Annotated in this window: 46 protein-coding genes and 1 tRNA gene (2 of these 47 running past the window's edge); 22 read left to right on the forward strand and 25 right to left on the reverse strand. The window is 72.1% G+C overall.

What is annotated here, in order from left to right:
• Positions 1–1226: the 3' portion of a PH domain-containing protein gene (locus tag ACFYZQ_RS08705; protein ID WP_389143405.1), read on the forward strand. The gene continues 103 nt to the left of window position 1, outside the view; 1226 of the gene's 1329 nt are visible here — the last part of the coding sequence; its start codon lies beyond the left edge, outside the window; its stop codon occupies positions 1224–1226.
• Between the two features lie 291 nt (positions 1227–1517).
• On the opposite strand, the gene ACFYZQ_RS08710 is transcribed toward ACFYZQ_RS08705, so the two are convergent.
• Entirely contained in the window at positions 1518–2645 is a 1128-nt protein-coding gene (locus ACFYZQ_RS08710) for a hypothetical protein (RefSeq protein ID WP_389143407.1), read from the reverse strand.
• A gap of 77 nt (positions 2646–2722) precedes the next feature.
• Positions 2723–3850: an alpha/beta hydrolase gene (locus ACFYZQ_RS08715; protein WP_389143409.1), complete on the reverse strand. Its 1128-nt coding sequence runs from the start codon at positions 3848–3850 to the stop codon at positions 2723–2725.
• A 229-nt stretch (positions 3851–4079) separates the two neighbouring features.
• Here ACFYZQ_RS08715 and ACFYZQ_RS08720 point away from each other — a divergent pair, with 229 nt between their 5' ends.
• From ACFYZQ_RS08720 to ACFYZQ_RS08745, 6 genes are all read left to right on the forward strand, one after another.
• Entirely contained in the window at positions 4080–5900 is a 1821-nt protein-coding gene (locus tag ACFYZQ_RS08720; protein WP_389143411.1) for a phosphatidylglycerol lysyltransferase domain-containing protein, read from the forward strand.
• Between the two features lie 103 nt (positions 5901–6003).
• Entirely contained in the window at positions 6004–6864 is an 861-nt protein-coding gene (gene folP, locus ACFYZQ_RS08725; RefSeq protein ID WP_389143414.1) for a dihydropteroate synthase, read from the forward strand.
• Positions 6861–7364 (forward strand): nuclear transport factor 2 family protein, encoded by a 504-nt coding sequence (locus ACFYZQ_RS08730; RefSeq protein ID WP_389143416.1) that lies wholly within the window; start codon positions 6861–6863, stop codon positions 7362–7364. Before folP ends, ACFYZQ_RS08730 begins: the two co-directional genes overlap by 4 nt.
• Positions 7365–7600: 236 nt before the next feature.
• Positions 7601–7960 (forward strand): dihydroneopterin aldolase, encoded by a 360-nt coding sequence (gene folB, locus ACFYZQ_RS08735; protein ID WP_389143419.1) that lies wholly within the window; start codon positions 7601–7603, stop codon positions 7958–7960.
• Positions 7957–8568 (forward strand): 2-amino-4-hydroxy-6-hydroxymethyldihydropteridine diphosphokinase, encoded by a 612-nt coding sequence (gene folK / locus ACFYZQ_RS08740; RefSeq protein WP_389143422.1) that lies wholly within the window; start codon positions 7957–7959, stop codon positions 8566–8568. Before folB ends, folK begins: the two co-directional genes overlap by 4 nt.
• A gap of 85 nt (positions 8569–8653) precedes the next feature.
• The gene (locus tag ACFYZQ_RS08745) at positions 8654–9142 is read left to right on the forward strand and encodes a DUF3180 domain-containing protein (RefSeq protein WP_389143425.1); all 489 of its coding nucleotides are present in this window, start codon (positions 8654–8656) and stop codon (positions 9140–9142) included.
• A 9-nt stretch (positions 9143–9151) separates the two neighbouring features.
• Here the strand turns inward: ACFYZQ_RS08745 and folE are convergent, their stop codons facing one another.
• From folE to dacB, 6 genes are all read right to left on the reverse strand, one after another.
• Positions 9152–9757, reverse strand: a complete 606-nt coding sequence (folE, locus tag ACFYZQ_RS08750) for a GTP cyclohydrolase I FolE (RefSeq protein ID WP_389143428.1) — start codon at positions 9755–9757, stop codon at positions 9152–9154.
• A gap of 115 nt (positions 9758–9872) precedes the next feature.
• Positions 9873–11912: an ATP-dependent zinc metalloprotease FtsH gene (gene ftsH, locus ACFYZQ_RS08755; protein ID WP_389143431.1), complete on the reverse strand. Its 2040-nt coding sequence runs from the start codon at positions 11910–11912 to the stop codon at positions 9873–9875.
• A gap of 196 nt (positions 11913–12108) precedes the next feature.
• Positions 12109–12669 carry a hypoxanthine phosphoribosyltransferase gene (gene hpt, locus ACFYZQ_RS08760; RefSeq protein WP_388793202.1) on the reverse strand — a complete coding sequence of 187 codons (561 nt, stop codon included), beginning with the start codon at positions 12667–12669 and terminating at the stop codon, positions 12109–12111.
• Positions 12670–12742: 73 nt separating this feature from the next.
• A complete protein-coding gene (tilS, locus tag ACFYZQ_RS08765) occupies positions 12743–13783 on the reverse strand; it encodes a tRNA lysidine(34) synthetase TilS (protein ID WP_389143434.1) in 1041 nt (346 codons plus the stop codon).
• Positions 13784–13976: 193 nt separating this feature from the next.
• Entirely contained in the window at positions 13977–15104 is a 1128-nt protein-coding gene (locus tag ACFYZQ_RS08770; RefSeq protein WP_389143437.1) for a zinc-dependent metalloprotease, read from the reverse strand.
• Positions 15105–15354: 250 nt separating this feature from the next.
• A complete protein-coding gene (gene dacB / locus ACFYZQ_RS08775; protein WP_389143440.1) occupies positions 15355–16962 on the reverse strand; it encodes a D-alanyl-D-alanine carboxypeptidase/D-alanyl-D-alanine-endopeptidase in 1608 nt (535 codons plus the stop codon).
• Between the two features lie 79 nt (positions 16963–17041).
• Here dacB and ACFYZQ_RS08780 point away from each other — a divergent pair, with 79 nt between their 5' ends.
• Positions 17042–17533 carry an inorganic diphosphatase gene (locus ACFYZQ_RS08780; protein WP_030342671.1) on the forward strand — a complete coding sequence of 164 codons (492 nt, stop codon included), beginning with the start codon at positions 17042–17044 and terminating at the stop codon, positions 17531–17533.
• Between the two features lie 116 nt (positions 17534–17649).
• A complete protein-coding gene (locus ACFYZQ_RS08785) occupies positions 17650–19308 on the forward strand; it encodes a threonine/serine exporter ThrE family protein (protein ID WP_389143443.1) in 1659 nt (552 codons plus the stop codon).
• 3 nt (positions 19309–19311) lie between these two features.
• Here ACFYZQ_RS08785 and ACFYZQ_RS08790 read toward each other — a convergent pair whose 3' ends face one another.
• Both ACFYZQ_RS08790 and ACFYZQ_RS08795 read right to left on the reverse strand, forming a co-directional pair.
• The gene (locus tag ACFYZQ_RS08790; protein ID WP_389143445.1) at positions 19312–20262 is read right to left on the reverse strand and encodes a DedA family protein; all 951 of its coding nucleotides are present in this window, start codon (positions 20260–20262) and stop codon (positions 19312–19314) included.
• A 184-nt stretch (positions 20263–20446) separates the two neighbouring features.
• A complete protein-coding gene (locus ACFYZQ_RS08795) occupies positions 20447–21208 on the reverse strand; it encodes a MerR family transcriptional regulator (RefSeq protein ID WP_389143447.1) in 762 nt (253 codons plus the stop codon).
• Positions 21209–21320: 112 nt separating this feature from the next.
• Here ACFYZQ_RS08795 and ACFYZQ_RS08800 point away from each other — a divergent pair, with 112 nt between their 5' ends.
• Both ACFYZQ_RS08800 and ACFYZQ_RS08805 read left to right on the forward strand, forming a co-directional pair.
• Positions 21321–22607, forward strand: coding sequence for an ion channel protein (locus tag ACFYZQ_RS08800; protein WP_389143450.1), 1287 nt, complete (start codon positions 21321–21323; stop codon positions 22605–22607).
• A gap of 31 nt (positions 22608–22638) precedes the next feature.
• A complete protein-coding gene (locus ACFYZQ_RS08805; protein WP_389143452.1) occupies positions 22639–24051 on the forward strand; it encodes a glutamate decarboxylase in 1413 nt (470 codons plus the stop codon).
• On the opposite strand, the gene ACFYZQ_RS08810 is transcribed toward ACFYZQ_RS08805, so the two are convergent.
• The 3 genes from ACFYZQ_RS08810 to ACFYZQ_RS08820 form a co-directional block, all read right to left on the reverse strand.
• Positions 24045–24614, reverse strand: coding sequence for a DinB family protein (locus ACFYZQ_RS08810; protein ID WP_389143455.1), 570 nt, complete (start codon positions 24612–24614; stop codon positions 24045–24047). The genes ACFYZQ_RS08805 and ACFYZQ_RS08810 overlap by 7 nt on opposite strands.
• 105 nt (positions 24615–24719) lie before the next feature.
• On the reverse strand, positions 24720–26180 hold the full coding sequence (locus ACFYZQ_RS08815) for an aldehyde dehydrogenase family protein (RefSeq protein WP_389143457.1): 1461 nt from the start codon (positions 26178–26180) through the stop codon (positions 24720–24722).
• A gap of 157 nt (positions 26181–26337) precedes the next feature.
• A complete protein-coding gene (locus ACFYZQ_RS08820; RefSeq protein WP_389144701.1) occupies positions 26338–27162 on the reverse strand; it encodes a helix-turn-helix domain-containing protein in 825 nt (274 codons plus the stop codon).
• Between the two features lie 354 nt (positions 27163–27516).
• On the opposite strand from ACFYZQ_RS08820, the gene ACFYZQ_RS08825 reads away from it, so the two are divergent.
• Entirely contained in the window at positions 27517–27993 is a 477-nt protein-coding gene (locus tag ACFYZQ_RS08825) for an ATP-binding protein (RefSeq protein WP_389143460.1), read from the forward strand.
• A gap of 146 nt (positions 27994–28139) precedes the next feature.
• Here the strand turns inward: ACFYZQ_RS08825 and ACFYZQ_RS08830 are convergent, their stop codons facing one another.
• A complete protein-coding gene (locus tag ACFYZQ_RS08830; RefSeq protein ID WP_389143463.1) occupies positions 28140–28409 on the reverse strand; it encodes a DUF397 domain-containing protein in 270 nt (89 codons plus the stop codon).
• Positions 28410–28884: 475 nt separating this feature from the next.
• Between ACFYZQ_RS08830 and ACFYZQ_RS08835 the strand changes: the two genes are divergently transcribed.
• Together ACFYZQ_RS08835 and ACFYZQ_RS08840 are read left to right on the forward strand one after the other, a co-directional pair.
• Positions 28885–29418: a hypothetical protein gene (locus tag ACFYZQ_RS08835; protein ID WP_389143466.1), complete on the forward strand. Its 534-nt coding sequence runs from the start codon at positions 28885–28887 to the stop codon at positions 29416–29418.
• A gap of 79 nt (positions 29419–29497) precedes the next feature.
• Positions 29498–30013, forward strand: a complete 516-nt coding sequence (locus ACFYZQ_RS08840) for a DUF4232 domain-containing protein (protein ID WP_389143469.1) — start codon at positions 29498–29500, stop codon at positions 30011–30013.
• A 66-nt stretch (positions 30014–30079) separates the two neighbouring features.
• Here the strand turns inward: ACFYZQ_RS08840 and ACFYZQ_RS08845 are convergent, their stop codons facing one another.
• Positions 30080–31186, reverse strand: a complete 1107-nt coding sequence (locus ACFYZQ_RS08845; protein ID WP_389143471.1) for a DUF2786 domain-containing protein — start codon at positions 31184–31186, stop codon at positions 30080–30082.
• Positions 31187–31365: 179 nt separating this feature from the next.
• On the opposite strand from ACFYZQ_RS08845, the gene ACFYZQ_RS08850 reads away from it, so the two are divergent.
• From ACFYZQ_RS08850 to ACFYZQ_RS08860, 3 genes are all read left to right on the forward strand, one after another.
• A complete protein-coding gene (locus ACFYZQ_RS08850) occupies positions 31366–31992 on the forward strand; it encodes a LysE family translocator (RefSeq protein WP_389143474.1) in 627 nt (208 codons plus the stop codon).
• Between the two features lie 62 nt (positions 31993–32054).
• Positions 32055–32798 (forward strand): Clp protease N-terminal domain-containing protein, encoded by a 744-nt coding sequence (locus ACFYZQ_RS08855; protein ID WP_389143476.1) that lies wholly within the window; start codon positions 32055–32057, stop codon positions 32796–32798.
• 49 nt (positions 32799–32847) lie between these two features.
• Positions 32848–34539 (forward strand): bifunctional 3'-5' exonuclease/DNA polymerase, encoded by a 1692-nt coding sequence (locus ACFYZQ_RS08860; RefSeq protein ID WP_389143479.1) that lies wholly within the window; start codon positions 32848–32850, stop codon positions 34537–34539.
• Here ACFYZQ_RS08860 and ACFYZQ_RS08865 read toward each other — a convergent pair whose 3' ends face one another.
• The 3 genes from ACFYZQ_RS08865 to ACFYZQ_RS08875 all read right to left on the reverse strand — a co-directional run bounded on the left by ACFYZQ_RS08865 (position 34540) and on the right by ACFYZQ_RS08875 (position 41489).
• Positions 34540–37962: a BTAD domain-containing putative transcriptional regulator gene (locus ACFYZQ_RS08865; RefSeq protein ID WP_389144704.1), complete on the reverse strand. Its 3423-nt coding sequence runs from the start codon at positions 37960–37962 to the stop codon at positions 34540–34542.
• Between the two features lie 438 nt (positions 37963–38400).
• Positions 38401–40785, reverse strand: a complete 2385-nt coding sequence (locus tag ACFYZQ_RS08870) for an FtsX-like permease family protein (RefSeq protein ID WP_389143482.1) — start codon at positions 40783–40785, stop codon at positions 38401–38403.
• Positions 40782–41489: an ABC transporter ATP-binding protein gene (locus tag ACFYZQ_RS08875; RefSeq protein WP_389143485.1), complete on the reverse strand. Its 708-nt coding sequence runs from the start codon at positions 41487–41489 to the stop codon at positions 40782–40784. Before ACFYZQ_RS08875 ends, ACFYZQ_RS08870 begins: the two co-directional genes overlap by 4 nt.
• A gap of 212 nt (positions 41490–41701) precedes the next feature.
• On the opposite strand from ACFYZQ_RS08875, the gene ACFYZQ_RS08880 reads away from it, so the two are divergent.
• The 3 genes from ACFYZQ_RS08880 to ACFYZQ_RS08890 all read left to right on the forward strand — a co-directional run bounded on the left by ACFYZQ_RS08880 (position 41702) and on the right by ACFYZQ_RS08890 (position 44471).
• Complete coding sequence (locus ACFYZQ_RS08880) at positions 41702–43153, forward strand: sensor histidine kinase (protein WP_389143487.1); 1452 nt, start codon at positions 41702–41704, stop codon at positions 43151–43153.
• Positions 43150–43848, forward strand: coding sequence for a response regulator (locus tag ACFYZQ_RS08885; protein ID WP_389143490.1), 699 nt, complete (start codon positions 43150–43152; stop codon positions 43846–43848). The genes ACFYZQ_RS08880 and ACFYZQ_RS08885 overlap by 4 nt, the downstream gene beginning before the upstream one ends.
• 92 nt (positions 43849–43940) lie before the next feature.
• Positions 43941–44471, forward strand: coding sequence for a VOC family protein (locus ACFYZQ_RS08890; RefSeq protein WP_389143493.1), 531 nt, complete (start codon positions 43941–43943; stop codon positions 44469–44471).
• Positions 44472–44637: 166 nt separating this feature from the next.
• On the opposite strand, the gene ACFYZQ_RS08895 is transcribed toward ACFYZQ_RS08890, so the two are convergent.
• Together ACFYZQ_RS08895 and ACFYZQ_RS08900 are read right to left on the reverse strand one after the other, a co-directional pair.
• Positions 44638–45285: a response regulator gene (locus ACFYZQ_RS08895; RefSeq protein ID WP_389143496.1), complete on the reverse strand. Its 648-nt coding sequence runs from the start codon at positions 45283–45285 to the stop codon at positions 44638–44640.
• Positions 45270–46487: a sensor histidine kinase gene (locus ACFYZQ_RS08900; protein ID WP_389143499.1), complete on the reverse strand. Its 1218-nt coding sequence runs from the start codon at positions 46485–46487 to the stop codon at positions 45270–45272. The genes ACFYZQ_RS08895 and ACFYZQ_RS08900 overlap by 16 nt, the downstream gene beginning before the upstream one ends.
• A gap of 166 nt (positions 46488–46653) precedes the next feature.
• Between ACFYZQ_RS08900 and ACFYZQ_RS08905 the strand changes: the two genes are divergently transcribed.
• Both ACFYZQ_RS08905 and ACFYZQ_RS08910 read left to right on the forward strand, forming a co-directional pair.
• Positions 46654–47424: an ABC transporter ATP-binding protein gene (locus ACFYZQ_RS08905; protein ID WP_389143502.1), complete on the forward strand. Its 771-nt coding sequence runs from the start codon at positions 46654–46656 to the stop codon at positions 47422–47424.
• Between the two features lie 5 nt (positions 47425–47429).
• Positions 47430–49823: an ABC transporter permease gene (locus ACFYZQ_RS08910; protein WP_389143505.1), complete on the forward strand. Its 2394-nt coding sequence runs from the start codon at positions 47430–47432 to the stop codon at positions 49821–49823.
• 228 nt (positions 49824–50051) lie between these two features.
• On the opposite strand, the gene ACFYZQ_RS08915 is transcribed toward ACFYZQ_RS08910, so the two are convergent.
• The 5 genes from ACFYZQ_RS08915 to topA form a co-directional block, all read right to left on the reverse strand.
• Positions 50052–50128 (reverse strand) — tRNA-Thr (locus ACFYZQ_RS08915).
• A gap of 118 nt (positions 50129–50246) precedes the next feature.
• Positions 50247–51860 (reverse strand): alpha/beta hydrolase, encoded by a 1614-nt coding sequence (locus ACFYZQ_RS08920; RefSeq protein ID WP_389143508.1) that lies wholly within the window; start codon positions 51858–51860, stop codon positions 50247–50249.
• A gap of 89 nt (positions 51861–51949) precedes the next feature.
• Positions 51950–53155: a DNA polymerase III subunit delta' gene (locus ACFYZQ_RS08925; RefSeq protein ID WP_389143511.1), complete on the reverse strand. Its 1206-nt coding sequence runs from the start codon at positions 53153–53155 to the stop codon at positions 51950–51952.
• Between the two features lie 90 nt (positions 53156–53245).
• Positions 53246–56434, reverse strand: coding sequence for a dTMP kinase (tmk, locus tag ACFYZQ_RS08930; protein ID WP_389143514.1), 3189 nt, complete (start codon positions 56432–56434; stop codon positions 53246–53248).
• A 139-nt stretch (positions 56435–56573) separates the two neighbouring features.
• Positions 56574–57671 carry the end of a type I DNA topoisomerase gene (gene topA, locus ACFYZQ_RS08935; RefSeq protein ID WP_389143517.1) on the reverse strand. Its footprint extends 1746 nt past the window's final position, so 1098 of the gene's 2844 nt are visible here — the last part of the coding sequence; the start codon falls outside the window, past its right edge; it ends in the stop codon at positions 56574–56576.

The raw sequence follows: 57671 nt of genomic DNA on the forward strand, positions 1-57671 counted from the left end.
CCGTGCTCGTCGGGTGGGCCGCGCACGACCCGAACCAGGCGCAGGAGCAGCTGACCAGGCTGACCACGACCATGCTGCTGGCCGGGCTCGCCGTGCTGGTCCCGGCGGCCTCCCTCTACGGCTTCCTGTCCTGGTGGTTCACGCATTTCGCGGTGACCGACACCGAGCTGCGCATACGCACGGGGCTGGTGTTCCGGCGCACCGCGCACATCCGGATCGAGCGGATCCAGGCCGTCGACGTCACCCAGCCGCTGCTCGCGCGCGTGGCGGGAGTCGCCAAGCTGCGGATCGACGTCGTCGGGGCCGACAAGAAGGACGAGCTGGCCTTCCTGGGCGAGGACGAGGCACGCGCGCTGCGGGCCGAGCTGCTCGCGCGCGCCGCCGGCTTCGCGCCGGAGACGGCGCACGAGGTGGGTGAGGCGCCGGCGCGGGAGCTGATGCGGGTGCCTCCGCGGGGGCTCGCGCTCGCGCTGGTGCTGACCGGCGCGAGCTGGGTGTCCCTGGCGGCCGCCCTCGTCGTACCGCCGGTGCTGTGGCTGGCCACGCACAGCGTGTGGACGGTCCTCGCCACCGGGGTGCCGCTGCTCGGCGGGGCGGGCGCGCGGAGCGCGGGGCGGTTCGTCGCGGAGTACGACTGGACGGTGGCCGAGTCCCCGGACGGGCTGCGGATCGACCACGGACTGCTGGACCGCACGCACGAGACGGTGCCGCCGGGGCGGGTGCAGACCGTACGCGTCGTCGAGCCGCTGCTGTGGCGGGGCAGGGGCTGGGTGAGGGTGGAGCTGGACGTGGCCGGGTCGTCCAACTCGCTGCTGGTGCCGGTCGCGCCGCGCGCGGTCGCGGAGTCCGTCGTCGCGCGCGTGCTGCCCGGGGTGACCGTGCCGTCGGTCCTGGCCCGGCCGCCGCGCCGGGCCGGGTGGTGTCTGCCGGTGTGGTGGCGGGGTCACGGCATCGCCGTCACGGACACCGTCTTCGCCGTCCGGCACGGGCTGCTGCGCCGCCGGCTCTCCCTCGTCCCGCACGCCAAGGTCCAGAGCGTGCGGCTCACCCAGGGGCCCTGGGCGCGGCTGTGGCGCGTCGCCGACGTCCATGTGGACACGGGAGCGGGCAAGACCGTGACGGCCCGGCTGCGGGACGCCCGGGAGGCGGCGGCCCTTCTCCACGCCCAGGCGGAACGCTCCCGCACGGGGCGCCGGGACGCGGGCCCGGAGCGCTGGATGAGCTGACCGGAACGCCGGCCCGGGCCACTGGGTTCCACCCTGCGGGTCGGCTGGGCGGCGCGGCATCCCTCTCCGCCGGTCCGACGTTCGGGCCCGACGCCACCCGGGCCGCTGGGGGCTTCGCCCCCCAGACCCCCGGCCTGTGCCCACCCACCACCCGTGCGGGCCGACCGGACGGCACAGTCCCCGTCTCAGTCTGTCCGGCGTTTGAGGACGAGGCCGTTCAGGCCGATCGGGGGTCCAGAAGGCGCAGCCTCCCTGCGCGAAGAACGCTCTCCCGCCGCCGTTCGGCGACGCTCAGGACGCCGCGCTGCGCAGGCCGTGTACGTCGATGTGTTCGGTTTCGTCATGGGCCGTCAGGTCGATGACCTGGCCGACGGCGCGGGACTCCTCGTCGGCGGGCTTGAAGTCGGCCTCCGTCTCGGCCTTGTGGAGGGCGAGGGCCTCCTGGCCGACCACGTCGGCGAGGTCCTCGTTCTGCACGGCGTCCAGCGCGTCGGACGGCGAGTCCTTCTGCGTGCCGAAGAAGTCGAAGCCGCCCTCGACCGCCGGTCGCCGCACGGGCGGGGCCGGTACGACGGCCACCGCGGTCGGCACCGTGAAGTGGCCCGTGGAGTGGGACGCGGGCTCGGCGGGCTCCCGGACGGCCCCCTCCGTCACTTCCTCGTCGGCGCCTTCTCCTTTGGCGGCTTCGGCCGACCCGGCCGCTTTACCCCCTTTGGCCGCTGCATCCCCTTTGGCGGCTTCATCCCCTTTGGCAACGACATCGGCATCGGTATCCGCCTCGGCCTCCGCCGTCTCGTCCCCGGTGCCGAACCGGGCCAGTGCCGTCATGGCCCGCAGGAAAAGCTGTGAGCCCTCCGGGGAGAACACCCCGGTCACCGCCGGCCCGTCCTCGGCCTCGGCCCCGGCGACGTCGGTCTCCGCCGCGCGCGCCGCCGGCAGTGCCGGCGTCTGAGGCGCGGGAGCCCCGGCCTCGATCTCGAGCAGTCGCCGCCCTTCCAGCGCGGTGGCCCGCTCGGTCTCCGCCGTGGCGTACCGCCGCAGCAGCGCGGCGTGCTCGTTGCGCAGACCCGCCAACTCCGTCCGCTTGGCCCGCAGCCGCTGCTCCAGCTTGCCGCGCAGTTCGCGGGACTCCTCGAGTTCGCCCTCCAGTTCGGCGACCCGCTCCTCGAACCGCCATTCGTCACTCGCACGCGCGCGTGCGAGGTCGGCTACCTGCTTACCCGCATGTATGTCCCAGCGGCGCATGACGACCGCGCCGATGACGGCCGTCGCCGCGGCGGCCGCGGCGAGGGTGCGGAGCACCGTCTGCTCCGAGAACACCCAGGGGCCGATCGCGCAGACGACGGAGACGCCTGCGATCGCCGACGGAGGCAACAGCCTGTGCAGAGGAGGTGAATGGCGGTGACGTCCACGTGGCATGGCCAGAAACTTACCGCGAGTAGGCGAATCTTGGCGCCCCGCCCCGTAAAAACACGGCCTTGACGAAGTCTTCACCGTCATCGGTCACTGAGCCTCCCGCTCATCCACTGCAGTGTCGCCGGGATCTCCCGTCGCCAGGTGTTGAAGTTGTGGCCGCCGCTCTCCAGGATGATCGACGAGATCCTGGTCAGGTTCGTCGCCCGCACCCGGTCGATGAATTTCAGGGTGTCCTTGTAGTTCGATTCGCCGATCTTGCTGCTGGTGACGAGCAGTGAGGTGTCGGGAGCGGCCTCGTGCTTGAGGAACCACCACAGGTCGGAACGATTCCGCAGACTGCTGTCGCCGTGGAAGAGGTCACCGGTCGTGGGGTCGATCGGCGCCTTGTAGTAGGGCGACAGGCCCGCGCCCGCCGCGTACACGTCCGGGTGGTGCATGGCGAGCTTCAGTGCGCAGTAACCGCCCGTGGAATCACCGATGATCCCCCAGCTGCCCGGCTTTCTGCCCACCCTGTAATGGGCCAGAACCGCGTCGGGAAGATCTTTGGCGAAGAACGTCTCGGTCTGCGGTCCGCCGGGAATGTCCACGCATTCCGTGTCGCGCGGCGGGGCGACCGTCGGCCGCAACATGATCAGGATCATCGGCTGCATCCGCCCGTCCTTGGCCAGTTGCCGCGCCGTGCTCGGGTAATGCAGTTTGTCCACCAGGGCCTGCGCGGTGCCCGGATATCCGGTGAGGACGACGGCCGCGGGGAACGTGCGCGTGCGGTACTGCGGCTGGAAGTACTCCGGCGGCAGATACACGTACGCCGGTGTGGGGATGTGGGTCGTACGGCCCACGATGTCGACCTTCTGGACCTGCCCGGCCATCTGCGGCGGCCTCCCGGCGGCTCCGTTCAGCCCCGCCGTGGTGAGCACCTGCAGGGGCCCCGCCACGCCGCCGCTCGCCGTGTGGTCGACGACGACGCCCTGCGCGGTCTCCCGGCCGAAGAGGTCCGCCCAGCTGGCGTAGAACCCGAAGGCCTGGTTGGCGGCGACGCCCACGCAGGCGAAGAGCGTCACCTGGGTGGCGAGGAGCAGCCCGACGCGCCCGCTGACGGACCGCCAGCCCCGCCCGGCCAGCCTCGGCCACAGCCAGACCGTGCCGACGAACAGTAAGACGGCGAACGCGATCGCCACCACCAGCACTTTGTTGCTCGTGAGACCCATGGGCTCTTCCTGACTGCGCTTTCCGCCCACGGCACGCCGACGCAAACGTCGCGAGCGCTTGCCCTGGGCTTTCCTCGGGCTTTGAACCGGCTTTCCGACGAGGAAGGAACCTCCTTCCCCAAGACACCGTCCTAGAGGGCGCAATGTCGCCGGATGCCCGAAACGGTCACCGGACTCAAGGTCTCTCGCAGAACTATGGGATGCGATGTCTATCAGGATAGATGGGGAAATGTCGGGCGGGGTTCCGAGCCGATCAAGCCGGGCGCGGCGCATGGTCAGTGGTCCGCGCCCCGAGGCCGTCCCCGCACTGGTCGGCAGGGCCTGCGCGGTCGTCGGGCTCCTGGACATTGCCGCGGGCGTGTTCCCGCGCTTCCGTCACAGCCGTATGCACGCCATCGCGGAGGTGCTGCCGGGCTCCTTCGGCCCGTTCGCCGCGGCGCTCTCGCTCAGCGCGGGCGTGCTGCTGCTGCTCCTCGCGCACGGGCTCAAACGGCGCAAGCGCCGGGCCTGGCGGGCCGCGGTGGCGCTGCTGCCGGCCGGCGCGGCCGCGGAGTTCGTGTACCGGCACTCCGTCATCGGGGTGCTGATCTCCCTCGCGCTGCTCGTGCCGCTGCTGCGCCACCGCGACGAGTTCGCCGCGCTGCCCGATCCGCGCAGCCGGTGGCGCGCGCTCGCCAACTTCGTCCTCATGGGCGCCGGTTCCCTCGTGCTCGGACTGGTCATCGTCAGCGTCCACCCGGACCGCATGGTCGGCGACCCGAGCCTCGCCGACCGGCTGACCCACGTCCTGTACGGCCTGTTCGGCTTCGAGGGCCCGGTGGACTACCAGGGCAACACCTCCTGGACGGTCGCCTTCTCCCTCGGCGCCCTCGGCTGGATCACCGCCGCCACCACCATCTACCTGGCCTTCCGCCCCGAACACCCGGCCGCCCGGCTGACCGAGGACGACGAGGACCGGCTGCGGGCGCTGCTGGCCAAGCACGGCGGCCGTGACTCCCTCGGCCACTTCGCGCTGCGCCGCGACAAGGCGGTCGTCTTCTCGCCCAGCGGCAAGGCCGCGGTGACCTACCGGGTCGTGTCCGGCGTGATGCTCGCCAGCGGTGACCCGATCGGCGACGTCGAGGCCTGGCCGGGCGCCATCGAGCGCTTCATGGACGAGGCCAAGGCCCACTCCTGGACCCCCGCCGTCATGGGCTGCTCGGAGACCGGCGGTGAGGTGTGGACGCGCGAGACCGGCCTGGACGCCCTCGAACTGGGCGACGAGGCGGTGGTGGACGTCGCGGATTTCTCGCTCGCCGGACGCGCGATGCGCAACGTGCGACAGATGGTCAAGCGCATCGAGCGGGCCGGCTACGAAACCCGGGTACGGCGTATCCGTGACCTCGGCGAGGCCGAACTGGACCGTATCCGGCGCGCGGCGGAGGACTGGCGCGGCACCGACACCGAGCGCGGCTTCTCCATGGCGCTCGGCCGCATCGGCGACGCGGCGGACGGGGACTGCCTGATCGCCACCGCGCACAAGGCCGACGACGAGCCGGGCCCCTACGGCGACCTGAAGGCCATTCTGCACTTCGTGCCCTGGGGTACCGATGGAGCCTCGCTCGATTTGATGCGCCGTGACCGCTCGGCCGACCCCGGTATGAACGAGCTGCTCATCGTCGCCGCGCTCCAGGCGGCCCCGAAGTTCGGCATCACCCGGGTCTCGCTGAACTTCGCGATGTTCCGCTCGGCGCTGGCGCGCGGGGAGAAGATCGGCGCGGGTCCGGTGCTGCGCGCCTGGCGGGGGCTGCTGGTGTTCCTCTCCCGCTGGTTCCAGATCGAGTCGCTGTACAAGTTCAACGCCAAGTTCCAGCCGCGCTGGGAGCCGCGCTTCGTGGTCTACCGGGCTTCCGGCGACCTGCCCCGCATCGGCTTCGCCGCCATGCAGGCGGAGGGCTTCGTCAACCTCGCCCTTCCCCTGCCCCGCTTCCTGCGCCGCACCGTCGCCCCCGCCCGCCCGTGCTCCCACGCACTCGCGGAACACGAAGTCCGGGACGTACGACCGGCGTGACGGGACCGGCCCGGACGAAAAGCCCGGGCCGAATCCCCCTCCCGCCCGGACTTGTCGTTCGGGCCGCGCGTGGCGGTTGTGGGGCTGGGCCTAGGCTGAACGTATGAGCAACGAGAGCGGGCGCGGCACGGTGGCGGGGCTTCCGGCATGGGACCGGTGCGCGGTCATGGGGGTCGTGAACGTGACCCCCGACTCCTTCTCCGACGGCGGCCGTTTCTTCGACACCACCGCCGCCGTCAAGCACGGGCTCGAGCTGGTCGCCGAGGGCGCCGACCTGGTGGACGTCGGCGGCGAGTCCACCCGCCCCGGTGCCTCCCGCGTCGACGAGGACGAGGAGCTGCGGCGCGTCGTCCCCGTGGTCCGCGGCCTCGCCTCCGAGGGAGTCGTCGTGTCCGTCGACACCATGCGCGCCCCGGTCGCCGCCCAGGCCCTCGCGGCGGGTGCCGCCCTCGTCAACGACGTCAGCGGCGGCCTCGCCGACCCGGCGATGATCCCGGTGGTGGCTGAGGCAGGCGCCCCGTTCGTCGTCATGCACTGGCGGGGCTTCCTGCAGGGTGGCAACGTCAAGGGCGTGTACGAGGACGTCGTCACCGAGGTCGTCGACGAGCTCCACGCGCGCGTGGAGGCCGTCCTGGCGGGCGGCATCGCGCCCGGCCGGATAGTCATAGACCCCGGGCTCGGCTTCTCCAAGGAGGCCGGACACGACCTCACCCTGCTGGCGAACCTGGACCGTCTGCGCGGCCTGGGCCGCCCCCTGCTGGTCGCCGCGTCCCGCAAGCGCTTCCTCGGCCGTGTCCTCGCCGGTCCCGAGGGCGCCCCGCCCCCCGCCCGGGAACGCGACGCCGCCACCGCCGCCGTCTCCGCCCTCGCGGCCCACGCCGGCGCCTGGGCGGTCCGCGTCCACGAGGTACGCGCCACGGCCGACGCGGTCCGGGTGGCGCGGGCGGTGGAGGGGGCTCGGTGAGCGCCCCGCACACCGACGTCGAACAGGTCGAGCTCGCCAACACGGCCTTCTACGAGGCCATGGAGCGTGGCGACTTCGAAGAGCTGTCCGCCCTCTGGCTCACCCCGTCCGACCTGGGCGTCGACGAGACGTACCACGACCCGGCGGACGTCGGCGTGATCTCCTGCGTGCACCCGGGCTGGCCGGTGCTCACCGGCCGCGGCGAGGTCCTCAGGTCGTACGCGCTGATCATGGCGAACACCGACTACATCCAGTTCTTCCTCACCGACGTGCACGTCTCCGTCACCGGTGACACCGCCCTCGTGACCTGCACGGAGAACATCCTCAGCGGGGGTCCGGCCCCGGAGGGCGGCGAGGAACTCGGGCCCCTCGTCGGCCAGCTGGTCGTGGCCACCAACGTCTTCCGCCGCACGCCCCTCGGCTGGAAGCTCTGGTCCCACCACGCCTCCCCCGTTCTGGCCGAAAACGACGAGAACGCGGACGACGACACACCCACCTGAGTGGGTAGGCGGCACGCAGGGACCAAGAAGTGGTTGGAATCACGAACTGACGGGTAGATGCGGCTACCGGCCCGTAAGCCACCGGATTCCGCTGGGGAAACGCACCATGAACGCTCCTGGCCCCACACCCCTGCGGCCCGGTTCCGTCCAGGGCCGCGGGTAGATTCGTCCGAGGCCGGTGCGCCGTACGCACACGGCACGGACCGCCGTTAACGACGACTGCAGGAGTGATTCGCGTGGATCGTGTCGCGCTGCGCGGCCTGAAGGCCCGCGGGCACCACGGCGTGTTCCCCAAGGAGCGCGAGGAGGGCCAGACCTTCCTCGTGGACATCGTCCTGGGACTGGACACCCGGGCGGCCGCCGCCGACGACGACCTGACGAAGACCGTGCACTACGGCATCGTGGCCGAGGAGGTCGTGGCCGTGGTCGAGGGCGAGCCGGTGAACCTCATCGAAACACTCGCCGCGCGCATCGCGGACACCTGCCTGAAGCACGAAGGGGTACAGGAGGTCGAGGTCAGCGTCCACAAGCCGGACGCCCCGATCACGGTCCCCTTCGACGACGTCACCGTCACCATCACCCGGAGCCGAGTATGACCGCATCCTTCACGCAGGGTCCGATCGACCCGACCGTACAGCCGGTGCCCGCCTCCGTCGTGGCACAGGTAGACGCCGCGGACACCACCCTGCAGAACCCGAAACGGGCCGTGCTCTCCCTGGGCTCCAACCTCGGCAACCGCCTGGAGATCCTGCAGGGCGCCATCGACGCCCTCGAGGACACCCCCGGCGTTCGCGTCAAGGCGGTCTCCCCCGTGTACGAGACGGAGCCGTGGGGCGTGGAGCCCGGCAGCCAGCCGTCGTACTACAACGCGGTCGTGGTCCTGAGGACCACCCTGCCGCCGTCCTCCCTGCTGGAGCGCGCGCACGCCGTCGAGGAGGCCTTCAACCGCGTACGGGACGAGCGCTGGGGTCCGCGCACCCTCGACGTCGACATCGTCGCCTACGCCGACGTCACCTCCGACGACCCGAACCTCACCCTGCCCCACCCCCGCGCCCACGAACGCGCCTTCGTGCTGGCGCCCTGGCACGACGTGGACCCCGAGGCCCAGCTACCCGGCCGGGGCACGGTCGCGGATCTTCTCGGCACCGTCACCCGCGAGGGCGTCGAGGCCCGGGGGGACCTGGAACTCCGGCTGCCCGAGTAGTCGTTAAGGTCAAGAAGACCGGCACACGGGCACACTGAGGTGGGCCGCCACGACCACAGCGGTCCGGGGGAGCTGAAGGGACATCGTGAAAGAGCTGCGCATCAGGGTGCTGGTCGGTGTGTTCGTCGTGGCCGGCGTCCTGTCCTGGGCCGGTGCCCGCCTGTGGAACTCGGTCGGGACCCTGCCCAGTGTTCCCGTGGCCGCGCCCATCGTCCTGGCCGTGATCGCCGTGGTCCTGTTGTCCACTGCGTTCTCGCTGCGTGCCCGCCTCAAGGCCCAGCGCGAACGCCGTCCCGAGGCCAAGGGCGTCGACCCCCTGATGGCCGCCCGTGCGGTTGTTTTCGGCCAGTCCAGCGCGCTGGTCGCCGCCCTCGTGGCTGGCATGTACGGCGGCACGGGCGTGTTCCTCCTGGAACTCCTCGACATCCCCGCCCGCCGCGACCAGGCCATCTACGCGGCCTTCTCGGTCCTGGCGGGCATCGCCGTCATAGCGGCCGCCCTGTTCCTGGAGCGGGTGTGCAAACTCCCCGAGGACGACGACGAGAACCATCCGGGTGCCGAACCGGTGGCGTGAGCGAACGGACTATCGCGCCATGATCAGGCTCATGGCCTCGTTGCGCGTCGCCGAGTCACGAAGCTGACCGCGCACCGCCGAGGTTATGGTCTTCGCCCCGGGCTTGCGGACGCCCCGCATCGACATGCACATGTGCTCGCACTCGACGACCACGATCACGCCCCGGGGCTCCAGGATCTCCATCAGGGAGTCGGCGATCTGCGTGGTGAGTCGTTCCTGCACCTGCGGGCGGCGGGCGTAGACGTCCACGAGCCGGGCAAGCTTCGACAGGCCCGTGATCTTGCCGTCGGCGGACGGGATGTACCCGACGTGGGCGACGCCGACGAACGGCACGAGATGGTGTTCACAGCTGCTGAGGACCTCGATGTCCTTCACGAGCACCATCTCGTCGTGTCCGAGGTCGAACGTCGTGGTCAGCACGTCCTCGGGCTTCTGCCACAGCCCCGCGAAGATCTCCTTGTACGCCCGCGCCACCCGCGCCGGAGTCTCCCTCAGGCCCTCGCGGTCCGGGTCCTCGCCGACCGCGATCAGGAGTTCGCGGACCGCGTTCTCGGCGCGCTTCTCGTCGAACTCGCCGATTCTGCCCTCGCCGTCCAGCGTCACGGGGTCGGTCATGGTGAAGCCTCGTTCCTTCGTCACTCAGCGGCGGGCATGTGAAACGCCGCGCCCCCCAGGCTAGAACCTGGGGGGCGCGGCTTACATCCCGGGCCGGTGAGCTGCGAGGAATGCCTCAGTGCTCCGGGCGTTCCTCCGGGGCCGACTCGGTCGCCGGGGCGGAGTCCGTCGTCGTGGACTTCGCCGTGCTGATCGACGGGGTCGCGCCGTTCGCGCCGTTCGTCAGTGCGAGCTCCTTCGGGGAGAGCACCGGCGGGCGGGTGGACGGCGTGCGGCGGGAGGAGCCGGTCCAGGCGGGCCGCGGCGGGCGCTTGACGATCGGGGCGAAGATCTCGGCGATCTCCTCCTTGCCCAGGGTCTCCTTCTCCAGCAGCTGGAGCACCAGGTTGTCGAGGACGTCGCGGTTCTCGACCAGGATCTCCCAGGCCTCGTTGTGCGCGTTCTCGATGAGCTTCTTGACTTCCTCGTCCACCAGCGCGGCGACCTCTTCCGAGTAGTCGCGCTGGTGAGCCATCTCACGGCCGAGGAACGGCTCGGTGTTGTCGCCGCCGAACTTGATGGCACCCAGGCGCTCGGTCATGCCGTACTGGGTGACCATCGCGCGGGCGGTGGCGGTGGCCTTCTCGATGTCGTTCGCCGCGCCCGTGGTCGGGTCGTGGAAGACGAGCTCCTCGGCCGCGCGGCCGCCCAGCATGTAGGCCAGCTGGTCCAGCATCTCGTTGCGCGTGGTCGAGTACTTGTCCTCGTCCGGGAGCACCATCGTGTAGCCGAGGGCACGGCCTCTCGACAGGATCGTGATCTTGTGGACCGGGTCGGAGTTCGGAGAGGCCGCCGCGACCAGGGCGTGACCGCCCTCGTGGTACGCGGTGATCTTCTTCTCCTTGTCCGACATGATCCGGGTCCGCTTCTGCGGGCCCGCGACCACGCGGTCGATCGCCTCGTCCAGCATCTTGTTGTCGATGAGCTTCTGGTCGCTGCGGGCCGTGAGCAGAGCCGCCTCGTTCAGCACGTTCGACAGGTCGGCGCCGGTGAAGCCCGGCGTGCGACGGGCGACGGCGGCCAGGTCGACGTCCGGGGCGACCGGCTTGCCCTTCTGGTGGACCTTGAGGATCTCCAGACGGCCCTGCATGTCCGGGCGGTCGACCGCGATCTGGCGGTCGAAGCGGCCGGGCCGCAGCAGAGCCGGGTCGAGGATGTCGGGTCGGTTCGTCGCGGCGATGAGGATCACACCGCCCTTGACGTCGAAGCCGTCCATCTCGACGAGCAGCTGGTTCAGCGTCTGCTCGCGCTCGTCGTGACCGCCGCCGAGGCCGGCGCCGCGGTGGCGGCCGACCGCGTCGATCTCGTCGACGAAGACGATCGCCGGGGCGTTCGCCTTGGCCTGCTCGAACAGGTCACGGACCCGGGAGGCACCGACACCGACGAACATCTCGACGAAGTCGGAACCGGAGATCGAGTAGAAGGGCACACCCGCCTCGCCCGCGACGGCGCGCGCGAGCAGGGTCTTGCCGGTGCCGGGCGGGCCGTACAGCAGCACGCCCTTGGGGATCTTGGCGCCGACGGCCTGGAACTTGGCCGGTTCCTGCAGGAACTCCTTGATCTCGTGGAGCTCCTCGACGGCCTCGTCGGCGCCCGCGACGTCGGTGAACGTCGTCTTCGGGGTGTCCTTGGTGATGAGCTTCGCCTTGGACTTGCCGAAGTTCATGACCCGGGAGCCGCCGCCCTGCATCTGATTCATCAGGAACAGGAAGACGACCACGATGAGGACGAAGGGGAGCAGGGAGAGCAGGACACCGAGGAACGGGTTCTGCTTGGACGGCGACACCGTGTAGCCGTCCGGGATCTGCTTGTCCTGGTACTTGGTCTGCAGCGTGCTGGCGATGGCCACGCCCTGGTCGCCGATGTAGCTCGCCTGGATCTTCGAGCTGCCTTCGACCTTCACACCGTCCTTGAGCGTGACCTTGACGGTCTGCTCGTCGCCGGTGGTGAGTTTCGCCGACTCGACCTTGTTGTCATTGATCGCTGCCACGACCTGGCCGGTGTCCACCGTCTTGTAGCCGCCGGACGAGCCGACGACCTGCATCAACACGACCACGGCAAGGACGGCCAGCACGATCCACATGACCGGCCCACGGAAGTATCGCTTCACGTCCATCCATACGGAGCGGTGCCGCCCCGTCCCTCCTGCCATAGTGAGTTTGATAAGACAGTTCTTCTGACGGTACCCCAGCATTGTTGTCCGAAGCCGCATGAAGCTGTTCGGACGGCCGGCAATCCCGTCTCTGCAAGCTCCAACGGCGAGCAACCCGCTGGGGTTCCCGATCGTCTTACGTGCTTGAGCCCTCTGGAGCTCAGCCGCCGTAGACGTGGGGCGCGAGCGTACCGACGAACGGGAGATTGCGGTACTTCTCGGCGTAGTCCAGGCCGTAGCCCACCACGAACTCGTTGGGGATGTCGAAGCCGACCCACTCCACGTCGATGGCGACCTTCGCGGCGTCGGGCTTGCGCAGCAGCGTGCACACCTTCAGGGAGGCGGGCTCGCGCGAGCCGAGGTTGGAGATCAGCCAGGACAGGGTCAGGCCGGAGTCGATGATGTCCTCGACGATCAGGACGTGCCTGCCCTTGATGTCGGTGTCGAGGTCCTTGAGGATCCGCACGACTCCGGAGGACTGGGTGCCCGCGCCGTACGACGACACGGCCATCCAGTCCATCGTGAGGGGGGTGGACAGCGCCCGGGCGAGGTCCGCCATGACCATCACCGCGCCCTTGAGCACACCGACGATCAGCAGGTCCTTGCCCTCGTACTCAGCGTCGATCTTCGCGGCCAGCTCGGCCAGCTTCGCGTCGATCTCTTCCTTGGTGATGAGTACCTCTTTGAGGTCGGCACCCATGTCTTTCGCGTCCACCCGCATCACTTTCGGTCGTCCCGCAATTACGGCCTGCGGCTGCCCGAGCCCACCGGCCGTCCCTCCGGGAGGCGCGGACTCAGCCTTGCCGAATCACCAGTCTGCCACCCTGCCGCTGGGCGACGACCCTGCCCGGGAGATTGATGGCTCCCTGGCCGCGCCAGCCGGTGATCAGCCGGTCGACCTCCTCGATGTGCCGGGCGAACAGCGAACCCGCCGGGGCGCCGGCCTCGATCGCGGCGCGGCGCAGGATGCGGCGGCGCACGGCGGGCGGGAGGGCGTACAGCTTGGCGCACTCCAGCAGACCTGCGGCGTCACGGACGGCGGCCTCGGCCTGGCGGGCCCAGGTGTCGAGGGCGTCGGCGTCGTCGCGGGAGAGCTGGGCGGTGCGGGCGAGGGCCTCGACGACGCCCTTGCCGAGCGCCTTCTCCAGGGCGGGCAGGCCCTCCTGGCGGAGCCGGGAGCGGGTGTAGGCGGGATCCGCGTTGTGAGGATCGTCCCAGACGGGGAGCGACTGGACCATGCAGGCCTTGCGGGCGGTCTGCCGGTCGAGGTGGAGGAAGGGGCGGCGGTAACGGCCGCCGGCCCCCGAGACCGCGGCCATCCCGGACAGGGAGCGGATACCGGAGCCGCGGGCGAGGCCGAGCAGGACGGTTTCGGCCTGGTCGTCGCGGGTGTGCCCGAGGAGGATCGCGGTGGCGCCGTGGCGGACGGCCGCGGCGTCGAGGGCGGCGTAGCGGGCGTCGCGGGCTGCGGCTTCGGGGCCGCCCTCGCGGCCGACGGTCACGGCGGCGGACTCCACCGGGTCGAGGCCGAGTTCGCGCAGCCTGAGGACGACTTCCCGGGCGCGCAGGTCGGAGCCGGCCTGCAGGCCGTGGTCGACGGTGACGCCGCCGGCGCGGATGCCGAGCTTGGGGGCCTCGAAGGCGAGGGCGGAGGCGAGTGCCATGGAGTCGGCGCCGCCGGAGCAGGCGACGAGCACGAGCGGGGCGGCCGGGGAGGGGGCGCGCTCGGCCGGTCCCTCCGGAGTCCGGGGGGAGGTCTGGTGGTCGTTGAGGATGTCGTGGAGGACGCGGCGGACCGCCAGGCGTATCGCCGCGACCGCAGGATGGGGACCCATGTCCGGTTCCCTTCATGAAGTTGTCGGGGGGTGAGCCCGAGGTTCGGTCACTCAGAGTGTGTAGATGGTGACAGAAGCGGGCCGTTCCCCGAGCATTGCACGCCTACGCATGGCTCACGGTCCCTCGGACGGGTGATAACAGGGGCGTTCGCCTGCCGTCGGCCGGATTTGCTTCACGACTTCCCCGCCGGTTTCACGACTCTGCTTTGCGATGCACCCGCGCGACCCAGTCCGCCGGTTTGGCGATCTCCGCCTTGGTGGGGAGGGTGTTCGGAGAGGTCCACACCCGGTTGAAGCCGTCCATGCCGACCTGGTCGACGGCGGCCCGCACGAAGCGTTCGCCGTCCCGGTACTGCCGGAGCTTGGCGTCCAGGCCCAGCAGCTTGCGCAGGGCCATGTCGAGGCGGGAGGCGCCCTTGGCGCGGCGCTGCTGGAACTTCTCGCGGATCTCCGCGACGCTCGGTACGACCTGCGGGCCGACCCCGTCCATCACGAAGTCGGCGTGGCCCTCCAGGAGCGACATCACGGCGGTGAGCCGGCCGAGGATCTCACGCTGGGCCGGGGTCTGCACCAACTCCACGAAGGACCGGCCGCCGTCGTCCTCCTCGCCCTCGGGGCGGCCCCCGGCGAGCGACTGCGCGGCCTCCCGGACGCGTTCCAGGACGGTCATCGGGTCGACGTCGGTCTCCGCCAGGAAAGACTGGATCTCGCCCTCGAGGTGGTCGCGCAGCCAGGGCACGGCGGTGAACTGCGTGCGGTGCGTCTCCTCGTGCAGGCACACCCACAGGCGGAAGTCATGGGGGTCCACGTCGAGTTCACGCTCCACGTGGACGATGTTCGGCGCGACGAGCAGCAGCCGGCCGCCGCCGTTCTGGCCCGCCGGGAGTTCACGGGTGGCGGGGGCGAAGGTCTCGTACTGGCCGAGGACCCGGGAGGCCAGGAAGGACAGCAGCATGCCCAGTTCCACGCCGGTCACCTTGCCGCCGACGGTGCCGAGGACCGCGCCGCCCGGGGTGTTGCCGCGCCGCTCCTGCATCTTCTCCAGCAGCGGCTTGAGGATCTCCCGGAAACCGGCGACGTTGGCCCGGACCCAGCCCGGGCGGTCGACGACCAGGACGGGCGTGTCATGGCCCTCGTCGGTCTCCATACGAGTGAAGCCCCGGACGTGTTCCTCCGAGGCTTTGGCGTGGCGGCGCAACTCCGCGACGACGGCCCGTGCCTCGTCGCGGCTGACGTCGGGGCCCGGCCGTACGAGCCGGGTCGCGGTCGCCACCGCGAGGTTCCAGTCGACCATCCCTGAAGAGGCACCGATGCTCGTCATGTGTCAACCGTACGTTAGCGCTGCCGCTGGGGGCAGGGCGTCGGGGGTCGGCAGGGGCGCGGGGAGCTGTCGGGAGCGCCCGGGGTGCTTGCGTCGGCAAGGGCCGGGGCCTGACTGCAAGGCACCCGGCGCTGTCGGCCGTGCCCACCCTCCCCCACGCTCGGCTTCTCCCCCATCGCCCTGCGGAACGACTGCCCACGGTGGTCACGGGGTGGGGGCGCCCACGGTCGCGCAGCGGGTGGCCGTCGGACTAGTCGCAGCCGCAGTTCGCCAGTGTCGACGCCGTTCGGTCCAGGGTTTTCTGGGCCTGGGCCGGGTCTGTCGTGTCGGAGGTCAGGAAGGCGAAGGCCAGGAGGCGGCCGTCGTGGTCGACCACCGTGCCCGCCAGGGTGTTGACGCCGGTCAGCGTGCCCGTCTTGGCGCGGACCAGGCCGGCGGCGCCGTCGGTGTAGCGGCTGGTCAGGGTGCCGGTGAAGCCCGCTACGGGGAGGCCGGTGAGGACGGGACGGAGTTCGGGGTGCGAGGGGGACCCGGCCTCGACGAGCAGGGCCGTGAGCAGGTCCGCGGTCAGCCTGTCGTCGCGGTTCAGTCCGCTGCCGTCGTGGAAGACCGCGCCGGTCACCGGAAGGCCGAGCTTCCGCAGCCGGGCGGCGATCGCCGCCGCACCGCCGTCGAAGCTCGGGCGTCCGCCGGTCGCGAGGGCGGTCTGGCGGGCCAGGGCCTCGGCGATGTCGTTGTCGCTGTTGGTCAGCATGCGTTCGACCAGCGCGGACAGCGGCGGCGAGGAGGCGGTCGCCAGGGTGTTCGCGCGGCCGGTCGCCTTCGACGGGCCGGGGGAGGTCGTCCTGATCCCGTCGTCCGCCAGGAACGCCGCGAACTTGCGGGCCGCGTCGGCCGCCGGGTCGGTCACCCGGGCCACCGGGCCGTGGGCGGAGCCGTCGGTGCGGCCCTCGTCGGCCATCAGGGCGCTGACGGGGGCGAGGTTGTCGTTCACGCCGATGGGGTGCAGTTCGGGGCCCGCGTAGAGGGTGGTGTCGTAGGACAGGGTGACCTTGTGGACTCCACGCTTCTTCAGCGCGGCGGCGGTGTCCCGGGCCAGGGTGCCCAGACTGGCCCAGCCTCCGTCGGCCTTGTCGTGGGCGGTGAGGGTCGGGTCGCCGCCGCCCACCAGGACGAGTTCCCCGGTGTCCGGTTCGAAGGCGGCGCGGGTGGTGAGGCGGTGGTCGGCGCCGAGGGCGGACAGGGCGGCGACGGCGGTGGCGATCTTGGTGGTGGAGGCGGGGGTCATGGCCTTGCCCGCGCCGGCGCCGTACAGACGCCGGCCGGTGGCCACGTCGACGACGGCCGCGGTGTGGTCCCGGCCGAGCGCCGAGGAGTCCAGCAGGGGCTTCAGGACGTCCGCGAGGGCCTTCTCCCCCGGCGCCGACTTCACGGTGGTCGTGGTGCCGCCGAGGGCCGTCAGGACGGACGCGGCGCTCGGCGCGGGGCGCGGGCCGGCGGCGGTCCTGCCGGAGCCGGCGCCGTGATCTGTGCCACCTGACCGCTCCAGGGCGGCGGCCCGGTGCCGCTCGGCCGTACGCTGACCGTCGGCGTCCCAGGGGCCGGCCGCGGTCACCGCGCCGCAAGCCAGTGCCAGTCCGGCGACGGCGGCGCACACGATGTACTGCCAGGTCGTGACGGGCCGCGGACGAGGGGGTCGTACGAGCGCCGCGAGCCGTGGTCCGACGGCCCGCGTCACCCGCGCGACCCGCGGTTTCGTGGCTGTCGCGGCCCGTGCCAGCAGCGGTCGTACGGCGTTCGCGAACCGCTCCACATGCGGTCTCGCGGCTCGCCAAGGCCTCAGCTCTGGCACTACCACCAGCCCCTTTCGCGATCACACACCTGCGTGAGGGACACTTAACCACCAGAACTATGTGCTGATCATGGAGGAGCCACCGGTGGAGTTCGACGTCACGATCGAGATTCCGAAGGGTTCGCGGAACAAGTACGAGGTGGACCACGAGACCGGTCGGATCCGCCTGGACCGTCGTCTCTTCACCTCGACCGCCTACCCGACCGACTACGGCTTCGTCGAGAACACCCTCGGCGAGGACGGCGACCCGCTGGACGCGCTGGTCATCCTCGACGAGCCGACCTTCCCGGGCTGCCTGATCCGGTGCCGTGCCATCGGCATGTTCCGGATGACGGACGAGGCTGGCGGCGACGACAAGCTGCTGTGCGTGCCGGCCACCGACCCGCGTGTGGAGCACCTGCGTGACATCCACCACGTGTCCGAGTTCGACCGCCTGGAGATCCAGCACTTCTTCGAGGTCTACAAGGACCTGGAGCCCGGCAAGTCGGTCGAGGGCGCCAACTGGGTGGGCCGTACGGACGCCGAGGTGGAGATCGAGCGGTCGTACAAGCGCTTCAAGGAGCAGGGCGGCCACTGACCGACCCGACGGTTTGATGATCGCGGGCCGCGGCAACCCGAGGGGATGCCGCGGCCCGCTCGCGTGGTCATGCGCATACTGGCTTACGCAGACGGTCGTCCAGGGAGATTTCAGGAGTGACGGAGGCGGAGGAGCGCAAGCCTCGGTCGGACGAGGCGAGAAGCTCGTACGACCCGGAGATGACGTCGGAGTTCGCCATCCCGGCCGGGCTCGCGCTGTCCAGGGCGGGTGACGAGTCCGAGACCACCTCCGAGTTCGCCGTGCCGCGGGGGCTGGGCACGCCGCAGCCGCCGGGGCCCGAGCCGGAGGGGTCGGCTTTCAGCCTGCCTAGCACCTACAGTGCCCAGACACCGCCCGCGTTCACCCCGCCGAACGGGATACCGACGGTCAGTCTGATCAAGGACGCGCCCTGGCAGGACCGGATGCGCACGATGCTGCGCATGCCGGTGGCGGAACGGCCCGCGCCGGAGCTCGTGCAGAAGGTGGACGAGGGCGGGCCGGCCGTCCCGCGCGTGCTCGACCTGACCCTGCGTATCGGTGAACTGCTGCTCGCGGGCGGTGAGAACGCCGAGGACGTGGAGGCCGCGATGTTCGCGGTGTGCCGCAGTTACGGGCTGGACCGGTGCGAGCCGAACGTCACCTTCACCCTGCTGTCCATCTCGCACCAGCCGTCCCTGGTGGACGACCCGGTCACCGCGTCCCGGACGGTGCGGCGCCGGGGCACCGACTACACGCGGCTCTCGGCGGTCTTCCGGCTCGTGGACGACCTGACCGACCCCGAGACCAGCATCTCGCTGGAGGAGGCCTACCGCCGTCTCGCCGAGATCCGCCGGAACCGGCACCCGTACCCCGGCTGGGCGCTCACCCTGGCCGCGGGGGGGCTGGCGGGCGCGGCCTCCCTGCTGGTCGGCGGCGACGTGATCGTGTTCGTGCTGGCCGCGTTGGGCGCGATGCTCGGCGACCGGCTGGCGTGGCTGTGCGCGGGACGCGGACTGCCGGAGTTCTACCAGTTCACGGTGGCCGCGATGCCGCCCGCGGCGATCGGTGTGACCCTCACGGCGACCCACGTCGACGTGGTGGCCTCCGCGGTCATCACCGGTGGGCTGTTCGCGCTGCTGCCGGGGCGGGCGCTGGTGGCGGGCGTGCAGGACGGGCTGACCGGGTTCTACATCACCGCCTCCGCTCGGCTGCTGGAGGTCATGTACTTCTTCGTCGGCATCGTCACCGGCGTGCTGGTGGTGCTGTACTTCGGCGTCAAGTTCGGCGCCAAGCTCAATCCGGACGCGTCGCTGAACCTCGCCCAACGCCCGGTGCTGGAGATCGCCGCGTCGATGCTGCTGTCACTGACCTTCGCCGTACTGCTCCAGCAGGAACGATCCACCGTGCTGGCCGTGACCCTCAACGGCGGTGTCGCCTGGTCGGTGTACGGGGCGATGCGCTACGCCGGCGACATCTCACCGGTGGCCTCCACGGCCGTGGCGGCCGGGCTGGTCGGCCTGTTCGGGCAGCTGCTGTCCCGCTACCGCTTCGCCTCGGCCCTGCCTTACACGACAGCGGCGATCGGTCCGCTGCTGCCGGGTTCGGCCACCTACTTCGGGCTGTTGGCGATGGCGCAGAACGACGTGGACAAGGGCCTGGTGTCGCTGGCCAAGGCGGCGTCGCTCGCCATGGCCATCGCGATCGGGGTGAACCTGGGATCGGAGATCTCCCGCCTGTTCCTGCGGTTCGGCTCCGCGGAGGGGCGGCGGGCGGCCAAGCGGACGCGGGGCTTCTGAGGCCTACTGGCGGTAGTTGCCCTGGTTGTAGTCCTGCGGGTACTGCTGGCGGCCGTTGTCCTGCGGGTACTGCTGCTGGTCGTACTGCTGCGGGTACTGCTGCTGGCCGTACTGCTGCGGGTACTGCTGCTGGTCGTAGGACTGGTTGCCGTAGCCCTGGCTGTCGTAGCCCTGGTCGTCGTAGCCCTGGTCGTCGTAGCCCTGGTTCCAGCCCTGCTGCTGTTCCTGCCGGTAGGGCTCGTACTGCTGGTCCGGCTCGATGCGGCGCAGCCGGGTCGTCGCGTCGTCCATGACGGGGGGCTGCTGCTGGGCCGGTTCGGCGGGCGGGGCGTTATTGGCCTTGGAGCGGGCCCGGAGGAACTCGATGGCGATCGGGATCACCGAGACGAGCACGATCAGGATGAGGATCAGCTCGATGTGCTTGTTGACGAAGTCGACGTTGCCCAGCCAGGAGCCGAGCAGGGTCACGCCCGCGCCCCACAGGACGCCGCCGATGACGTTGAAGGCCAGGAACGAGCGGTACCGCATGCCGCTGACCCCGGCGATGATCGGCGTGAACGTCCGCACGATGGGCACGAAACGGGCCAGGACCAGCGACTTCGGGCCGTACTTCTCGAAGAACTCGTGCGCCTTGGTGACGTTCTCCTGCTTGAACAGGCGTGAGTCGGGCCGGTTGAAGAGGGACGGGCCGACCTTCTTGCCGAACATGTAGCCCGCCTGGTCGCCGAGGATCGCGGCGAGGCAGATCAGGGCGATCGCCCCCCACAGCGGGAAGTCCAGGTCACCGGAGGTGATCAGCAGCCCGCAGGTGAACAGCAGCGAGTCACCCGGCAGGAAGAAGCCGATGAGCAGGCCCGACTCGGCGAAGACGATGAGGAGCAGGCCCCAGATGCTGTACGTGTCGAGCAGATAGTTGGGGTCCAGCCAGCTCGGGCCGAGGGCGAGTGTCATCACGGGTCCGGGCTCCTGTGGGGATGAGGCGATCGCCGCTTACCTGTGCGGCCGCACAAAACTATCAACGCGCCGCGTCCGCCCCAGGTTCCACCGGTGCCTCCGGGATGCGCTGTGCGCCGCCCGGCACGAACCTGTGAGCCGGAAGGCGGTGGTCCCGGCCCGGGGGTGCGCCCGGGCCGGGGTGTCACGCTGTGCGGCGGGCGGCGTTCGCCGTGATCGCCGCCCTGAGGTGTTCGGGCAGACCCGGATGCATCGCCTCGTAGAACGCGCGGAAGCGCTCGTCGGAGACGTACATCTCCGCCAGGCCCTGGTGGGTTTTCACGTGGCAGTCGAAGAACCATTTGCTGATGTGCTGCCGGTGCGCCTCGGCGAGGTCCATCGACCGCTCGGATGTCGGCGGCTCCCCCGCGCCGACGAGCGCCGCGTACGCCTTCCCCCACTCGGCGACCTCGGACTGGATCTGCTTCCAGTCGTCCTTGGTGTAGCGGGCCACGCGGCGCTGTGACTCCTCGTAGCTGTGCGTTCCGCCCCAGCGCCGCTCGGCCTCCTCGGCGTAGTCCTCGGGGTCCTTGTCCCCGAACACCTCGAACTTCTCCTCCGGCGTGAGATTGATGCCCATCGTGCGTGCCTCCATGGCGTGCTCCACGGCCTCGGCCATCTCGCGCAGCTTCTCGATCCGGGCGGTCAGCAGTTCGTGCTGCCGGCGCAGGTGCGCGCGCGGGTCCGCGTCGGGATCGTCGAGCAGGGCCGCGACCTCGTCGAGCGGGAAGCCGAGCTCCCGGTAGAACAGGATCTGCTGCAGCCGGTCGAGGTCGGCGTCGCTGTAGCGCCGGTGGCCCGCGTGGCTGCGCTCGCTCGGGGTGAGCAGGCCGATGTCGTCGTAGTGGTGCAGGGTGCGCACCGTGACTCCGGCGAAGCCGGCGACCTGTCCCACGGAGTAGCTCACTTCGTCCGCTCCCTTCTCGGTACGCCCCTACGCTGAGCCCTCACGCGACGTGAGGTGCAAGCCCCGGCCCGTTCGAGATGTTCCGTCCGCTTCACCCACTTATGGTGGGCGCGTGGCCCAGGACACCGCGCAGCAGGCGCCCGCCGCACCGGCGGCACCGGCGCGCGCCCTGCTGCCCCTGATCCTGCCCGCGGTACTGGTCGGCGTGGGCGCCAGTCTCCTCTATCTGCTGGTGAGCGGTCTGGCCGAGCGGTTGCAGGGGGTGCTGTGGGGGACGCTTCCCGACGCGCTGGGCATCGGCCGGTACTCCGTGCTGTGGATGCTGGTCATGCTCACCGCGACCGGGCTCGCCGTGGGGCTGGTCGTGTGGAAGGTCCCCGGTCACGCGGGCCCCGATCCGGCCACCGTGGGGCTCAGTGCCCCGGTGCTGCCCCTCGTGGTGCTGCCCGGCCTGCTGCTGGCGACCGCGCTGATGCTGGCGGGCGGTCCGAGCCTCGGGCCGGAGAACCCGATCATCGCGACGAACGTGGCGCTCGCCTTCTGGCTGGGCAGCAGGCTGATTCCCCGGATGCCGGGGGCGATGTGGCCGGTGCTGGCGGAGGCGGCGACGATCGGCGCCCTGTTCGGCACGCCGGTGGCGGCGGCGCTGGTGCTCTCCGAGGCGCTGGCCGGCCGGCCGTTGAAGGGCGCGCTGTGGGACAACCTCTTCGGGCCGCTGGCCGCGGGGGCCGTGGGCGCCATGACGACCACCCTGCTGGCCCATCCCACCTTCGACCTCGGCCTGCCCCCGGTCGGCCACCACCCCGGCTGGGGCGATCTGGTGGCCGCGCTGGTCGTCGCCTGTCTGGCCGCGGTGTTCGGCATGTGCGCGGTGTACGGCTTCCCGCACGTCCACGACGCGTTCCGGCGGCTGCGGCACCCGATGCTGGCGCTGCCCGTCGGCGGGCTGGTCCTCGGCCTGCTGGGGGCGCTGGGCGGTCATCTGACGCTCTTCAAGGGGCTGTCGGAGGTGGCGACGCTGGCCCGGAACCCGGACGGCTGGTCGGCGGGGCAGTTCGCGGTGATGGCGGTGGTGAAGCTGGCCGCGCTGCTCGTCGCCGCGTCCTGCGGGTTCCGCGGGGGACGGATCTTCCCGTCCGTCTTCATCGGCGCCGCCTTCGGACTCGCCGCCCACGCCCTCGTCCCTGGTGTACAACCGGCGGTGGGTGTGGCGGCGGGTGTGCTGGGCGTCCTGCTGGCCGTCACCCGGCAGGGCTGGATCAGTCTGTTCACGGCCGGGGTCCTCGTGGCCTCGCCGACGATCTTCGCCCTGCTGTGCATCGCCTCGCTGCCGGCCTGGCTGCTGGTGACGGGGCGGCCCCAGATGCAGTTGCGCGCCGACGGGACCTCCGTCCGCTGATCCTCTCGACCCTCTCCAGGGAGACATCTCCATGGCACTGCACAAAGGCCCCGGGAAGCCCGACGAGCGGCCCATGTCCGTCAACCCGTTCTTCGGGGAGGCGAACCCGGTCGTCGAGATGACCGAGGCGCCGCCCAAGAACCGGCTCCCCTACGAGCCGATGCCGCCCACCACGGCGGCGCAGATCGTGCACGACGAGCTGATGCTGGACGGCAACGCCCGCCTGAACCTGGCCACCTTCGTCACCACCTGGATGGAGCCGCAGGCCGGGGTGCTGATGGCCGAGTGCCGGGACAAGAACATGATCGACAAGGACGAGTACCCGCGCACCGCCGAGCTGGAGCGGCGCTGTGTGGCGATGCTCGCCGACCTGTGGCACGCGCCGGACCCGTCGGCCGCCGTGGGGTGCTCGACGACCGGCTCCAGCGAGGCGTGCATGCTCGCCGGAATGGCGCTCAAACGGCGCTGGATGCGGCGCAACGCCGACCGCTACCCGTCGGCGGACGCCCGCCCGAACCTGGTCATGGGCGTCAACGTGCAGGTGTGCTGGGAGAAGTTCTGCAACTTCTGGGAGGTGGAGGCCCGCCTGGTGCCCATGGAGGGCGACCGGTACCACCTCGACCCGCAGGCGGCGGCCGAGCTGTGCGACGAGAACACGATCGGGGTCGTCGGCATCCTCGGCTCCACCTTCGACGGGTCGTACGAGCCGATCGCCGACCTGTGCGCGACCCTGGACGACCTCCAGGCGCGGACCGGCCTCGACGTCCCGGTGCACGTGGACGGCGCGTCCGGCGCCATGGTCGCGCCCTTCCTGGACGAGGACCTGGTGTGGGACTTCCGTCTCCCGCGCGTGGCCTCCATCAACACCTCCGGGCACAAGTACGGGCTGGTCTACCCCGGGGTCGGCTGGGCGCTGTGGCGGGACAAGGAGGCCCTCCCGGAGGAGCTCGTCTTCCGCGTCAACTACCTCGGCGGCGACATGCCGACGTTCGCCCTCAACTTCTCCCGGCCGGGCGCCCAGGTCGTCGCCCAGTACTACACGTTCCTGCGGCTGGGCCGGGAGGGCTTCCGGGCGGTGCAGCAGGCCACGCGCGACGTGGCGCGCGGCCTGGCCGACCGGATCGAGGCGCTGGGCGACTTCCGGCTGCTGACCCGGGGCGACGAGCTGCCGGTCTTCGCCTTCACCACCGCCGAGGACGTCACGGCGTACGACGTCTTCGACGTCTCCCGGCGCCTGCGGGAGAACGGCTGGCTGGTCCCCGCCTACACCTTCCCGCCCAACCGGGAGGACCTGGCCGTCCTGCGGGTGGTGTGCCGCAACGGTTTCTCCGCCGACCTCGCCGAGATGTTCACGGAGGACCTGCGCCGTCTGCTGCCCGAACTGCGCCGGCAGTCGCACCCGGCGACGAAGGACCGGGAGGCGGCCACCGGGTTCCATCACTGACGGTCCGGGTCTCCCCCATCGACGGTCCGGGCCTGTTCCTGGGCGACCAGCTCGAACGCCGTCCTGCCGTCCAGTGACTCCCGGATGATGTCGGCGTGGCCGGCGTGCCGGGCGGTCTCCCGGATCAGGTGCAGGCAGAGCCAGCGCAGCGAGACGGCCTCGTCCGGCGGGAACCAGGGGTCGTTCGGCAGCGGGAAGGTGTCGTCGAGGCTGGAGGCGGAGCGGATGAACTCCTCGGTCTCGGCGGCGACCTGCTCCCAGTACGCGAGCTGGGAGGCGAGGGTCTCGCCCTCGGCCAGCCGGAAGCACTCGTGCCAGTTCGACTCGTCGCGCTTGACCGCCGGCGGCTCGCCCTTGGCCCGGGCCACCCAGCCCTGCTCGACCTCGGCGACGTGCTTGACCAACCCGGCCAAGGACAGCTCACTAGCGCTGGGCCGGCTCGCGGCCTGTTCCTCGGTGAGCCCCAGCACGGCCCGCCGGATGCCGCCGCGCTGCTCCGCGAGGAAGGAGAGCAGCGCTCCCCGCTCGTCGCCCCGCGCCTCGGCTCGTACGTGAGTGACCATGACCGGCCGCCTTTCGTCGGTTGGCTCCTGCTGCCTGACACCGACGACGTTACGGACCCTTGCGGTCAGGTGCTGTCCGCAAGCCTCCGTGGGAGGAGAGCTTCCTCAGAAGGGGAAGGTGCTCCGCCCGTACTGCACCGAGATCCACTTCAGCGTGGTGAAGGCGTCCAGCGTGGTCTCGCCGTTCAGCCGGCCGATCCCGGAGTGCTTCTCGCCGCCGAAGGGGACGAGGGGCTCGTCGTGGATCGTGCCGTCGTTCACGTGGAACATTCCGGTGTCGATCCGCTTCGCGAAGGAGACGCCCCGCTCGACGTCCGCGGTGTGGACGGCGCCGCTGAGGCCGTACGGGGTGTCGTTGACGATGCGGACCGCCTCCTCCTCGGCGTCGAAGGGGACGAGCAGGGCGACGGGGCCGAAGATCTCCTTGTGCAGCAGTGAGGAGTCGGTGGGCACGTCCGTCAGGACGGAGGGCTCCACCAGGTTGTCGGTGGTCGCGCCCCCCACCAGGAGTGTGGCGCCCTCGGTGACGGCCTGCTCGATCGCGGCGGAGAGGGCGTTGGCCTGCAGGGAGTTGATGACCGGTCCGATGACCGTCTGCGGGTCGCTCGGGTCTCCGGTCTTGAGCGTTCTCACCTTGGCGACGAACTTCTCGGTGAACTCGTCCGCCACCGAGCGGTCCACCAGGACGCGGTTCGCGGCCATGCAGACCTGTCCCTGGTCGGCGTACCGGCTGAAGACGGCCGCGTCCACCGCGTAGTCGATGTCGGCGTCGTCCAGCACCACCAGCGCGCTGTTGCCGCCCAGTTCGAGGACCGTGCGCTTGAGCTGCGCGGCGCACACGGTGGCGATGTGCCGGCCGACCTTGTCGGAGCCGGTGAAGGAGATCAGCTTGGGGACCGGGTGCTCGATGAAGGCGTCGCCTATCTCGGCTATGTCGGTGAGCACCACGTTCAGCAGGCCGGGCGGCAGACCCGCGTCCTCGAAGAGCTTGGCGAGCAGTGTGCCACCGCAGATCGGGGTGTCCTGGTGCGGTTTGAGGACGACGGCGTTGCCGAGCGCGAGGGCGGATGCGACAGGCTTGACCGACAGCAGGAACGGGAAGTTGAAGGGGCTGATGACGCCCACCACGCCGACCGGGACGCGGTAGAGGCGGTTCTCCTTGCCGTCGATCGGCGAGGGCAGGATCCGGCCCTCGCAGCGCAGCGCCAGCCCGGCCGCCTCACGCAGGAACTCCTTGGCCAGGTGCAGTTCCAGCTGGGCCTTCATACGCGTGCCACCGAGCTCAGCGATGATCATCTCGGTGATCTGGTGCTCCCGCTCCTCGACGAGGCGCAGGACCTTCTCGAAGAAGACGCGGCGGGTGTACGGATTGGTCTCGGCCCATTCCCGCTGCGCCCTGGCGGCCGCCCGGTAGGCCTCGTCGACCTCGTCAGCGGTGGCGATGGTGATCGAGGCCAGCTTCTCGCCGTCGTACGGGTTGAAGTCGATGATGTCCCAGGATCCGGTGCCCGGGCGCCACTCACCGTCTATGTACTGCTGGGCCAGGTCGGTGAAGCAGGACGACATGTGATCCCTCGATCCCTTGCTGCCGAAGCGGTCGAGACAGACACCCGATCAACTTCACGGTCCGATGAGACTGATCACACGTCATCGTACTTGTGATTGCGGTGAGTTGGGCGCCACCTGGGGATACGACGGTCTGCGAGACCGGGTTCACCGTGCGTCAGGAAAGCTGCAGCAGTCCCCGCAGCAGGTCCCGGCTCTCGTCCGGTCCGGGGCTGTCCTGCTGGAGCTCCTTGAGGACCTGCTCGTACTGGGCGACGTCCTCGCGCTTGTCCAGGTAGAGCGCGCTGGTCAGCTGCTCCAGGTAGACCACGTCCGACAGGTCGGACTCGGGGAAGCTGAGGATGGTGAAGGCACCGCTCTCGCCGGAGTGGCCGCCGAAGCTGAAGGGCATGACCTGCAGCCGGACATTGGGCCGCTCGGAGATCTCGATGAGGTGCTGGAGCTGCCCGCGCATCACCTCACGGTCGCCGTACGGGCGGCGCAGGGCGGCCTCGTCGAGGACGATGTGGAGGTCGGGGGCGTTCTCGGCGACCAGGCACTTCTGCCGCTCCAGGCGCAGCGCCACACGCCGCTCGACGTCGGCCGTGCTCGCGCCCTTCATACCGCGCCGCACGACCGCGCGGGCGTACTCCTCCGTCTGCAGCAGGCCGTGCACGAACTGCACCTCGTACGCCCGGATCAGCGAGGCCGCGCCCTCCAGACCCACATAGGTGGGGAACCAGCTCGGCAGCACGTCGGAGTAGCTGTGCCACCACCCTGCCACGTTGGCCTCCTTGGCGAGGGAAAGCAGGGAGTCGCGTTCGGCCTCGTCAGTGATGCCGTACAGCGTCAGCAGGTCTTCCACGTCCCTCGTCTTGAAGCTCACCCGGCCCAGCTCCATCCGGCTGATCTTCGACTCGGAGGCGCGGATCGAGTAACCCGCCGCCTCGCGCGTGATCCCCCGCGATTCACGCAGTCGCCTGAGTTGTGATCCGAGCAGCATGCGCCGCACCACCGATCCCGGCTCTCCCGCGCTCACGTTCGCCAGCCTCCCCAACCGTCTTCAGGGGCCGCAGTCTGCCACTAAAACACTTCGAGCAGTACTCGCCCGGTTACGGAAACGGAAAGACGCCCATGATTTCACACAGCGACCTGCAAGGAAGAGGTGTCCGACGTACATCAGGTTGGCGGAAAAAATGGCCAACAAGTGGTACGGGTGCACCCAATTCGGTCTCGTGCACGTGCATCTGCCCTTGCATCTGTTGTGCGCATCCGAAACCATGGTCTCGCGCCACCGCTGCATCGCAACGACCGCGAATTCCCGGGAGTGCCTCGCATGGGGACGAATGGATCGACCATGCTCGAGCCGTTACGGCAGGGCCTTCCGCCGCTGGATCCGGACGCCGTGTCCAACGCCGCCTCCTGTGCTCTGCCCGCCCGCTACGACGCGGTCCGCGAGGCCCGCCGGTTCACCCGCCTGACCCTCGACCAGTGGACCCTGGGCAATCGCTTCGACGACATATGCCTGGTCGTCTCCGAACTCGTCACCAACGCCCTGCGGCACGCGCTGCCGGAGGACGCCGGCAGATGCCCGGACGAGGCCTCGTCGGTGCGGCTCCATCTGATGCGGTGCACCGGGCGGCTGGTGTGCGCGGTGCGCGACCCCAGCCATGACACCCCGGTCGCGCGCGACTCGGACGACTGCTCGGCCGAGTCGGGCCGCGGCCTGTTCCTGGTCGACTCCTTCAGCGACAGCTGGGGCTGGCACCCGCTGGCGGGCACCCTGGGCGGCAAGGTCGTCTGGGCGCTGTTCCGGCTGCAGCCGGACGAATGACGCGACGCGGCGCCCTCTGACGCCGCGTTTCTACGCGCGTCCACGGACGCGTTGTCACCTTCGCCCCGCTCTGCCCCCCTCGACCCACCCCTTCTGCCTGTCCGCGCCGGGCATGTGGCCCAGCCGGATCAGCCGGATCAGCCGGATCAGCCGGCTACCAGGTGGTCGAACTCGCCGTCCTTGACGCCCAGCAGCATCGCCTCGATCTCCGCGCGCGTGTAGACGAGCGCGGGACCGTCCGGGAAGCGCGAGTTGCGCACCGCCACATCCCCGCCCGGCAGCCGGGCGAACTCCACACAAGAACCCTGCGAATTGCTGTGCCTGCTCTTCTGCCAGGCCACGCCGTCCAGCTGCGTGGCAGCCATGCCGTTGTACACGTCGTACCCCCCGTACACGCCGTCAACGTCGCGGTCCACAGGTCGCTCCCCGGTGGTGCACTTTGGCTGTTGTGGCCATAGATGCGGTGGTCAACTGGTCCGGATCATAACCCCCTTCACGTGCAGATGCATGAGCAGATGCACGTGCACGTGGGGTGTTCCTCCGGTTACAGCCTTGACGAGTGCTTTACCGACCAGTCACCGAAGCTGTCGCGGCATGTGCCCCGGTACTCCCAGGACATGCGAATGCCAACCCCCGTTCATGATCTTCCTCGCCGTCGGCCGCGCCGGGTCGTCGGGATCGAATTCCTTCTCGCACTAAGAACAGACGCGTGGCGGGCCCTTACTGTTCCAGTCTTCACCTAACGGCCCGGTTTGCGTGACCGGCCGGATCGGCGCCCGCACAGGGAACACCTACCGGGCGCCCGGCGGACCGCCAGGGTCGGGCTGGTAGCTTGCTGCGGTCCCAGCGGCCAACCGGCGGCCGTTTCCGCCTACAGCTCGGGAGCTTGCAGTGACTTCGCCGACTACGAGGGTGGCCCCGGCGGCGCGCACGAGGGTGCGGGTCGCGGCCGTGACCGTGGGGCTGGCGGGCGCGCTCGCGCTCACCGCCTGCGGCGGAGGGGGCGGTTCCGACGACGCCTCGACGAGCCCGAGCCCGGCCGGGTCCTCGGCCGGGGCCTCCACCGCGGACACCGGCGCCGGTACGGGCGGGGTCACCGGCGCGTCCGGCGGCCTGCAGGGCAGCTGGCTCGCCACGCACGACGGCAAGGCCGTGGCCCTGGTGGTCACCGGCAAGAAGGCGGCGCTCTTCGTGACCGGCGGCACCGTGTGCAGCGGGACCGCCGGCGAGGAGGCCGGAATGCAGATGCTCCACCTTTCCTGCGCCGACGGCGGCAAGGACCGGACGACCGGAATGGTCGACTCGGTCGGCAAGAGCTCCCTGACGATCACCTGGTCGGGCAAGCTCGGCAAGGAGACCTACACCAAGGCCGAGGGCGGCAAGCTGCCCTCGGGGCTCGCCACCGCGAGCATCGGCACGCCCTAGCGGAGGGGCGCGCGGCGGGTCCGCGCGCGCAGGCACCATGATGCTGGGGACCGTCACGACCTCGACAGGGACTCCACTCATGCGCGCCATTCCGCTCACCGTCACCGCACTCGCCGCCGCACTCGTCCTGACCGCCTGCAACAGCGGCGGCGACAGCGGCGACAAGGGCAAGTCCAGCTCCGCCTGCAAGATCGGCGGTGTCTCCGTACAGGTGGGATCCGCGAGCCTGGCACCGGCCGCCGGTGACACGGGTGAGATCCCCGTCAGCATCACCAACCAGAGCGCGCCCTGCACGCTGGAGCACTTCCCCGGCGCCACCCTCGAAGGGGGCGCCACCACGGCGGCCCTCTCCGCACAGCAGGGCGCGAAGGCGCAGAAGCTGAAGCTCGTGAAGGGTGACTCCGCGTCCTTCACCATCAGCTATGTGCGGGGCGCGGCGGGCGGCAAGAACAGCCTCGCGGCCAAGACCCTCAAGATCACCCTGCCCGGTGGCACCGACAGCCAGAGCTTCCCCTGGAAGTACGGTCCCGTCGCCGGGAAGACCAAGCCGGGCGACCAGGCCTTCGTGAGCGCCTTCCAGCAGGTGGGCGACTGAGACCGGGCGACCGGGGGCGGGCGGGCAGGGCCTCCGCCGCGGGAGTCCTGCCTGCCCGGGCGGGGCCTAATCGAGGCGCGGCCGGGCCCTGACCTGAGCCCGGTCCGCCGCCCGTGCGCCCTCCGTCCAGCCCGCCTCGTCGCTCACCCCGCGCAGACGGGTCGTGGTGGTCTGCGGGAACAGGGCCTCCAGACGGCCGGTCACGGCTGTCTCGCGGGTGGCGAGGACCGGGAGCAGGTCCTGGGTGACCTGGGTCTCGGCGGCGGCCGCGAGGCGCTCGCCGACGCGGTGGGCGTAGGAAGCGAGGAAGGACTGCCGGAACGTCTTCGTCCGCTTCCGGCCGCCGGCTCGCTGGGCCGCTTCGGCCTTCGCCATCGCGTGCGTGGCCTGCACGAGCAGCGAGGTGTAGAGCAGTTCGACCGCCTCCAGGTCGGGCTCGAAGCCGACGACCGTGGAGAATCCGAGCGGTTCGTTCCACACCGCCCGGCAGTGGTTGGCGGTGGCGACCGCGTCGAGCAGGACCGCCTTGGCCTGTTCGTACGGCGGCTCGACTCCGATCCGGCAGGCACCTGGCGCGTCCGCCGAGGGGGCCCCGGCCGCGAGCAGCGCCTCGTCGATGCTGTGCCGGGCCATCAGCTCCTGCGCCTTGGCGCTCAGCGCCTCCGCCTCCTCCGGGAACTCGGTCGCCTCCGCCTTGGCGAGCAGCGCGCGGATCCGGGTCAGCATGCGGGACGCCGGCCGCTGCGGCTCCTGCCGGGATTCCTCCAGGGGTTCCAGGGCGGGCAGGCGCAGCAGCAGGCGGTAGAGCTCGAGGACGGCGGTGGCGTGCGAGAAACGGTCGGCCCCGCGCGCCGGTCCGGCCGGGAGGGCGTCGAGCTGCGCGGTCCAGCGCCGGCCGCGTGGCCGGTCTCTCGGCGCCTGTGCGCGGATCAGCTCCGCCGCCAAGGAGACGTGTACGTCGTCCAGTTCGCGCCGCACCAGCCGTACGACGTCGCCGGGCTGCCAGCCGCGCCGCCAGGCCGCCTCGACGAACTCCTCCCCGCGTCGGGCCAGTCCGGCGTCCGCCCCGGGATCGGCGGCGAGGAGGGAGGCGCCCGTGTCCAGCCCGGCCTCGGAATCGTCGTACAGGGCGGCCCGGAAGGCGCGCTCGACGGTGCTGGTTTCGCTGCTCACCCGTCGATCGTGCCATGGGCCGCCGACAGTGGGCGGGGGTCGTCCACAGCCTGTGGACAACCTTCGGTCGCGCCGGGACCGCGCCGGGAAGGGTCCGGTCGGCCGTTGCCGGGCACCCCGGCATCTCACGTCTCGAAATCCTGTCGCCGCCCTCGGATGCCGCGACGAGCATGCTTGGAATGATGGATATGTCTCTCTACGCGGCGTTCCTCGTCGCCGCCTTCGCGCTGTGCGTCACGCCCGGCCCCGACATGATGTTCATCGTCGCGACGGGCGGCCGGGGCGGACCCTCGGCGGGGGTGACGGCCGCCGTCGGGGTGGCGTGCGCGATGTTCGTGCACACGGTCGCCGCGGCACTCGGGCTGTCGGCTCTGTTCCTGACGCTGCCGACGCTCTACCACGTGCTGCGCTGGGCGGGCGCCGCCTATCTGCTGTACCTCGCGGTCAAGGCGTTCCGCGGGGGTTCCACGCCGGTCGAGGCGGACGCGTCCACGGACGCGGGGCGGCGGCGGGCTTTCTGGCGCGGGGCCGTCACCAATCTGCTGAACCCGAAGGTGATCCTCTTCAACGTCTCCTTCCTGCCGCAGTTCGTGAACCCGGAACTGGGCCGTGTGCGGGAGCAGTTCCTCGTCCTCGGCGCCACGATCACGGTGATGGGACTGCTGGTGGACGGCTCGATCGGGCTGCTCTCCGGCAGGCTCGCCACGCTGCTGCGGCGCAGTCGGCGGGTGGCGCGGTGGCTGGATCTGTTCAGCGGGACCGTGTTCGCGGGGCTGGCGGTGCGGCTGGCGGCGTCGCCGAAGTAGACGCCGGAGCGAAGTGTCAACTTCGGGTTGACGACCTCAGGGTGTCAACCTATGGTTGACACATGACGACGAACTCACCCGGCACGGCTTCCGTGCGTCTCGACGACCTCATCCAGGCCATCAAGACGGCCCACACCGAACCCCTGGAGCAGCTCCAGGACGCGGTGATCGCCGCCGACCACCTGGGCGACGTCGCCGACCACCTGATCGGTCACTTCGTGGACCAGGCGCGGCGCTCCGGCGCCTCCTGGACCGACATCGGCAAGAGCATGGGCGTCACCCGGCAGGCGGCGCAGAAGCGCTTCGTACCGAAGGAGTCGGCCGACCTGGACCCCAGCCAGGGCTTCAGCCGCTACACCCCGCGCGCGCGGAACGTGGTCATGGCCGCGCACAACGAGGCGGTGGCGGCCCGCAACCCCGAGGGTCGCCCCGAGCACCTGGTCCTCGGGCTGCTGGCCGAGCCGGAGGGCCTGGCCGCCAAGGCGATCACCGCGCAGGGCGTCCTGCTGGACGCCGTACGCCAGGCCGCGTCCGCCGCGCTCCCGCCGGCCGCGGAGAACGCCCCGGACCTCGTCCCCTACGGTCCGGAGGCCAAGAAGGTCCTGGAGCTCACCTTCCGCGAGGCCCTCCGGCTCGGCCACAACTACATCGGCACCGAGCACATCCTGCTGGCCCTGCTGGAGCACGAGAACGGGGAGGGCGTGCTCAGCGGGCTCGGCATCACCAAGGCGGCGACCGAGACCTACCTCGCCAAGGCGCTGTCGCTGCTGGCGAGCGGGCCGGGGCAAAGCGACCAGGAGAGCTGAGAACCGCAGGTCACGGCCGTTGTCAGACCCCCCTGCCACACTCGCAGTCATGACCGACCGCTGGGCGCTCGCCCCGGCCGAGGACGGTGGCGTGGAGCTCGCCCCCCTCGGTCCGGACGGGCTGCCCTGCGGGCCGGTGCGGCGGGAGCCGGATCCCGCCGGGGCGGTGCGGAGCCGCCCGGAGGTGACGCGCTGGGTGTGGCGGTCGACCGCCGAGGTCTATCCGCGTCTGCTCGCCACGGGGGTGCGAGTGGAGCGCTGTTACGACATCGAGGACGCCGAGACACTCCTGCTGGGTCACGAGGGGCGGTACGGCGAGCCGCGTTCGGCCGCCGCCGCCCTGGCCCGCCTCCGGGGCGGCCCCGTACCGCCCGATCCCCCGCAGCGCTCCGCCGAACCCGGTGCGCAGTCCCCGCTGTTCGAGCCGCAGGGCGCCCGCCTGCCGATGGCGGACCTCCTCGCGGTCTACGCCGAGCAGCAGCGGCGGCACGACCGGGCCGCGCACCCCGACCGGATGCGGCTGCTGACGGCGGCCGAGTCGGCGGGGATGCTGGTGGCCGCCGAGATGAACCGGGCGGGGCTGCCGTGGAGCGCCGAGGTGCACCGCGAGCTGCTGCGCGACCTGCTCGGCGAGCGGTACGCGGGCGGGGGCGAGCCGCGCCGCCTGGCGGAGCTGGCCGACGAGGTGTCCGCGGCGTTCGGCCGCCGGGTGCGGCCCGATCTGCCCGCCGACGTGGTCAAGGCCTTCGCGCAGGCCGGCATCAAGGTGAAGTCCACACGCCGCTGGGAGATCGCCGCCCTCGATCACCCGGCCGTCAAGCCGCTGCTGGAGTACAAGAGGCTGTACCGCATCTGGGTGGCGCACGGCTGGTCCTGGCTGCAGGACTGGGTGCGCGACGGGCGGTTCCGGCCTGAGTTCCTCGCGGGCGGGACGGTCAGCGGACGCTGGGTCACCAACGGCGGGGGCGCACTGCAGATCCCCAAGGTGATCCGGCGGGCCGTGGTCGCCGACCCCGGCTGGCGGCTGGTGGTCGCCGACGCCGACCAGATGGAGCCGCGGGTGCTGGCGGCGATCTCCCGCGACCCCGGGCTGATGGAGGTGGCCGGCCGGGAGAGCGACCTCTACCAGTCCGTGTCCGACCGGGCTTTCTCCGGCGACCGCGCGCAGGCCAAGCTCGCCGTGCTCGGCGCGGTCTACGGCCAGACCTCCGGCGACGGCCTGAAGAACCTCGCCGCGCTCAGACGCCGTTTCCCCAGGGCGGTGGCGTACGTGGACGACGCGGCGCGGGCCGGTGAGGAGGGCCGGCTGGTGCGGACCTGGCTGGGGCGGACCTGCCCGCCCGTGGCGGGGGCCGCCGACGACGGTGCCGAGGAGGCGGGCATCCCCGTCACCGCGCCGGACGACGAGTCCGACGACCGCCCCTGGGCGCCCGGCCACTCCTCCACCGACGCCCGCGCGCGTGGCCGCTTCGCCCGTAACTTCGTCGTCCAGGGCAGCGCCGCCGACTGGGCCCTGCTGATGCTCGCCGCGCTGCGCCGGGCCTGCGCGGGCATGGCCGCCGAGCTGGTCTTCTTCCAGCACGACGAGGTGATCGTGCACTGTCCCGAGGCGGAGGCCGAGGCGGTGGTGGCGGCGATCCGGGAGGCGGCGGACCTGGCGGGCCTACTGACCTTCGGACAGACGCCGGTCAGGTTCCCGTTCACGACGGCGGTGGTGGAGTGCTATGCCGACGCGAAGTGATCAGTTGTTCCCGCCGAGCAGTTCCCGCAGCTCCGCGACCACCGCGTTCTCGTCGGTGCCGTCCAGAGCGGCGAGCGCCTCGCGCCAGGCACGGTACGCCTCGCGCACCAGGCCCGTCTCCCGCAGCAGGAACCCGTGCTGGTGGCGGGCGAGGCCGCCCACGTAGCGGTCGGCGCGGGCGTCAGCGCGGCGCAGCAGTTCGGCGCACTCGCGTCCCGCCCGACCGGTGCGGCCCAGCTGCCGCAGCGCGCGGACCAGGCCGAGCCGGGTCTGGGACTCCCCGTGCCAGTCGCCGTGGCCGCCGAGGATGCGCAGGCTCTCCTCGAAGTGGACGGCGGCGGCGGCCGGTTCGCCGAGTGCGAGATGGGCGTAGCCGATGTTGCAGTGCGCGGAGTGCTGCACGATGACGGCGCCGATCGCGTCCCCGATCGCCAGCGAGCGCCGGTGCTGCTCTATGGCGGCGCGCGGGTCGGTGTGCTCGTACAGATTGCCGAGGTGGCTGTAGGTGATGGCCTCGCCGTAGGGGTCGTCGAGCTGCCGCGAGTACTCCAGGCTCTGCCGCAGCGCGTCCCCCGACTCCGCGTACCGGCCGAGGCCCTCGAGCAGCAGTCCCCGGTTGTTGAGACAGCGCCGGATCCAGGAGACCCGGCCGAGCCGGCGCCAGATCGTCAGGGCCCGGTCGGTGAGGGCGAGGGCGTCGCCCTGCCTGCCGGTCAGGAAGTGCAGGCCCGCGAGGTCGCCGAGCGCGTAGGCCTCGGCCGCCTCGTCGCCGAGCCGCCGCGCGGCACCGAGGGCGGCCCGGCCGAGCACCTCCATCTCGGCGACCCGGCCGCTGCGCTGGACGTACGGGAAGAACAGCCGGACCAGGGTGGACAGGTGCGCGGCCTGCCGGTCGTCGGGCGTCTCGGCGTACCGCTCGGCCAGGGCGACCACGTTCGCCAGCTCCCGGTCGCCCCAGGCGAAGGCCTCCTCGGCGGAGCCGAAGGCGGGCACGGCCCGCACGTCCGCCGTATGGGCGGGTGGCTGGGCGGCGGTCGGACGGCGGCGGTCGTCCTGGTCGAGGCCGGGTTCCACGATCGCGGTGAGGGTGCGCTCGGCGACGGCGGCGTACCAGCGCAGGGCGGTGCCGGCGACGGCGGTGTCCTCGCCGTCGCCGGTGAGTTCGCGGGCGAAGTCGCGGACCAGGTCGTGGGGTGCGTAACGGCCGTACGCGGTCTCCTCCAGGAGCGCGACGTCGACCAGGCGGTCCAGTGCGGCCTCGGCCCGGCGTTCGTCGGTGCCGGTGAGGCGGGCGATCAGGGCAGCGCCGTAGCTGGGCAGGTCCAGGGCGCCGATGCGGCGCAGGGCGCGGGCCGCGTCCCGGTCGGCCTCGCGCACGGAGGCGGCGAGCGCGTCGTGCGCGACGGCCAAGGAGCGGCGGACGCTCAGGTCGTCGTACTCCAGTTGGTGCAGGCGGCTTTCGGTGGCGGCCAGTTGGTCCGCCAGGACGTCCGGGGTGAGGGCGCGGCGGGCGGCCAGCCGGGCGGCGACCACACGCAGGGCGAGCGGCAGGCGGCCGGTGAGCTCGACGAGGGGGTGACCGGCGTCGAGTCCGTCGCGGCCGGAGACCGTGCGCAGCAGCTCCGCGCTGTCCTCGCCGGTCAGCGGCCCGAGCGGGAAGCGGCGGGCGCCGTCGAGGGCGGTCAGCGGGGAGCGGCTGGTGACGATCACCGCGCATCCGGGGCCGGCCGGCAGCAGCGGCCGTACCTGCGCGGCGTTCGCCGCGTCGTCCAGCACCAGCAGGGTGCGGGTCGGCGCGAGCAGCGAGCGCAGCAACGCGGCGGCCGCGTCGGGGTGTTCGGGGATGCTCCGGGGGTCGGCACCGAGGTCGCGCAGCAGGGTGCCGAGGGCCTGGGCGGCGGGCAGCGGGGACATGCCGGGGGTCGCGCCGTGCAGGCTGACGTAGAGCTGCCCGTCAGGGAAACGTTTCCGCAGCTCATGTGCCACATGCAGGGCCATGGCGCTCTTGCCGACGCCTGCCATGCCGCTGATGACGGCGACGACGGGGGTCCGGGCGTCGCCCCCGTCCGCACCGGGTGCGGTGAGGGCCCGGCGCAGGTCGTGGACGACGTCCCTGCGGCCGGTGAAGTGGGCGGGCGGCGGCGGAAGCTGCGCGGGCCGGGGCGTCCGGGCGACCGGGACGGCGTCCTCGCGCGTAGATGCGGGGGCGAGCGACGGGCCCGCGGTGCCCCTCCCGGACGGCGAGCCGTCCTCCCGGCCCGTGTGCGCGGCGCTCACCTCGGGATCCGTCCGCTCGCCGCCGGGGCGCGGCCGGCGCGGGCCTACGCCTCCGCCCCCGTCCTCGAACGGCCCTTCACCCGCGGGCGGGTGACCCTCGCGCGGCCCCCCGGGGGAGCCCGCGTGGGGACTCGCGTGGGAGCCCTCCTGCGGACCTTCGTGCGGACCCGCGTGGGAGCCCTTGCGCGAGCCCCCGTGCGGATCGTCGTACGGGCCCTTCCCCGGGCCGCTCCCGGCGGCGGCCGGGTCCCCGGTCTCCCGCAGCACCTCGATATGGGCGCTGCGCACCGCCGGGCCGGGCTCGATGCCGAGTTCCTCGACCAGGCGGGTGCGCAGGTCGCGGTGGACGGCGAGGGCCTCGGCCTGGCGGCCGGTGCGGTGCAGCGCGAGCATGAGCTGACGGTGGAAGGTCTCGCGCAGCGGATGCTCGGCCACCAGGGCGGCCAGCTCCGGCACCAGCGCGGTCAGCCGGGGGCCGCCGAGGCCCAGCTCGGCGTCGTACCGCCACTCCAGCAGCAGCAGCCGTGCCTCCTCCAGGCGCTGGGCGAGGGCGTATCCGCCGAGTTCGGCGGGCAGCCCGCTCAGCGGCGCCCCTCGCCACAGCGCGAGCGCCGCCGTGCAGGCCCGCAGCACGCCGGCCCAGTCCCGGCGGCCGTGCGCGGCCCGCGCCTCGCCGAGGCGCGCGTCGAAGACGTGCACGTCCAACTCGCCGTCGTCGACGCGGAGCCGATACCCCGGGGGCACGGCGCGCAGCCGCTCCGGGTCGTCGAGGAGCCGGCGCAACCGCGTGACGTGGTTGTGCAGCGAGGCCTGCGCGGACGCGGGCGGCGCGCCGCCCCACAGGGCGTCCTTGAGCGAGTCGACCGGCACCACCCGGCCGGCCTCCAGCAGCAGCGCCGCGAGCAGGGCGCGCACCTTGGGGCTGCCGATCGGCCGGACCGAGGGGGCCGAGCCGCTGCGGTCACCGGTGTCGTGGGCGCGGGCGTCGTGGACCAGCGGGTCGTCGACGTCGTCCTGGGCGTCGTTCGAGGCGTCGCATGGGCCAGCCGTGACGTCGTCCGTGCCGTTGTACGAAATCCCGTACGGCGCACGGTCGTACAGAACGGGCGGTCCCAGCAGTCCGAACCGCAGCTCGCACCGCCGCATCACGCCGTTCACTGCCTTCCCACGCGGTCGTGGCCGACCGTGCTCCGCGGCGGGCGCCCCGCCGTCCGTGGCGGAATCCCGCCCTGTCTCCGGCGGTTTCCCGCCACTCCTCCTCTGCCGGTTACCGCCGGAATCCGCTACGGTTCCTGGCTACTGCCACTCTCGTCCGGCGAATTCACGCCAACCGGCCGGCAGCCTCCGGAAGAACCGCTGACCACATGTTAGCGATCCGTTGGTGCGTCCTGATGTGATCGTGTCATCGGATCCGGCCCGACGACGCGCGCGTAGGACGCGTAACTCGGGGGAGTGTCGCCGCAGGCCGGGTCCGGGGACGCAAGAGGACCCCGGTCGTCGGAGGTGAACGACCGGGGTCCTTGTCCCGCTCCCCCGCCGGTTCGCGCAACCCCTCCACGAACACACGCCCCGGCGCGCGCCCGCTCATTCGGTGCGCAGTGCCCCGACGGTGTCTCCCCGGGCCGCCCATCCGGCCGGCAGCAGTGCGCCCGTGACCGCGACGGCCAGCCCGCCGAGGGCGAGCAGGGCGAGTTGGGGTGCGTGGTAGACGGCGATGTACGACCGGGGCAGGGTCAGGCCGACCGCGTCGCCCATCAGCGGGGTGACGTAGCGGTGCAGGGCGACCCCGGCCGGCACCGCGGCGAGGCCGGCGAGCAGGCCGATTCCGGCGACCGAGGTGACGATCATGGTCACGGTCTGCCGGGGGCTCATCCCCAGTGCCTTGAGGACGCCGAGGTCGTGGACGCGGTCGCGGGTGTCGAGGACGACCGTGTTGAGGACGCCCAGGCCCGCCACCCCGGCCAGCATCAGGGTGAGCGTGCCGATCAGCGCGTCCATGGCGGCGATCACGCCGGACGTGTTCTCGCTGTTCGCCATGGCGACCGCGCCGGCCGGCCGGAGGGCGGTACTCAGCGAGGCGAGGTAGTGCCCGAGGTCCGTACCCGGTTTCGTCCGCACCTGGTACCGGCCCGGTGTCGCGTCGAGCCCCAGGTCCGCGAGGGTGGAGGTGCGGGTGAGGAGCCCCATGCCCTGGCCCTCGGTGAAGAACGCCTCGCCGACGATCCGTACCGAGGTGCGGCGTCCCTGCTCGGTCAGGGTCACCGTGTCGCCGACGTGGATGTCGGCGGCCTGGAGGAAGCGGCGGGTGACGACCGCTTGTCCCGGGCCGTCCAGCCAGTGCCCGAAGACCAGCCGCGGGGCGCCCCAGGAGGAATCGCCCTGGTACGCGACCACGGTGGTGGCGCCGGTGATCCCGGACGCGCCCACCTCCGCCTGGGCGGTGCCGTAGAAGCGGGCGGTGCCCGGCTGGACGCGGAGTGCGGCCGCGATCCGGGCCGGGTCGGCCTTCGGCTCGTCCTGCCCGCCGTCCGCGGGCACCGCCCGGGCGCCGGGTGGGGCCTGCGGGCCGCCCGCCGCCACGACCACCGAACCGGCCGAGTCGAGCATGCGGTCCGACTGCACGTCCCCGAGGGTCAGGGCGAGCCCGACCCCGAAGGTGACGGTGGCGGCGCCGAAGGCGACCGCGGCGGCCGTCGTGGCGGTACGCGCCGGATGCGCGAAGGGGTGCGCCAGCCCGAGCCCCACCGCACGCGGCACGGGCAGCCGCCCTGTCAGCCGCCGCGCCACGCGCCCCCGTCCCGCGCGGGGCGTGCGCCCCACTCGGATGGCCTCGACGGTGCGCAGGCGCCCGGCGCGCAGCGCGGGCGGCAGAGCGGCGAGCGCCACCAGGACGAGGACGGCGGCGGGCACCGCGAGGTCGATCCACACCGGTATCGAGGCCGTCGGCCCGTCGAAGGCCTCGCCGACGTCACCGAGCACCGGTACGGCCAGCAGGTTGCCCAGGACCAGCCCCGGTGCGCAGCCGACCGCCGCCGGGATCAGCGCCTGCCCGAGGTAGGCCCGCACCACCTGTGCCGGAGTGAAGCCGAGGGACTTGAGGATGCCGATGCGACGGGTGGCGCTGCCCACCGCACCGCTCACCACGATGCCGATGACCAGTACCGACAGCAGCAGTCCGAGGACACCGAAGGCGGCCAGGAAGGGCACGAACGCCATCGCGTTGGCGGTCTCCTGCTGCCTGACGGTCAGATACGACTCCGCCCCGGTCATCGCCCCCTTCGGCACCGCCGCACCGACCGCCGCACGGTCGGCGGCCACTTGGGCGTCCGTACCGGCGTGGCGGAAGCGGTAGAGCATCTCGTACGAGGGTGCGCCACCCGTCCCGTTCAGGGCCTCGGCCTGCGCGGGAGTCACCCAGGCGTCCGCGGTGCCGGTCACCGAACGGGCGATGCCGACCACGGTGAGCGTCGGGCTCCCCGGCGCACCGGGGAACGTCAGCCGGGCGCCCCGGTCCACGGGGACCGTGCCCAGGGCCAGCACGATCTGGCCGGGGCGGGTCGCCCAGGTCCCCTCCGCGAGCCGGACCCGGTCCACCGGGCCACCGGCGGACGCCCGGCCGGCGACGGTCATCGGGGGCAGGTCGGCACCGGACGGGAGGAAGTCCGAGGCGGAGGCCGTGCGCGGGCGTACCGAGAGGGTCCGGAAGGGGCCCGCCGCGGCGGACACTCCGGACGTGCGGGCGGTGGCCGCGAGCCGCGCCGCCGTCGCCTTCGTCCCGTCGAACCGCACGGTGAGATGGGCGCCGTGGCGCTGCGCGAAGGCGTGGTCGAAGGGCGCCCGGGACGCGACGAGCAGTCCGGCGGCGAGGACGGCGGCGGTCACCGACATGAACGTGGTCAGGATCAGCACGGCGGTCTGCACGCGGCGCCGCCCGACTCCGGCGCGTACCACCCGGCCGAGGGCGCTCATCGGGTCGCCGCCGGTGCCACGTGCCCGCTGTCGCGGACGATCCGGCCGTCGACCAGTTCGACGGTGCGGGTGGCACAGGAGCGGGCCAGCGCCAGGTCGTGGGTGACCAGGACGATCGTCTGCCCTGCCGCGTTGAGGTCGGCCAGCAGTGCCCGGACGTCGTCGCCGGACGCGGTGTCCAGCGCGCCCGTCGGCTCGTCGGCCAGCAGCAGGGCCGGACGGTTCATCAGAGCCCGGGCAACCGCGACGCGTTGCCGTTCGCCGCCGGACAACCGGCCGGGGTAGGCGTCGGCGTGGCGGTCGATGCGCAGGGACTCCAGCAGCCCGGCGGCACGGGTGCGCGCCTCCCCGCGGGACAGGCCCGCCAGTTGGGCGGGGAGCAGCACGTTGTCGGTGACGGTCAGGTCGTCGAGGAGGTTGAAGAACTGGAAGACCATGCCGATCCTCGTCCGCCGGTACCGCGCCGACCCGGCCTCGCTCAGCGCGTCCACGCGCAGCCCGTCGACCGTGACGCTGCCCGTGCTCGGCCGGTCGAGCCCGGCGATCAGGTTGAGCAGCGTCGACTTGCCGCTGCCGGACGGACCGAGGACGGCGACCGCCTCTCCGGCACGCACGCTCAGCGTCACGTCGGCGAGGGCCGGGGGGTCTTCGCCGTACGTTCTGGTGACCTCGCGGATGTCGATGACGGGCACGTTCGGTGCCATGGGGCCTCCAGCGGCGGATGGTTGCGGGACGGGCCGAAGGTAGGCGCCGGAGGGCGACCGGGGCGTCGGTCGCGACGGCGAAACCGGCTGCCGTTCCCGGATGACCCGGCGGGGGCGTCATCCTCGCGATGTAGCCGGGGGGTGTAGCGCCCCGCCGTGCCGTCCGCGCCGGGAGGGATGTGGCCGGGAGGGGGGCTTGCCACACTGGGCGCATGACCGGGGCTGCGGGGGTAGTGGGGGCTTTGGGGGCGGGGATCGCGCGGTGGTGGCGGTCCGGCGTCGCCTCGTTGCGGGCCCGCGTGCCGCTGCCGGTCCGGGGGCCGGTGCTGGGCCGGGGCCCGGTGCCGCGGCCGTCCCGGTGGGCCTGGGCGGCCGACGGGGGCCTCGCCGTCGTACTGGCCGCGTGCACGGTGGTCAGTACGCTGCGGCAGGACCACGCCGGTTTTCCGGCTCCCTCGGCCGTGGGTGGCCCGCCCGTTCCACCGGAACCACCCCTTCCAGCGGAACCATTTGTTCCACCGGATCCACTTGTTCCACCGGACCCACCTGTTCCGCCGGAGTCGCTGCCGGCGCACGGTGGTGCGCGGGGCCTCTATCCGGCGGCCGTCCCGTCCGACGTCCTGCTCCTCGCGGCCCTGACGGCCCTGCTCCTGGTGGCGCGCAGGCGGTATCCGCTGACCGCGTTCTGGGCGGTGACCGGCGTGAGCCTGGCCTTCGGGACACGACAGGGGGCGGGCGACGCGACCGTCTACACCTTCCTCTCCTGTGTGGTCGCCGCATACAGCGCCGCCGTGTACAGCCCGCACCGGGTGTGGGCCCTGGCCAGTGTGGTGGCCGGTGCCGGCCTGCTGGCCGTGTACCACGACCAGACGTTCCCGCAGCTCACGCCTGGTCTGCTGCCGTTCCTCGCACTGCTCGGCGTGGGTCTGGGTGCCGGCGCGGTGCACGCCTGGAAACAGCGCGTACACCTCCTGCGGCAGGAGCAGCAGACAGCCACCCGGCTGGCCGTGGAACGCGAACGCTCCCGCATCGCACGCGAGTTGCACGACGTCGTCACCCACAATGTGAGCGTGATGGTCATCCAGGCGGGCGCGGCCCGCAAGGTGATGGACGCCGCGCCCGACCGGGCACGCGAGGCGCTTCTCGCCGTCGAGGCCGGCGGCCGCACCGCGATGGCCGAACTGCGCCATGTCATGGGCCTGCTCACCATGGCGGCCGCGGAGCCGGGTGAAGACCCGCCCGACGAGGAACTGTCGCCGCAACCGGGCCTGGCGCAGGTGGACGCCCTCACCGCACGCATGCGGGCGACCGGCGTACCCGTCGAACTGACGGTCACCGGCACCCCGGTGCCGCTGCCCGCCGGGGCCGACCTGGCCGGGTACCGCGTGGTGCAGGAGGCGCTGACCAACACGGTCAAGCACGCCGCCGGCGCCCGCGTCCGGGTCGCCGTCGACCACACCCCGGACGCCGTCCGCATCGAGGTGTCCGACACCGGCGGCACCCCCGCGGCACCGGCCGGCCCCGGCGGCGGCCGTGGCCTGACCGGACTGCGCGAACGCCTCGCCCTCTATGGAGGCACGCTGCGGACGGACGAACCCCCCACCGGCGGCTTCCGGCTCCGAGCGGACATCCCCGCCGCGCCCCCGGCCGAGGAACTCCCATGACCCGGCCACCACGCGTGGTGATCGCCGACGACCAGGCGCTGGTCCGCACGGGCTTCGGCATGATCCTGGCAGCGGACGGCATCGACGTCGTCGCAGAGGCCGCCGACGGGGACGAGGCGATCGACGCGGTCCAGCGCACCCACCCCGACCTGGTCCTGATGGACATCCGGATGCCCGGCACCGACGGCCTGGAGGCCACGCGGCGCATCCTGTCCGGCGCCGCGTCCGAGCCGCCCCGCGTCGTCATGCTGACCACCTTCGACCTCGACCGCTACGTCTACGCCGCCCTCACCGCCGGCGCCAGCGGCTTCCTCCTCAAGGACGTCACCCCGGAACACCTGGTCGCCGCCGTCCGCCTCGCCCGCAGCGGCGACGCCCTCCTGGCCCCCGCCATCACAAGGCGCCTGGTGGAACGCTTCGTCGCCCGCGGCGACACCCACTCCCCCGCCCTGCACCGCGACCTCGCCCCCCTCACCCCCCGCGAACTGGAAGTCCTCCGCGCCCTGGGCACCGGCCTGAGCAACACCGAACTCGCCACCCGCTTCCACCTCAGCGAGTCCACGGTGAAAACCCACGTCGCCCGCATCCTCGCCAAACTCCGCCTCCGCGACCGGGCCCAGGCGGTGGTGGTGGCCTATGAGACGGGGCTGGTCCTGCCGGGGCAGGGCGAAACGCCCTGCCGTAGCCGCCCGTGATGACCCGCGGGCTCGCCGGCGTGCAGGACAGGATCTGGCCTACTTCGCACCTACCGTCGCTGCCGGCAACCGTCATCCGCGGAAGGACCGTGATGTCCGGACAGAGCAACGCCGCCCCGGCGGGCTACACCACCGTCGCTCCCTGGGTCGTCACCGACGACACAGGGGCTTTCCTCGACTTCGTGTCCCAGGCGTTCGGGGGTGAGGAGCTGGCGCGGGTACGAACCGAGGACGGCTTGATCGGCCACGGTGAGATCCGGGTCGGTGACACCGTCGTACTGGCCTTCGACCGACACGCGGACTGGCCCGCCGTGCCGAGCCTGCTGCGCGTGTTCGTCGCCGACGCGGACACGGCGTTCTCACGAGCCGTCGCAGCCGGCGGCCGGATCGTCACCGCTGTGGCGGACGACGCGTTCGGACAACGCGGAGGGCGCGTCAAGGACCCCTTCGGCAACATCTGGTGGGTGGTCAGCCGTGTCACCGACGTCTCTGCGGACGAGATGTGGCATCGGCTGCAGGACCCGGTGTACGCCGAGACCATGCGCGTGGCCCAGGAGACACTCGACGCCGAGCTCAGCGGCCGAGATCACGGGAGCAGCAGTGCTCCGGTGAGGACGACCTGAGGTCATCCGGTCTTGACGGCCCACGGCCGCCGCCCCTTCGGGGGCACGCGCCGCGTCCTGGTCGCCATGTGCGACTGAGCCCGCACACGAAACCCCGCCCGCCCCTCGCCAGGGGCGGGCGGGGTTTCCCGCTTCAGCGGCCGGGCGCCCGCAACAGCGCGGGCCCTCACGCCCGCAGATACGCCAGCACCGCGAGCACCCGGCGATGCCCCTCCGTGTCCACCGGGAGGTCCAGCTTGCTGAAGATGTTGCCGATGTGCTTGTTCACGGCCGCCTCGGTGATGAACAGGTGCTTGGCCAGGCTCGCGTTGCTGCGGCCCTCCGCGATCAGCGCGAGCACCTCGCGCTCGCGGGCGCTGAGCCGCTCCAGCGGGTCCTGGCGCAGCCGGACCAGTTGCTGGATGACCTCGGGGTCCACCACGGTCCCGCCGGCGGCGACCCGTTCGATCGCGGAGGTGAAGTCCGCCACCGCGCTCACCCGCTCCTTGAGCAGGTAGCCCACCCCGGCACCGCCGTCCGAGTCCAGCAGGCGCAGGGCGTACGACCGTTCCACGTACTGGCTGAGCACCAGCACGGGCAGTCCGGGGAACTCCGTGCGCAACTCGACCGACGCGCGCAGTCCGTCGTCGCCGAGCGAGGGCGGCATCCGGACGTCCGTCACGATCAGGTCGGGTCGTTCGGCACGGACCGCATCGACCAGGGCGTCGGCGTCGCCGACGGCCGCCACCACGTCATGGCCGACCCGTTCCAGCAGTCCGACCAGGCCTTCGCGCAGCAGCACGGCGTCCTCGGCCACAATCAGGCGAAGTGACACGGGACCTCCACGTGCACCAGGGTGGGACCACCGACCGGACTCGACACCCGCATCCGGCCGTCGAGAGCGGCGACCCGGTCCGCGAGACCGGTCACGCCGCTGCCCGCGGGGTCGAGTCCGCCCCGGCCGTCGTCCGTGATGTCGAGGATGAACAGGTCGGAATGGTAGCGACCGTGGACGTGCGCGATCGTGGCGCCGCTGTGTTTGGCGATGTTCGTCATGGCCTCGTTGATCACGTAGTACATCGTCGTCTCGAGCTTTCTGGGCAGCCGCTGGGGCAGTTTCAGGTCCACGGTCACCGGGATCGGGAAGCGGCCCGCGTAGTCCTCGATCGCCGCGACGAGTCCGTGGTCGGCGAGGACCGGCGGGTTGAGGCCCCGAATCAGGGCACGCAACTCCTGTTGTGCGGTGGAGAGTTGGGTCTCAGCCCGGGTGAGCAGTTCGTCCTGCGCGGCGCCCTCCTCGACGTCCAGGCGCATGAGGCCCAGCGTCATTCCCAGGGACACGAGGTGCTGCTGGGCCCCATCGTGCAGGTCACGCTCGATCCGCACGCGCTCGGCGTCGAAGGAGTCCAGCAGGCGCGACTGGGAAGCGCGCACCTCGCGCAGCTCCTCGCCCAGCTCCCTGTCCCGCGGGGCGAGGAACGTGCGGGCCATGGCGGCGCGCGCTCCGGCCCACGACGTCACCGTGTAGGGCGAGGACAGCAGCACGATCCCGGCGAACACCGTCCACGGCCAGGTCTCCCGGGAGGTCGCGGCGATCAGCGTGGCCGGCACCCCGAACGAGAAGCCGAGCACCAGCAGGTCGAGCCACCACAGGGCCGCGGCCGACACCAGCGTGAAGACCAGCTCCCGCCAGGTGGCCTGCTCCTTGAGCCGGGTGGCCACCCAGCCGCGCAGGCCCGTAGCGTCCGGGCGGCGGTGCGGGTCGGTCAGCCGGTCGAGGTCCACCAGCCGCAGCCGCCGGCGCTCCACCGTGGCCACCACCGTGGAGGCGAGGATCAGGCCGACCAGCGGTGCCACGCCGATCAGCACGACGAGGAGGGTCAGGCCCGCGGCCAGGCCGAGCGCGAAGACGAGGACCGCCGCGGCACCGACCAGGACGCCGCCGCTCAGATACGCGAGGGACCGCCAGGGCCAGCTGGAGGTCAGAAAGCTCAGCGGACGCTGAGCCATGGCCTGCCAGGCCGTCGTGGGTCGCATGCGCTCAACGTACCCGGGAGACCTCTGAGCCATCTCCGCCCGCCCAGCAGGCCCCCGTTGAGCGGGCGCACCGGACCGTCCGAGCGCGTGGAGGTAGTACTGGCTCTACCTCAGGAGTAGAGAGCGGATCAGTGCCCCGACCACCCCCGCACGGTGAAATCGACGCATGACGACGACGAGCCGCCTCACCCCCACAGACAACGCGGTCGAACTCCACGGCCTCCGCAAAGTGCACGGCACCGGCGGACGCCAGGTGACCGCTCTGGACGGCGTCTCCCTCGGCTTCCCCCGCGGCACCTTCACCGCGATCATGGGCCCCTCCGGTTCCGGCAAGTCGACCCTGTTGCAGTGCGCGGCCGGCCTGGAGCAGCCCTCCGAGGGAAAGATCGTCCTCGCGGGTGCGGACATCGGCCGGCAGAACGAGAAGGAGCGCACCGAACTGCGCCGTAAGCACGTCGGCTTCGTGTTCCAGGCCTTCAACCTGGTCGAGTCTTTGACGGCCGCGCAGAACGTGGAGCTGCCGTCCCGGTTCGCCGGCCGCAAGGTCAGCCGTGAGCAGGTCGAGCAGGCGCTCGCCTCCGTCGGACTCGCCGAGCGCGCCGGACACCGTCCCAGTGAGCTCTCCGGCGGTCAGCAGCAGCGCGTCGCCCTCGCCCGTGCCCTAGTCACCCGCCCCGACGTCCTCTTCGCGGACGAGCCGACCGGCGCCCTGGACACCGTCACCTCGCGCGAGGTGCTGCGGATGATGCGGATGCTGGTGGACCAGGAGGGCCAGACCACCCTGATGGTCACCCACGACCCGGTGGCCGCCGCCCACGCCGACGTCGTCGTCTTCCTCAAGGACGGTCGCATCGCCGACCGCATCTCGCTCGACCGCCAGGCCGGTGTGAACAACGCCGCGGCGATCGCCACCCACATGGCCCGGCTGGAGGCCTGAGAGACATGCTGATCCTCGCGAACGTCCGTGAACGCTGGTCCGGCTTCCTCGGCGCCTTCGTCGCCGTCCTGGTCGGCGTGGGACTGATCACCACCACCCTGGTCATCTACGACTCCGCCAAAGCCAAGGTCCAGCCGCGCTACGAAGGCACCGCGGCCCTCGCCCTGCCGCCGCATGCCGTCGACGCCGACGGCAGCCCCAAGGACCGGATGCCCTGGAGCAAGTCCGAGGCCGAGCCGCTGGTCTCCGGCCTGAAGAAGGTCCCGGGCGTCGCCGCCGCGGTGGTGGACCGCTCCTTCTACGCCCAGGCGATCAAGGACGGCAGGCCCGTCAACGACGAGGGCGCCCTGGAGTCCGGGCACGGCTTCTCCAGCGTGCGGATGGCGCCGTACGAGCTGGTCTCCGGCCGGGCCCCCGCCGCAGCGGACGAGGTCGTCGTCGACCGCGCCCTCGGTGCGGCCGTCGGCAGCGAGCTGACCGTCAACGTCACGCAAGGACGCGAGCAGTTCAAGGTCGTCGGCACCGTGAACGGTCCCGGCTACTACTTCAGCGAGGAGTTCGCCGCTAGGCAGCAGCCCGGTGTCGCCACCATCGCCCTGATTCCCGACAAGGGCGCCGGCACCGGTGCGATCGTCGCCGCGGCGAAGAAGGTCGTCGGCGAGCACGGCAGCGTGGTCTCCGGCGACGGGCGGTCCGAGCCGCAGCCCGAGTACATCGAGCACAAGCGCTTCCTCGGCGTCCAACTGATCAGCGCCATGGCCATCCTGGGCCTGTTCACCACGGTGTTCGTGGTGGCCTCGATACTCGTCCTGTCGACCGGGATGCGCCGCCGCGAGATCGGCCTCCTGCGCACCATCGGCGCCTCGCCGAAGCAGATCCGCCGCATGATCCTCGGTGAGGCCGCCGTGGTCGGCCTGGCCGGCTCGATCGCGGGCTGCGTGGCCGGTGTGGCCGCGACGCCGCTGCTGCTCTCGATCCTCCGGGGCCTGGACGTCACCCCGCCCGGCATGCGGATCACCATCGCCGCCTGGCCGCTGCTGGTGGCCTCCGTGATCGGTATCGGCGTCAGCGTGATCGGCGCCTGGAGCGCGGGCCGCAAGGCCGCCAAGGTCGCCCCTCTCGAGGCGCTGCTCGACAGCCGCTCGGCCAACAAGGGCATGGGACGTGGTCGCTGGATCGCCGGCCTGTCCGTCCTGGCTCTCGGTGTCGTGCTCGCCATCGGCACCGCCACCTCCACCGCCGACAACCGCATCAACATGGCGATCTTCGCCACGATGACGCTGATCGTCGCGGCGGCCCTGCTGGCTCCCGTGTTCGTCGCACCCGTCGGCCGGATCCTGACCGCCCCGTTCCAGCGCGGCGGCAAGGCCGCCCCGGTCCTGATCCGGGCCGAACTGGTCGCCAACCCGGGCCGCGCCGCCTCCCTGGTGGCCCCGGTGATCGCCGCTGTCGGCTTCGCGGTCCTGCTCAGCGGCATGGTCGAGACGATGCGGGTCGCATACCCGGCCGGCGAGGCACTGAAGGTCGCGGGCCAGACGATCGTCACGCCGGACGGCACCCCGGGCAACACCGACGAGGTCGTCGCCGCCAACCCGGTCGGCAAGGCCGCCCTGCCGACCCGCGCGTTCGTCGAGCCGAAGAAGGCGGGGGACGCCTGCGCGGCCACCGTCCTGGACGTCCTGGGCAGCCGGGACCCGAAGTGGAACAGGCAGGGACAGGCCGTCCTGGGCGAGAAGACGGCCCGCGAGCTGGGCCTGAAGCAGGGCCAGGACGTCCCGGTGCGGTTCGCGGACGGCGCCACCGTCACGCTCACCGTCGCCAAGGTGCTGCCCGACGACCCGGCCCGCGGTGACTTCGTGGTCGCCCGTGACCTGGTCCGCGCCCACGACCCGGCCGCGCTCACCGACGACATCTTCGTCCCCGCCGGCGCCAAGGCCTCGGCCGCGGTGCCCGGAGTGGCGCTGCACGACGCCGCCGAGTACGCCCTGGCCGACTACAACACCGACGCCAAGCTCACCGACTCCCTCGCCATGATGCTGATCGTCATCGCCGTCGGCTACAGCGTCATCGCCGTCGCCAACAGCATGGCCATGGCGGCCCACGGCCGGCGCCGCGACTTCGGAGTGATGAAGTCGGCCGGCGGCACCGTCCGCCAGCTCCTGTTCACCTCGGCCGGCGAGACCACCCTGGTCGTCGTCATCGGCGCCGCCCTCGGTGTCCTGGTCCCGCTGCCCCCGCTGGCAGGTATGGCGGCGGGCCTGTCCGAAGCCACCTCCTCGGACGTCAGCCTGCACCTGAACGCCGGCACCGTCGTCACCTCCGTCATCGGCACGCTGACGGCGGCGGTGCTCGCGGGGATGGCGGTCACGGCGAGGACGCTCAAGCGGCAGACGGCATGAGGAGGGCAGGACACGAGCCCTGAGAGGGACGTACACGCAGGCGGTGGCCCCGGGAACTCTCGGGGCCGCCGCCTTTCCTCTTGTACCCCACCGAGCAGTAAGGCTCTCCCGGCCCCACCTTGGACCCATCCAGCCCTCGTACGGCCTCGCAGGACAATGCCATAGACCACAGTTCGATCAAGGACATAAGAAACCCCAGACCAGACGGCGTCTGACCTGGGGCTTCAGTGGAGCCGCCTTCGGGATTCGAACCCGAGACCTACGCATTACGAGTGCGTTGCTCTGGCCATCTGAGCTAAGGCGGCGCGCTGTCCGCACCATGGTGCGATCAGCAACGTCGGTAAGTCTACACAGTTTCCGGGGGTGCTCTGCACACGCCCCGGAGTGGGGGCTCCGGGACGTGTGGCGGGGCTGGGGGCAGGGCTAGGTGCAGCGCTTGCCCCGGGCGGGCGGGGTGCCGTGGAGGAGGTAGGTGTTGATCGCGGAGTCGATGCAGGCGCTGCCGCGGCCGTAGGCGGTGTGGCCGTCGCCGACGTAGGTGAGGAGCCGGCCGGAGGAGAGCTGGTGGGCGAGGGAGCGGGCCCAGGGGTAGGGGGTGGCCGGGTCGCGGGTGGTGCCGACCACGACGATCGGGGCGGCGCCCTCGGCCGAGATGCGGTGGGGTTCGCCGGTGGGCCTCACCGGCCAGTACGCGCAGTTCAGGGAGGACCAGGCGAGGCCTTCGCCGAAGACGGGGGACGCCTTCTCGAAGGCGGGCAGGGCCTGCTCGACCTGGCCGGGGCCGGTGAACGCGGACGGCAGGTCCAGGCAGTTCACGGCGGCGTTGGCGTACATCAGGTTGGTGTAGTGGCCCTCGGGGTCGCGCTCGTAGTAGCTGTCGGAGAGGGCCAGCAGCCCGGCGCCGTCGTTCTTCCGCATCGCCGAGGTCAGCGCCGCGCGCAGCTGCGGCCAGGCCTCCTGGTCGTACATCGCTGCGATCACCCCGGTTGTGGCGAGGGCCTCGCCGAGCTTGCGTCCGCCCGGGTCGCCGGCCGGGACGGGTTGGGCGTCCAGCTTGCGGAAGAAGGCCTTGAGGTGGTCGCCCACCTGGGCGGGCGTCGTGCCCTTCCGGCCGAGCGAGCAGTCGCTGTGCCGTACACAGTCCTTCGCGAAGGCCTGGAAGGCCGTCTCGAAGCCCGCGGTCTGGTCCAGGTTCAGCCGGCGTGCGGAGAGGGAGGGGTCCATCGCGCCGTCCAGGACGAGTCGGCCCACGCGCCCCGGGAACAGACCCGCGTACGTGGCCCCGAGGAACGTGCCGTAGGACGCCCCTACGTAGTTCAGCTTCGGGTCGCCGAGCACGGCCCGCAGGATGTCCATGTCACGGGCCGCCTCCACCGTGGAGACGTGGCGGAGCAGCCGGGCCTCGTGCGCGGCGCAGCCCTCGGCGAACTTCTTGTACGCCTTGACCAGCGCGTTCGTCTCCTTCTGGTCGTCGGGTGTGACGTCCGTCTGGGTGTACGCGTCCATCTGCCGCGCGCTGAGGCATTCGACGGGCTCGCTGCGGGCGACGCCGCGCGGATCCATCGCGACCATGTCGTAGCGGGCGCGGACCGGGGCCGGGTAGCCGACGCCGGCGTAACTCTGCAGGTAGGCGACCGCCGAGCCGCCCGGGCCGCCGGGATTGACCATGAGCGAGCCCAGGGGCTTGCCCTTGCCGGTGGCCTTCTTGCGGGCGACGGCGAGCCGGATGTCGCCCGCGCCGGGGTCGGAGTAGTCCAGGGGGGCTTTCATGGTGGCGCACTGGAAGCCGGGGGCACCGCAGTCGCGCCACGTCAGCTTCTGTGTGTAGTACGAGGTGAGGGCGGCCGGGGTGGCGCGGGGCAGCGCGGCCAGCGCGGCTTCGGCCGGGGCGGCGCTCGTCGCACTCGTCGCCGTGCCGGAGCTGCAGGCGGAGACGAGCAGCGCGGCGGCCACCAGGAGGGATGCCGCCGGGGTTCTCGGGGGCTTGGTCAAACGGAAGGTCTGGGCTGTCGGGCGGAGGATTCGCCTGAGGTGCATCAGGCGAGCGTAACGCTGTGCCATGGTTCGGATGCCCTACGTGTGCGCCGTGCCTCTTACGGGTGATGCCGTCAACCTGCGCGTGCCGGTCACCCCGCTCTCAGGGCCATTGTCATCGCCTCCACCGCCAGCAGCGGCGCCACGTTGCGGTCGAGGGCCTCACGGCAGCCGGCGATCGCCTCGATGCGGCGGAGCGTGGCTTCCGGGGTGCTGCCCCGGGCGAGCCGCTCCAGGGCGTCCTCGGCGTCCGTGTTGGCGATCGCCACGCGGGAGCCGAGCTGGAGGGCGAGGACGTCGCGGTAGAACGCGGTGAGGTCGCCCAGCGCGACGTCCAGGCTGTCGCGCTGGGTGCGGGTCCTGCGCCGCTTCTGCATGTCCTCCAGGTCCTTCATCACGCCCGCCGTACCGCGCGGCAGCCGGCCGCCCTGGGCCGCGCCGAGGGCCGCCTTCAGCTCCTCGGTCTCCTTGCCGTCCATCTCCTCGGCGAGCTGTTTGGCGTCCTCCGCCGCCGCGTCGACCAGTTCCTGGGCGGCCTTGAGGCAGGCGCCGACCTCGTCGAGGCGCAGCGGCAGCTTCAGCACGGCGGCGCGGCGCTCGCGGGCGGCCGGGTCGGTGGCCAGGCGGCGGGCCCGGTCGACATGGCCCTGTGTGGCGCGGGCCGCCGCGGCGGCCACGTCCGGCTCGACGCCCTCGCGTCGTACGAGCATGTCGGCGACGGCGGCGACCGAGGGGGTGCGCAGGGTGAGGTGGCGGCAGCGGGAGCGGATGGTGGGCAGGACGTCCTCGATCGAGGGCGCGCACAGCAGCCACACCGTGCGGGGGGCGGGCTCCTCCACGGCCTTGAGGACGGCGTTGGCGGACTTCTCGTTCAGCCGCTCGGCGTCCTCGACGAGGATGATCTGCCAGCGGCCGTTCGCCGGGGCGGTGAACGACTTGCGGACGGTGTCCCGCATGTCCTTCACCAGGATCTCGGCGCCGACCGCGGCGACCGTGCTGACGTCGGCGTGGGTGCCGACCAGTGCCGTGTGGCAGCCGTCGCAGAAGCCGCAGCCGGGGGCTCCGCCGAGGGCCCGGTCGGGGCTGACGCACTGCAGCGCGGCGGCGAAGGCCCGGGCCGTCTGGTTGCGGCCCGCGCCCGGCGGGCCCGTGAACAGCCAGGCGTGCGTCATCCTCGACGCCTCCGGCGGGGGCGCGTCGGCGGCGGCCGCGGTGACGAGGGCGTCGGCGTCCCGAGCGGCGGCCTCGAGTACCGCGCTCACCTTCTCCTGACCGACGAGGTCGTCCCACACGGTCATGGGTCACGCCGCCCTTCCGTCACGTTCGTCTTGCGCAGTCCATTGTGCGGGGCGGCACTGACAACGGCCCGGCCGGCCGGGTGCGGGGGCTCAACGCCCCCGGCCCCGCCGGCGTCCGCGCCCCCCGCCGGGCTCCTCGTCGTCCCCGTGCGGTCCGAGCAGTTCGTCCGCGAGGCTCGGCAGGTCGTCCAGCGGCGTCTCCTCGGCCCAGTCGGGCCGCTCCCGCCGCCGCGGTGAGCCGTTCCCGTCGACCTGCGGCAGCTCGCGCGTCCGGTCGTCGGAACCGTCGGGGCCCGCCGCCCGCTCCTCGCGGAAGAAGTCCCGCGGTACCCGGTCCGCGGGGTCGCCGTCCCGCACCGGGGGCAGCACGGCCGTCTCGTCCGCCGGCCCCGGCGCCACTGGTGGCAGTACGGCGGTGTCGTCGGCCGATCCGGGCGCCACGGGCGGCAGCACCGCGGTCTCGTCCGCCGCCCCGGAGGGCGCCGGCGGCTGCGGCAGTTCCGTCGTCACCTCCGAGTCGGACTCCCGGTCCCGGACCGGCCGCAGCACGGCCGTCTCCTCCGCCGGTCCGCCGGACGCGTTCTTCGGCGTCACCACCGGCGTCGGCACGGTCACCGCCTCCGGCGGGACGTCGTCGACGTGGGGCACCACCGGACGCGGGCCGGCCTGCGCCTCGGCGGCGGCCCGCTCGGCCGCCCTGCGGGCCTCCTCGGCGCGCAGCAACGCCTGCTCGGCCTTCCGCTGCTTCTCCATGCGCTGGGCCTCGGCCTCGGCGCGCAGCCGGGCCTCCTCCTCGGCCTGCTTGCGCCGCCGTTCCTCCTCGGCCTTGCGGCGGGCCTCCTCCTCGGCGCGGGCCTTCTCCTCGGCGAGCAGCCGGGCCCGTTCCTCCTCGGCGCGCCTGCGGGCCTCCTCGGCCCGCTGCCGGGCCTCCTCCGCCTGCCGCTCGGCCTCCCGCCGCTGCGCCTCCTCCAGCTCGCGCCGCTTGCGCTCCTCCTCCTCGGCGCGCAGCCGGGCGAGCTGTTCCTGGCGCTCGCGCTCCAGCCGCTCCTCCTCGGCCTTGCGGGCGGCCTCCTCCTCGGCCTTGCGGCGGGCTTCCTCCTCGGCCTTCTTCCGGGCTTCCTCCCTCGCCTTGATCTCCGCCTCGGACAGCGGCAGCACGGTGTCGAGCCGGTGGCGGATCACGCTGGTGACGGCCTCGGGCTCCTGACCGGCGTCCACGACCAGGTAGCGGCCGGGGTCGGAGGCGGCGAGGGTGAGGAAACCGGCCCGCACGCGCGCGTGGAACTCGGCGGGCTCCGACTCCAGCCGGTCCGGTGCCTCCGTGAACCGCTCGCGCGCGGTCTCCGGTGAGACGTCCAGCAGCACGGTCAGGTGCGGGACCAGGCCGTTGGTCGCCCAGCGGTTGATACGGGCGATCTCGGTCGGGGACAGATCGCGGCCCGCCCCCTGGTAGGCGACCGAGGAGTCGATGTACCGGTCGGAGATGACGACGGCCCCGCGCTCCAGGGCGGGCCGTACGACGGTGTCGACGTGCTCCGCCCGGTCCGCGGCGTACAGCAGCGCCTCGGCGCGGTGGGACAGGCCCGCCGACGACACGTCCAGCAGGATGGAACGCAGCCGCTTGCCCACTGGCGTCGCCCCGGGCTCGCGGGTGAGCACGACCTCGTGGCCCTTGGCCCGGATCCACTCGGCGAGCGCCTCGGCCTGGGTGGACTTGCCGGCGCCGTCGCCGCCCTCCAGGGCGATGAAGAATCCGTTGTCCGCGGGAACCGTCGCCGGGTCGTCGCCACCGAGCAGCGCGTCCCGCAGGTCGTGCCGCAGCGGCACCCCGGAGCGGTCGTCGGCCTTGGCCAGCACCAGTGCGGCCACCGGCAGCAGCAGCGCGCCGACCAGCATCAGCGTGAAGGCGGCGCCGCCGTGCGCGAACACGAACCTGCCGTTCTCCAGGCGGTGCGGGCCGATGAGCGCCGCCACCACGGGGGCGATCAGCACGGCGAGCGCCACGAACACCCGTACGACCGTGTGCAGGTGCTCGGTCGTGCGCGGTCGGCGGGACTCCTCGGCCTCCTGGTCGAGGAGCGCGTGCCCGGTGTTGGCGGCGACGCCCGCGCTGACGCCCGCCAGCGCGGAGATCAGCAGCACGCTGGTGACGTCGGGGACGAGACCGGCGGCGAGCAGCGCGATGCCGGTGACGGCGATCGCCAGCGCCAACAGCCGGCGGCGGGACAGCGAGGGCAGCACGGACCGCGCCGTACGGATGCCGACGACGACCCCGCCGGTCAGCGCGAGCACCAGCAGCCCGTACAGCACCGGGCCACCGCCCAGGTCCTTGGCGTGCAGCACGGCCACGGCCACGGCGGCCGCAATCGCCGCGGCGACGGCGGCACAGGCCAGGACGAGCAGCGGCAACGCGCCCGTACGGCCCTTGTCGACGCCGGTCGCGGTCCTGGGGCGGCGCAGTCCCTCGAGCGGGGACCGCGCGCGGGGAGTGCGCGTGGCGGGCAGTTCCAGGGCGGTCAGCAGGGACAGGGAACCGGCGAACATCCCGGCCGCCACGTACGCCCCGAGGGCCGCCTGGTGCTGGTCGAACCAGGCGATCCCGGTGCCCAGGGCGTTGTTGAGCAGGGACGCGACGACGAGGGTGGCGGCCGCGAGGGGAATCGCGAGGAAGGTGGTGCGCAGCGACAGCCGGCGCAGGGCGTCCATGTGGTCGGGCAGCGGCCGCACCGTGGCGCCCTCCGGGGGCGGGGCGGGCAGCAGCGCGGGGGCCGCGCTCTCCCGGCACACGGTCCACAGTCGCTCGGCGACACCGACGACGAACGCGGTGACCAGCAGGGCGGCCAGCGCGTTGTCCGGGGTCCAGTCGATCCACAGCGGGGCGACGATCAGCAGGGCGGCACGCACCCCGTCGGCGCCGACCATGGTCCAGCGGCGGTCGAGCGGCCCCTCCTGGGAGGTGAGCGACGTGAGCGGTCCGAGGAGGACGGCGCCGAAGATCAGGGTCGCCAGGATGCGCACCGCGAAGACGGTCGCCACTGCGAACGCCACGCCCCGGTAGCCACCGCCGAACGACCCTTCGGCGATCGCCGCCTGGAGGGCCAGGAGCACGAGTACGAGGAGCGCCAGGGTGTCGCCGACACCGCTCACCAGTTGGGCGCTCCACAGCTGCTTGAGCTGCGGCCGGCGCAGCAGCGCACGGACCGCACGCTCACGGGAGTCCGCCACCAGGTCGTCGTCGGGGGCCGGGTTGTGGGCCGTGGGCTGCTCGGCTCGCGTCATGCGTTCAGCCTATCCGGAGCGGCTGACACCACACCGCGACCGTCCGAACGTACGCACACCCCGACACCAAAGTGATGCCGGGGCGTTCGTTTCGCGAAGCCGCCGTGAAGGAGTGTGGAGGCAGGCGGGGTGCCGGCCCTCAGTCCTCCGTCGTCCTGGAGGCCGTCGCCTTCTTCGCGGTGGTCTTGGCGGTGGTCTTCTTCGCGGTGGTCTTCTTCGCGGCCGTGGTCGTCTTCTTGGCGGCCGTCTTCTTGGCCGCGGTCTTCTTCGCCGGGGCGGCCTTCTTCGCGGTCGCCTTCTTCGCGGGCCCCTTGGCCCGCTTCTCGGCGAGCAGCTCGAAGCCGCGCTCGGGGGTGATCGTCTCGACGCTGTCGCCGGAGCGCAGGGTCGCGTTGGTCTCCCCGTCGGTGACGTACGGCCCGAACCGGCCGTCCTTCACCACGACCGGCTTGCCGCTCACCGGGTCCTCGCCCAGCTCCTTCAGCGGCGGCTTGGCGGCGGCCCGACCGCGCTGCTTCGGCTGGGCGTAGATCGCCTGCGCCTCCTCCAGCGTGATCGTGAAGATCTGGTCCTCGGCCTGCAGGGAGCGCGAGTCCGTGCCCTTCTTCAGGTACGGGCCGTAGCGGCCGTTCTGCGCGGTGATCTCCACGCCGTCCGCGTCGGTGCCGACGATGCGCGGCAGCGACATCAGCCTGAGCGCGTCCTCGAGCGTGACCGTGTCCAGGGACATCGACTTGAACAGCGAGGCCGTGCGCGGCTTGACGGCGTTCTTGCCGGTCTTCGGGGTGCCCTCGGGGAGCACCTCGGTGACGTACGGGCCGTAGCGGCCGTCCTTGGCGATGATCTGGTGGCCGGTCTGCGGGTCGGCGCCCAGCTCGAAGTCGCCGCTCGGCTTGGCCAGCAGCTCCTCCGCCAGCTCGACGGACAGCTCATCCGGAGCGAGGTCCTCCGGGATGTCCGCGCGCTGGTGGTTCTCGGCGTCCTTCTCACCGCGCTCGATGTACGGGCCGTACCGGCCGACCCGCAGCACGATGCCGTTGCCCACGGGGAAGGACGACACCTCGCGCGCGTCGATCGCGCCAAGGTCGGTCACCAGCTCCTTGAGGCCGCCGAGGTGGTCGCCGTCGCCGTTGCCGGCGTCGGCCGCGGCGCCCGTGACGCCCGCGGCGAAGCCGCTGTCAGGCACTGTTTCACCGAAGTAGAACCGCTTCAGCCACGGCACGGCCTGCGCCTCGCC

The sequence above is a fragment of the Streptomyces sp. NPDC001843 genome, assembly GCF_042891955.1.
GTDB lineage: Bacteria > Actinomycetota > Actinomycetes > Streptomycetales > Streptomycetaceae > Streptomyces.

Excerpts from the sequence above, each read along its gene's own strand:
- ACFYZQ_RS08710 (WP_389143407.1), bottom strand. The coding sequence starts at position 2,645 with ATGCCACGTGGACGTCACCGCCATTCACCTCCTCTGCACAGGCTGTTG.
- ACFYZQ_RS08715 (WP_389143409.1), bottom strand. The coding sequence starts at position 3,850 with ATGGGTCTCACGAGCAACAAAGTGCTGGTGGTGGCGATCGCGTTCGCC.
- ACFYZQ_RS08720 (WP_389143411.1), top strand. The coding sequence starts at position 4,080 with ATGTCGGGCGGGGTTCCGAGCCGATCAAGCCGGGCGCGGCGCATGGTC.
- folP (WP_389143414.1), top strand. The coding sequence starts at position 6,004 with ATGAGCAACGAGAGCGGGCGCGGCACGGTGGCGGGGCTTCCGGCATGG.
- folK (WP_389143422.1), top strand. The coding sequence starts at position 7,957 with ATGACCGCATCCTTCACGCAGGGTCCGATCGACCCGACCGTACAGCCG.
- folE (WP_389143428.1), bottom strand. The coding sequence starts at position 9,757 with ATGACCGACCCCGTGACGCTGGACGGCGAGGGCAGAATCGGCGAGTTC.
- ftsH (WP_389143431.1), bottom strand. The coding sequence starts at position 11,912 with ATGGACGTGAAGCGATACTTCCGTGGGCCGGTCATGTGGATCGTGCTG.
- hpt (WP_388793202.1), bottom strand. The coding sequence starts at position 12,669 with ATGCGGGTGGACGCGAAAGACATGGGTGCCGACCTCAAAGAGGTACTC.
- tilS (WP_389143434.1), bottom strand. The coding sequence starts at position 13,783 with ATGGGTCCCCATCCTGCGGTCGCGGCGATACGCCTGGCGGTCCGCCGC.
- ACFYZQ_RS08770 (WP_389143437.1), bottom strand. The coding sequence starts at position 15,104 with ATGACGAGCATCGGTGCCTCTTCAGGGATGGTCGACTGGAACCTCGCG.
- ACFYZQ_RS08805 (WP_389143452.1), top strand. The coding sequence starts at position 22,639 with ATGGCACTGCACAAAGGCCCCGGGAAGCCCGACGAGCGGCCCATGTCC.
- ACFYZQ_RS08810 (WP_389143455.1), bottom strand. The coding sequence starts at position 24,614 with ATGGTCACTCACGTACGAGCCGAGGCGCGGGGCGACGAGCGGGGAGCG.
- ACFYZQ_RS08815 (WP_389143457.1), bottom strand. The coding sequence starts at position 26,180 with ATGTCGTCCTGCTTCACCGACCTGGCCCAGCAGTACATAGACGGTGAG.
- ACFYZQ_RS08820 (WP_389144701.1), bottom strand. The coding sequence starts at position 27,162 with ATGCTGCTCGGATCACAACTCAGGCGACTGCGTGAATCGCGGGGGATC.
- ACFYZQ_RS08825 (WP_389143460.1), top strand. The coding sequence starts at position 27,517 with ATGCTCGAGCCGTTACGGCAGGGCCTTCCGCCGCTGGATCCGGACGCC.
- ACFYZQ_RS08840 (WP_389143469.1), top strand. The coding sequence starts at position 29,498 with ATGCGCGCCATTCCGCTCACCGTCACCGCACTCGCCGCCGCACTCGTC.
- ACFYZQ_RS08850 (WP_389143474.1), top strand. The coding sequence starts at position 31,366 with ATGATGGATATGTCTCTCTACGCGGCGTTCCTCGTCGCCGCCTTCGCG.
- ACFYZQ_RS08855 (WP_389143476.1), top strand. The coding sequence starts at position 32,055 with ATGACGACGAACTCACCCGGCACGGCTTCCGTGCGTCTCGACGACCTC.
- ACFYZQ_RS08860 (WP_389143479.1), top strand. The coding sequence starts at position 32,848 with ATGACCGACCGCTGGGCGCTCGCCCCGGCCGAGGACGGTGGCGTGGAG.
- ACFYZQ_RS08865 (WP_389144704.1), bottom strand. The coding sequence starts at position 37,962 with ATGCGGCGGTGCGAGCTGCGGTTCGGACTGCTGGGACCGCCCGTTCTG.
- ACFYZQ_RS08870 (WP_389143482.1), bottom strand. The coding sequence starts at position 40,785 with ATGAGCGCCCTCGGCCGGGTGGTACGCGCCGGAGTCGGGCGGCGCCGC.
- ACFYZQ_RS08875 (WP_389143485.1), bottom strand. The coding sequence starts at position 41,489 with ATGGCACCGAACGTGCCCGTCATCGACATCCGCGAGGTCACCAGAACG.
- ACFYZQ_RS08880 (WP_389143487.1), top strand. The coding sequence starts at position 41,702 with ATGACCGGGGCTGCGGGGGTAGTGGGGGCTTTGGGGGCGGGGATCGCG.
- ACFYZQ_RS08885 (WP_389143490.1), top strand. The coding sequence starts at position 43,150 with ATGACCCGGCCACCACGCGTGGTGATCGCCGACGACCAGGCGCTGGTC.
- ACFYZQ_RS08890 (WP_389143493.1), top strand. The coding sequence starts at position 43,941 with ATGTCCGGACAGAGCAACGCCGCCCCGGCGGGCTACACCACCGTCGCT.
- ACFYZQ_RS08900 (WP_389143499.1), bottom strand. The coding sequence starts at position 46,487 with ATGCGACCCACGACGGCCTGGCAGGCCATGGCTCAGCGTCCGCTGAGC.
- ACFYZQ_RS08905 (WP_389143502.1), top strand. The coding sequence starts at position 46,654 with ATGACGACGACGAGCCGCCTCACCCCCACAGACAACGCGGTCGAACTC.
- ACFYZQ_RS08910 (WP_389143505.1), top strand. The coding sequence starts at position 47,430 with ATGCTGATCCTCGCGAACGTCCGTGAACGCTGGTCCGGCTTCCTCGGC.
- ACFYZQ_RS08920 (WP_389143508.1), bottom strand. The coding sequence starts at position 51,860 with ATGCACCTCAGGCGAATCCTCCGCCCGACAGCCCAGACCTTCCGTTTG.
- ACFYZQ_RS08925 (WP_389143511.1), bottom strand. The coding sequence starts at position 53,155 with ATGACCGTGTGGGACGACCTCGTCGGTCAGGAGAAGGTGAGCGCGGTA.
- tmk (WP_389143514.1), bottom strand. The coding sequence starts at position 56,434 with ATGACGCGAGCCGAGCAGCCCACGGCCCACAACCCGGCCCCCGACGAC.